50 protein-coding genes and 2 pseudogenes (1 of these 52 running past the window's edge) are annotated in these 57,671 nt (G+C 61.8%); 37 read left to right on the top strand and 15 right to left on the bottom strand.

Annotation, left to right across the window (positions count from 1 at the left end):
- Positions 1-213, bottom strand: the start of a protein-coding gene (locus HDG39_RS30535) for a response regulator transcription factor (protein WP_184011401.1). 702 nt of this gene lie to the left of the window's left edge; the window shows 213 of its 915 coding nt (coding positions 1-213); it begins with the start codon at positions 211-213; the stop codon falls past the left edge of the window.
- Complete coding sequence (locus tag HDG39_RS30530) at positions 200-3,682, bottom strand: hybrid sensor histidine kinase/response regulator (protein ID WP_184011399.1); 3,483 nt, start codon at positions 3,680-3,682, stop codon at positions 200-202. The genes HDG39_RS30535 and HDG39_RS30530 overlap by 14 nt, the downstream gene beginning before the upstream one ends.
- A 712-nt stretch (positions 3,683-4,394) precedes the next feature.
- On the opposite strand from HDG39_RS30530, the gene urtA reads away from it, so the two are divergent.
- From urtA to HDG39_RS30475, 11 genes are all read left to right on the top strand, one after another.
- A complete protein-coding gene (gene urtA, locus HDG39_RS30525; RefSeq protein WP_409259223.1) occupies positions 4,395-5,567 on the top strand; it encodes an urea ABC transporter substrate-binding protein in 1,173 nt (390 codons plus the stop codon).
- Between the two features lie 121 nt (positions 5,568-5,688).
- Entirely contained in the window at positions 5,689-6,606 is a 918-nt protein-coding gene (gene urtB, locus HDG39_RS30520) for an urea ABC transporter permease subunit UrtB (RefSeq protein ID WP_018422822.1), read from the top strand.
- 23 nt (positions 6,607-6,629) lie between these two features.
- The gene (urtC, locus tag HDG39_RS30515; protein ID WP_184011395.1) at positions 6,630-7,775 is read left to right on the top strand and encodes an urea ABC transporter permease subunit UrtC; all 1,146 of its coding nucleotides are present in this window, start codon (positions 6,630-6,632) and stop codon (positions 7,773-7,775) included.
- Between the two features lie 31 nt (positions 7,776-7,806).
- Positions 7,807-8,550, top strand: a complete 744-nt coding sequence (urtD, locus tag HDG39_RS30510) for an urea ABC transporter ATP-binding protein UrtD (RefSeq protein ID WP_018422824.1) — start codon at positions 7,807-7,809, stop codon at positions 8,548-8,550.
- A gap of 54 nt (positions 8,551-8,604) precedes the next feature.
- Complete coding sequence (gene urtE / locus HDG39_RS30505; protein WP_018422825.1) at positions 8,605-9,294, top strand: urea ABC transporter ATP-binding subunit UrtE; 690 nt, start codon at positions 8,605-8,607, stop codon at positions 9,292-9,294.
- Between the two features lie 67 nt (positions 9,295-9,361).
- Positions 9,362-9,616, top strand: a complete 255-nt coding sequence (locus tag HDG39_RS30500; protein WP_184011430.1) for a hypothetical protein — start codon at positions 9,362-9,364, stop codon at positions 9,614-9,616.
- Positions 9,617-9,668: 52 nt separating this feature from the next.
- Positions 9,669-10,847: a formamidase gene (fmdA, locus tag HDG39_RS30495; RefSeq protein ID WP_184011392.1), complete on the top strand. Its 1,179-nt coding sequence runs from the start codon at positions 9,669-9,671 to the stop codon at positions 10,845-10,847.
- Between the two features lie 99 nt (positions 10,848-10,946).
- On the top strand, positions 10,947-11,240 hold the full coding sequence (locus HDG39_RS30490) for an FmdB family zinc ribbon protein (RefSeq protein ID WP_184011428.1): 294 nt from the start codon (positions 10,947-10,949) through the stop codon (positions 11,238-11,240).
- 96 nt (positions 11,241-11,336) lie between these two features.
- A complete protein-coding gene (locus tag HDG39_RS30485; protein ID WP_184011391.1) occupies positions 11,337-12,374 on the top strand; it encodes an aliphatic amidase in 1,038 nt (345 codons plus the stop codon).
- 83 nt (positions 12,375-12,457) lie between these two features.
- Entirely contained in the window at positions 12,458-13,258 is an 801-nt protein-coding gene (locus tag HDG39_RS30480) for a CbbQ/NirQ/NorQ/GpvN family protein (protein WP_184011389.1), read from the top strand.
- Positions 13,259-13,435: 177 nt separating this feature from the next.
- Positions 13,436-15,319 carry a nitric oxide reductase activation protein NorD gene (locus HDG39_RS30475; protein ID WP_184011387.1) on the top strand — a complete coding sequence of 628 codons (1,884 nt, stop codon included), beginning with the start codon at positions 13,436-13,438 and terminating at the stop codon, positions 15,317-15,319.
- A gap of 293 nt (positions 15,320-15,612) precedes the next feature.
- Here HDG39_RS30475 and HDG39_RS30470 read toward each other — a convergent pair whose 3' ends face one another.
- Positions 15,613-16,068 carry a winged helix-turn-helix transcriptional regulator gene (locus HDG39_RS30470; RefSeq protein ID WP_184011385.1) on the bottom strand — a complete coding sequence of 152 codons (456 nt, stop codon included), beginning with the start codon at positions 16,066-16,068 and terminating at the stop codon, positions 15,613-15,615.
- 145 nt (positions 16,069-16,213) lie between these two features.
- On the opposite strand from HDG39_RS30470, the gene HDG39_RS30465 reads away from it, so the two are divergent.
- From HDG39_RS30465 to HDG39_RS30450, 4 genes are all read left to right on the top strand, one after another.
- A complete protein-coding gene (locus HDG39_RS30465; protein ID WP_184011383.1) occupies positions 16,214-17,212 on the top strand; it encodes an aldo/keto reductase in 999 nt (332 codons plus the stop codon).
- Positions 17,213-17,228: 16 nt separating this feature from the next.
- Positions 17,229-17,540 carry a high-potential iron-sulfur protein gene (locus tag HDG39_RS30460; RefSeq protein WP_184011381.1) on the top strand — a complete coding sequence of 104 codons (312 nt, stop codon included), beginning with the start codon at positions 17,229-17,231 and terminating at the stop codon, positions 17,538-17,540.
- Positions 17,541-17,611: 71 nt separating this feature from the next.
- On the top strand, positions 17,612-18,064 hold the full coding sequence (locus HDG39_RS30455; protein WP_184011379.1) for a (2Fe-2S)-binding protein: 453 nt from the start codon (positions 17,612-17,614) through the stop codon (positions 18,062-18,064).
- Complete coding sequence (locus tag HDG39_RS30450; protein WP_184011377.1) at positions 18,064-20,328, top strand: xanthine dehydrogenase family protein molybdopterin-binding subunit; 2,265 nt, start codon at positions 18,064-18,066, stop codon at positions 20,326-20,328. The genes HDG39_RS30455 and HDG39_RS30450 overlap by 1 nt, the downstream gene beginning before the upstream one ends.
- 106 nt (positions 20,329-20,434) lie before the next feature.
- On the opposite strand, the gene HDG39_RS30445 is transcribed toward HDG39_RS30450, so the two are convergent.
- Entirely contained in the window at positions 20,435-20,989 is a 555-nt protein-coding gene (locus HDG39_RS30445) for a hypothetical protein (protein WP_184011375.1), read from the bottom strand.
- On the opposite strand from HDG39_RS30445, the gene HDG39_RS30440 reads away from it, so the two are divergent.
- The gene (locus HDG39_RS30440) at positions 20,988-21,167 is read left to right on the top strand and encodes a hypothetical protein (RefSeq protein ID WP_018422838.1); all 180 of its coding nucleotides are present in this window, start codon (positions 20,988-20,990) and stop codon (positions 21,165-21,167) included. The two genes, HDG39_RS30445 and HDG39_RS30440, sit on opposite strands and share 2 nt — an antisense overlap.
- 134 nt (positions 21,168-21,301) lie before the next feature.
- Here HDG39_RS30440 and HDG39_RS30435 read toward each other — a convergent pair whose 3' ends face one another.
- The 4 genes from HDG39_RS30435 to HDG39_RS30420 form a co-directional block, all read right to left on the bottom strand.
- Positions 21,302-21,916 carry an ankyrin repeat domain-containing protein gene (locus HDG39_RS30435; protein WP_221305919.1) on the bottom strand — a complete coding sequence of 205 codons (615 nt, stop codon included), beginning with the start codon at positions 21,914-21,916 and terminating at the stop codon, positions 21,302-21,304.
- A gap of 76 nt (positions 21,917-21,992) precedes the next feature.
- Positions 21,993-23,447 carry a catalase gene (locus HDG39_RS30430; protein ID WP_184011373.1) on the bottom strand — a complete coding sequence of 485 codons (1,455 nt, stop codon included), beginning with the start codon at positions 23,445-23,447 and terminating at the stop codon, positions 21,993-21,995.
- 765 nt (positions 23,448-24,212) lie between these two features.
- Positions 24,213-25,745: an MFS transporter gene (locus HDG39_RS30425; protein WP_221305921.1), complete on the bottom strand. Its 1,533-nt coding sequence runs from the start codon at positions 25,743-25,745 to the stop codon at positions 24,213-24,215.
- 166 nt (positions 25,746-25,911) lie between these two features.
- The gene (locus tag HDG39_RS30420; protein ID WP_184011371.1) at positions 25,912-27,324 is read right to left on the bottom strand and encodes a DHA2 family efflux MFS transporter permease subunit; all 1,413 of its coding nucleotides are present in this window, start codon (positions 27,322-27,324) and stop codon (positions 25,912-25,914) included.
- 527 nt (positions 27,325-27,851) lie between these two features.
- Here HDG39_RS30420 and HDG39_RS30415 point away from each other — a divergent pair.
- The 14 genes from HDG39_RS30415 (at position 27,852) to HDG39_RS30350 (ending at position 41,442) form a co-directional block, all read left to right on the top strand.
- Positions 27,852-28,724, top strand: a complete 873-nt coding sequence (locus HDG39_RS30415; RefSeq protein ID WP_184011369.1) for an FAD binding domain-containing protein — start codon at positions 27,852-27,854, stop codon at positions 28,722-28,724.
- Positions 28,725-28,731: 7 nt separating this feature from the next.
- Positions 28,732-29,220: a (2Fe-2S)-binding protein gene (locus tag HDG39_RS30410; RefSeq protein ID WP_184011367.1), complete on the top strand. Its 489-nt coding sequence runs from the start codon at positions 28,732-28,734 to the stop codon at positions 29,218-29,220.
- Positions 29,213-31,567: a xanthine dehydrogenase family protein molybdopterin-binding subunit gene (locus HDG39_RS30405; protein ID WP_184011365.1), complete on the top strand. Its 2,355-nt coding sequence runs from the start codon at positions 29,213-29,215 to the stop codon at positions 31,565-31,567. The genes HDG39_RS30410 and HDG39_RS30405 overlap by 8 nt, the downstream gene beginning before the upstream one ends.
- A gap of 14 nt (positions 31,568-31,581) precedes the next feature.
- Complete coding sequence (locus HDG39_RS30400) at positions 31,582-32,463, top strand: NAD(P)-dependent oxidoreductase (RefSeq protein ID WP_184011363.1); 882 nt, start codon at positions 31,582-31,584, stop codon at positions 32,461-32,463.
- A 9-nt stretch (positions 32,464-32,472) separates the two neighbouring features.
- Positions 32,473-32,922 carry an SRPBCC family protein gene (locus tag HDG39_RS30395; protein ID WP_184011361.1) on the top strand — a complete coding sequence of 150 codons (450 nt, stop codon included), beginning with the start codon at positions 32,473-32,475 and terminating at the stop codon, positions 32,920-32,922.
- A 44-nt stretch (positions 32,923-32,966) separates the two neighbouring features.
- Positions 32,967-33,278: an NIPSNAP family protein gene (locus tag HDG39_RS30390; RefSeq protein WP_026226227.1), complete on the top strand. Its 312-nt coding sequence runs from the start codon at positions 32,967-32,969 to the stop codon at positions 33,276-33,278.
- A 110-nt stretch (positions 33,279-33,388) separates the two neighbouring features.
- Positions 33,389-34,243: an SDR family NAD(P)-dependent oxidoreductase gene (locus HDG39_RS30385; RefSeq protein ID WP_184011359.1), complete on the top strand. Its 855-nt coding sequence runs from the start codon at positions 33,389-33,391 to the stop codon at positions 34,241-34,243.
- A 37-nt stretch (positions 34,244-34,280) separates the two neighbouring features.
- A complete protein-coding gene (locus tag HDG39_RS30380) occupies positions 34,281-35,231 on the top strand; it encodes an SMP-30/gluconolactonase/LRE family protein (RefSeq protein WP_184011357.1) in 951 nt (316 codons plus the stop codon).
- Between the two features lie 481 nt (positions 35,232-35,712).
- Complete coding sequence (locus HDG39_RS30375; protein ID WP_184011355.1) at positions 35,713-36,846, top strand: alpha-D-ribose 1-methylphosphonate 5-triphosphate diphosphatase; 1,134 nt, start codon at positions 35,713-35,715, stop codon at positions 36,844-36,846.
- 65 nt (positions 36,847-36,911) lie between these two features.
- Positions 36,912-37,811 (top strand): phosphate/phosphite/phosphonate ABC transporter substrate-binding protein, encoded by a 900-nt coding sequence (locus HDG39_RS30370; protein WP_184011352.1) that lies wholly within the window; start codon positions 36,912-36,914, stop codon positions 37,809-37,811.
- Between the two features lie 173 nt (positions 37,812-37,984).
- The gene (locus HDG39_RS30365; protein ID WP_239499177.1) at positions 37,985-38,668 is read left to right on the top strand and encodes a phosphonate ABC transporter ATP-binding protein; all 684 of its coding nucleotides are present in this window, start codon (positions 37,985-37,987) and stop codon (positions 38,666-38,668) included.
- Positions 38,669-38,682: 14 nt separating this feature from the next.
- Positions 38,683-39,465, top strand: coding sequence for a phosphonate ABC transporter, permease protein PhnE (gene phnE, locus HDG39_RS30360; RefSeq protein WP_260328375.1), 783 nt, complete (start codon positions 38,683-38,685; stop codon positions 39,463-39,465).
- 114 nt (positions 39,466-39,579) lie between these two features.
- Complete coding sequence (locus HDG39_RS30355; RefSeq protein WP_184011348.1) at positions 39,580-40,236, top strand: LbetaH domain-containing protein; 657 nt, start codon at positions 39,580-39,582, stop codon at positions 40,234-40,236.
- Positions 40,237-40,425: 189 nt separating this feature from the next.
- Positions 40,426-41,442, top strand: a complete 1,017-nt coding sequence (locus tag HDG39_RS30350; protein ID WP_184011422.1) for an aldo/keto reductase — start codon at positions 40,426-40,428, stop codon at positions 41,440-41,442.
- 130 nt (positions 41,443-41,572) lie between these two features.
- Here the strand turns inward: HDG39_RS30350 and HDG39_RS30345 are convergent, their stop codons facing one another.
- From HDG39_RS30345 to HDG39_RS30330, 4 genes are all read right to left on the bottom strand, one after another.
- On the bottom strand, positions 41,573-43,042 hold the full coding sequence (locus tag HDG39_RS30345) for an efflux transporter outer membrane subunit (protein ID WP_184011346.1): 1,470 nt from the start codon (positions 43,040-43,042) through the stop codon (positions 41,573-41,575).
- On the bottom strand, positions 43,035-44,222 hold the full coding sequence (locus HDG39_RS30340) for an efflux RND transporter periplasmic adaptor subunit (RefSeq protein ID WP_184011345.1): 1,188 nt from the start codon (positions 44,220-44,222) through the stop codon (positions 43,035-43,037). The genes HDG39_RS30345 and HDG39_RS30340 overlap by 8 nt, the downstream gene beginning before the upstream one ends.
- Positions 44,212-47,403 carry an efflux RND transporter permease subunit gene (locus tag HDG39_RS30335; protein WP_184011343.1) on the bottom strand — a complete coding sequence of 1,064 codons (3,192 nt, stop codon included), beginning with the start codon at positions 47,401-47,403 and terminating at the stop codon, positions 44,212-44,214. Before HDG39_RS30335 ends, HDG39_RS30340 begins: the two co-directional genes overlap by 11 nt.
- Before the next feature lie 661 nt (positions 47,404-48,064).
- Entirely contained in the window at positions 48,065-48,385 is a 321-nt protein-coding gene (locus HDG39_RS30330; RefSeq protein ID WP_084754257.1) for a DUF4148 domain-containing protein, read from the bottom strand.
- A gap of 253 nt (positions 48,386-48,638) precedes the next feature.
- Between HDG39_RS30330 and HDG39_RS30325 the strand changes: the two genes are divergently transcribed.
- Positions 48,639-48,947: a putative quinol monooxygenase gene (locus tag HDG39_RS30325; RefSeq protein ID WP_184011341.1), complete on the top strand. Its 309-nt coding sequence runs from the start codon at positions 48,639-48,641 to the stop codon at positions 48,945-48,947.
- Positions 48,948-49,099: 152 nt separating this feature from the next.
- On the top strand, positions 49,100-49,792 hold the full coding sequence (locus HDG39_RS30320; RefSeq protein WP_184011339.1) for a TetR/AcrR family transcriptional regulator: 693 nt from the start codon (positions 49,100-49,102) through the stop codon (positions 49,790-49,792).
- A gap of 312 nt (positions 49,793-50,104) precedes the next feature.
- Here HDG39_RS30320 and HDG39_RS35360 read toward each other — a convergent pair whose 3' ends face one another.
- Positions 50,105-50,383 carry a hypothetical protein gene (locus HDG39_RS35360; RefSeq protein WP_260328380.1) on the bottom strand — a complete coding sequence of 93 codons (279 nt, stop codon included), beginning with the start codon at positions 50,381-50,383 and terminating at the stop codon, positions 50,105-50,107.
- On the opposite strand from HDG39_RS35360, the gene HDG39_RS30315 reads away from it, so the two are divergent.
- From HDG39_RS30315 to oxlT, 5 genes are all read left to right on the top strand, one after another.
- Positions 50,270-51,853 (top strand): methyl-accepting chemotaxis protein, encoded by a 1,584-nt coding sequence (locus tag HDG39_RS30315; protein WP_260328379.1) that lies wholly within the window; start codon positions 50,270-50,272, stop codon positions 51,851-51,853. The two genes, HDG39_RS35360 and HDG39_RS30315, sit on opposite strands and share 114 nt — an antisense overlap.
- An 87-nt stretch (positions 51,854-51,940) precedes the next feature.
- Positions 51,941-52,948 carry a low-specificity L-threonine aldolase gene (ltaE, locus tag HDG39_RS30310; RefSeq protein ID WP_184011335.1) on the top strand — a complete coding sequence of 336 codons (1,008 nt, stop codon included), beginning with the start codon at positions 51,941-51,943 and terminating at the stop codon, positions 52,946-52,948.
- A gap of 98 nt (positions 52,949-53,046) precedes the next feature.
- Positions 53,047-53,793, top strand: a complete 747-nt coding sequence (locus HDG39_RS30305) for a GntR family transcriptional regulator (protein ID WP_184011334.1) — start codon at positions 53,047-53,049, stop codon at positions 53,791-53,793.
- A gap of 168 nt (positions 53,794-53,961) precedes the next feature.
- Positions 53,962-55,530: a gamma-glutamyltransferase family protein gene (locus tag HDG39_RS30300; RefSeq protein WP_311667777.1), complete on the top strand. Its 1,569-nt coding sequence runs from the start codon at positions 53,962-53,964 to the stop codon at positions 55,528-55,530.
- 110 nt (positions 55,531-55,640) lie between these two features.
- On the top strand, positions 55,641-56,930 hold the full coding sequence (gene oxlT, locus HDG39_RS30295; RefSeq protein WP_184011330.1) for an oxalate/formate MFS antiporter: 1,290 nt from the start codon (positions 55,641-55,643) through the stop codon (positions 56,928-56,930).
- A 442-nt stretch (positions 56,931-57,372) separates the two neighbouring features.
- Here the strand turns inward: oxlT and HDG39_RS35950 are convergent.
- Positions 57,373-57,579 (bottom strand): annotated as a pseudogene (locus tag HDG39_RS35950) (MFS transporter); the annotation flags it as partial.
- A pseudogene (locus HDG39_RS30290) lies at positions 57,578-57,671 on the bottom strand (IS5/IS1182 family transposase); the annotation flags it as partial. The pseudogenes HDG39_RS30290 and HDG39_RS35950, both read right to left, overlap by 2 nt.

Raw genomic sequence — 57,671 nt, 5'->3', positions numbered from 1 at the left:
GCAGGTCTCAAAGCCATCGATGCCGGGCATCACCGCATCGAGCAGGATCAGATCCGGCGGCAAGCGGCGGGCGCGATCCAATGCCCCCGCGCCGTCGGTTGCGACCAGCACCGTGTAGCCCGATTTATCTAGCAGGGTATGCAGGATGGAGAGGTTTTCGGGCGCGTCGTCAACAATCAGGACGACATCGCGAAGCGGATCAGGACGTAGCATCGGGGTTCGCCTGCATGGTTCGGTCAAGGTATCGCAAATATTCGGGAAGGTCGAAGCGCTCGACATGCGTGCGCAAGATTCCCGTGAAAACTCCATAGGACGGGTCCAGCTGCTCGATCTCGCTGAGCTTGTCGAGGATGCCGCGCACGTACCCGAGGCTGCCGACCTCGTGCAGGCTGCGCAACAGTTCCGGGTCGGGTAACGCGACTTCGGTTGGCGGAATCGCGGGTGCCGCGGCGGGGAGCGGGTCTGCTGGCGCTATCTGCGCCGCAACAGCTGGCATTGCCGGGACCCACTGTAGATTCAGACGCTCGCGGATCAATTCCAGCAGTTCGACAACATTGACAGGCTTGACGAGGAAATCCTCGTTGCGAATGCCCGCTGCGTTTTCCCGGCCCTTGTCGAATGCATTGGCCGAGACCACGATAATCGGCGCATTGCTCAACAGATTCGCGCGAAGCAAGCGCGCGGTTTCCCACCCATTCAGTTGCGGCATGCCGATATCGAGCAGGATCAGGTCGGGTGCGAACGAAGAGACGGCGCGCAGTGCCTCGATTCCGGAAGCGACTTCCTGAACCTCGAAGCCCAGCGGCTCCAGCAGCTTGACGTGCAACTCGCGGTCCACCCGCTCGTTATCTACCACCAGCACGCGGCGCGTCGGGCCGGCATAGCCGCCGATCGGCAGTTTAGGAACGGTTGGAACCGGCTTCGGGGCGCGCACTTCCGGCAAGAACAACTGGACGCGAAATGTGCTGCCGCGGCCGGTCTCGCTCGTTACGGTCAGGGTGCCTCCCATCACGTCCGTGAGCATCTTGGCGATGGTCAGGCCTAGCCCCGTGCCGCTTTCCGAGCCGCCCGGGACATTGGTGCCACGCTCGAACGGCAGGAAGATGCGAGTCAAGTCATCCGCATCAATGCCCACGCCGGAATCGATGATTTCGAAGACGGCCATCTCCCGGCGGTATTGCAAGCGCAGCGTGACATCGCCGCGATCGGTGAACTTCACCGCGTTACCCAGGATATTGATGAGGACCTGGCCCACGCACTTTTTATCGGCACGCACGACGCAGGGCAAATTGGGCGGCGCCTCGCAATGGAAGGTGATGCCCTTGGCACGCGCCTGCAAGCTCACCATATCGGCTAACTGCGCGACGAATTCGGGAAAGCGCACTTCCTCGACTTCGAGCGTCATCTTGCCGGTCTCGATCTTGGCGATATCGAGCAGGCCGTCGATCAACGAAACGAGATGCTCCCCGCTGCGGCGAATCACCGCCAGTGCGAGATGGCGGTGGGGAGGAATGGACGTATCCTGTTCGAGCATCTGCGCGTAGCCGAGAATGCTGTTGAGCGGCGTGCGCAATTCGTGGCTGATGCCGGTGACATAGCGGCTCTTCGCTAAATTGGCCTTTTCGGCTGCTAGCTTTGCACGTTGCAACTGCGCATCGGTGCGCTGGTGGGCATCGATTTCCTCGAGCAGCAAATGAGTCTGCCGGTTCGATTCCTCTTGCGCAACGCGCCGGCTTTCGGCCGTCAGCACACTCCACCAGCAGCCAATCCCGCCCGCGAGCGCCAGCACCGCAAACAGTTTCAGGAATGCCGCACGCAGTAGCATGTCGACGGCCGGCGAGAGTTCGTTGACAAGCACCGACTCCTGCGTATAGATCAAGCTGAGAATGGCGGCCAGAATCATGGTCACCAGCACGAACAGCAGCAGGTACTGGCCGATGCGCGTATTGAAACGGGTCGACAGCGCCCTGGGCAAAAGCCAGCGTATCACTGCATTGGTCTGTTCGGATAGCCGTGCGCCCGGTTTGCACACGTCATGACAACGCGCATCCAGCGTGCAGCACAGAGAGCAGATCGGTCCTTCATAAGCCGGGCAGTGCGCCATGTCTTCGGTTTCGTACGCCTTGTCGCAAATGCAGCATCGAATCGACTGATAGCCCTTGCCCAGCGGAACCCCGGCCAGCGCGACCGGCTGGCGCGCGACGTAGTATTTGCCGCCGGTCGCCCAGGCGATCGCCGGCGCGGCAATCAGGGCGGTCGCGAGCGCAATGAGCGCCGAGAACGCGTGGGCAGTCTCGCCCAGCACATGAGTAAACGCCAGCACCGACAGCGACGAAGCAATCAGCGTCGCGCCAACCCCCACCGGATTGATTGCGTACAAATGAGCGCGCCTGAATTCGATGCCCGCGGGGCTCAGGCCAAGCGGCTTGTTGATCACGAGATCGGCCACGACCGCGCCGACCCAGCTGATGGCGATATTCGCATAAAGCCCGAGGACCTGTTCCAGTGCGCGGAAAACCCCAAGCTCCATCAGCATGAACGCGATCAGCACATTGAACACGAGCCACACCACGCGGCCCGGATGACTATGGGTCAGCCGCGCGAAGAAGTTGGACCACGCCAGCGATCCTGCATAGGCATTGGTCACATTGATCTTGAGTTGCGACAGGATAACGAAGAAGGTAGTGACCAGCAGTGCCGTTTCAGGCGAACCGAACACGTATTTGTACGCGACGAGGTACATCTGGGTCGGTTCGACCGCGCGGTCGGGCAGTACCTCATGCTGTATTGCGAGGAAGGCGAGGAAAGAGCCGCCTAGCAGCTTGGCCACACCAAGAATGATCCAGCCCGGGCCGGCACCCAGCATGCATAGCGTCCAGCGGCGCTTGTTGAGCGCGGTCCGCTCGGGCAGAAAGCGAAGGAAGTCGACCTGTTCTCCGACCTGCGCAATCATGGAAATGAGCACGGTGGTGGCGGCACCGAACATCAGCAGGTCGAAGTGGCCGTCGCTGCCGGCGTTGCCGAGAAAGCTCGGCAGTTCGCGCAGCAGGCCCGGTTCTTTCCAGATCACGGTTGCATAAGGCAGCAGCAGCAACACGACCCAGAGCGGCTGGGTAAACGCCTGCAAGCGGCTGATCAGTGTAATGCCGTGCGTGACGAGCGGGATGACGACCACCGCGCAGATCAAATAGCTTAGCGAGACGGGGATCTTGAAGTACAGCTGCAGCGCGAGCGCCATGATGGCGGCTTCCAGCGCGAAGAAAATGAAAGTAAAGGACGCATAGATCAGCGACGTGATCGTGGAGCCGATATAACCGAACCCGGCGCCCCGCGTTAGCAGATCCATATCGACGCCGAATCTCGCGGCGTAGTAGCTGATCGGAAGACTTGCCAGAAAGATGATCATGCCGACAAACAGGATCGCCCAGAGCGCATTGGTGAAGCCGTAACTGACGGTAATCGATCCGCCAATTGCTTCCAGGGCGAGGAATGAAATTGCGCCGAACGCGGTATTGGCCACCCGGAACTCGGACCATTTGCGAAATGTGCGTGGTGTGAAACGCAGCGCATAGTCTTCGATGGTTTCGTCGGCGACCCAGGTGTTGTAGTCGCGCCGTACCTTGATGATGCGCTGGACGGGTATCGCGTGTGGCAGCGCTGATTCGCGGGAGTGGTTCACCAAAATTATTCGGGATCGGACTGTGGACGGAACGAAGCGCCCGACAGACGCAAGCAGCATGCCACCTGCCCTCGGTCGGTATGGAGCTAGCAAGAGCGTGCAGAAGCCCGCGGCGCTGGATATGCGCTGCGCAGGTGCGGGGCGGCGCGCCCCTAATGTGACATTGCCGCACCGGGACAGTGCGAGCGCGTTTTCTCACCGAGATGCCAGCGCCGTTGCTCACTGCTAACGGCAGCTTCTTCACGTGCCAATTTCACGTGCCGACTTCTCCTTATGCGCGTCGAGCATACCGCCGCCCCGCGAGCCGGCCGATACGTCATTTGACGTAGGACCGCGCACTCTCCACGCAGCGACGCGATTGCAGGTGCCGCAAACCCGTTCGTGCCAGCGCAATGCGGCGCTCCTGCGCTAGCGCCGCGCGTTGGTAAGTCAAATGACGTATATCGATGCGGAATTCGGATACCTATCCTGCATCCGCCGTTCAACGACAAACAAGCCAATGCGTCGGCGCCATGCAGGCTGGCGCGTGCACTTCGCGTCACGACCGGCCCGCCGGCCAGCCCTGAAAACAACGCAGAAAAGGACTTTGAACATGACACAACGCTTCGACGACAACGGCGGTGACCACGCTGACGAGTCATCCGCCCACGCTGCCGAACTGGCCTCTCCGGCTCGCCGCAAAATTGCACTTGGCCTGGCTTCGCTGCCGTTTGCAATGATGGCCAAGCCGTCGTTCGCTGCCGCTCCACCGACTTCGCAAGTCAACACGACGGGCAGGGCGGTCACAGATACCACAGTGACGGTTGGTCAGTTGCACTCATCAACCGGTACGATGGCGATCAGCGAGACCGGGTCGATCCGTGCCGAACGCCTCGCGATCGAACAGATCAACGCGATGGGCGGGATTCTCGGGCGCCAGATCAAAGTGATCCAGGAAGACGGCGCCAGCGACTGGCCGACCTTTGCGGAAAAGGCGACCAAGCTGCTCGAAAGCGACAAGGTCGCCACTGTGTTCGGCTGCTGGACATCCGCGTCGCGCAAAGCCGTATTGCCCGTGTTCGAAAAAGACAATGGCCTGCTCTACTACCCGACTTTCTACGAAGGCCTGGAACAGTCGAAGAATGTTTTCTATACCGGCCAGGAAGCAACCCAGCAAGTGCTGGCCAGCCTGAGCTGGTTCGCCAGGGAGAAGAAGGCGAAGACCTTCTATCTGGTCGGTTCCGATTACATCTGGCCGCGCACCTCCAACAAGATCGCCCGCAAGCACATTGAAAACGTGCTCCACGGCGAAGTAGTCGGCGAAGAGTACTACCCGCTTGGCAACACCGAATTCGGTTCGCTCATTAACAAAATGAAGTTCAAGAAGCCGGATGTGATTTTCGCTGACGTGGTGGGCGGTAGCAACGTCGCGTTCTACAAACAACTGAAGGCCGCCGGCGTGACAGGCGACAAGCAGCTGTTGCTGACGATCTCGGTGACCGAAGACGAGTTGCTGGGGATCGGAGGTGAAAACTTCCAGGGCTTCTACTCGTGCATGAAGTATTTCCAGAGCCTGGACAATCCCGCCAATAAAAAATTCGTTGCGGCATTCAAGGCCAAGTACGGCAATAACGCAGTGATCGGCGACGTGACCCAGGCCGCGTACCTCGGCCCGTGGTTGTGGAAGATGGCCTGCGAGAAAGCCGGCAGCTTCGACGTCGATAAGGTGGTGGCGGCTTCGCCGGGTCTGGAGTTCAAGGACGCGCCGGAAGGCTACGTCAAGGTTCACCAGAATCACCACCTCTGGAGCAACACGTTGATCGGTCAGGGTCAGCGCGATGGTCAGTTCAAGGTCGTCTACAAATCGGACTTGATTGAGCCGAATCCGTTTCCGAAGGGCTATCAGTAAAGACCGCGAGAGTCGCACGGGCGGCCGCTCACACGGCCGCCTGTGCGAAGCCGCAGTAGCTACCGCACTTTTCGATGTTCAAGGCAGCCTGCTCGAATGCAGGCCGCGCAGGGGATTGACCATGGCTTGGTTCTCGCAGTTCGGCGCGATCGTCGCTATGCAGGGTTTCAACGGCCTCTCGGTCTTCAGCGTCTTGCTGCTGATGGCGCTTGGCCTCGCCATCATTTTTGGCCAGATGGGCGTGATCAATATGGCGCACGGCGAGTTTCTGACGATCGGTGCCTACACCACTTACGTGTTGTCGGTGTTGACCCACAAATATGCACCGGCACTGCAACCAGTCTATTTCTTCGTGGCTATTCTGGTGGCGTTTGCGGTCGCTTTTGCATTCGGCTATCTGGTGGAATGGCTGCTGATTCGCCATCTCTACCGGCGTCCTCTTGACACGCTGCTGGCGACGTGGGGTCTATCGCTTGCGATGCAGCAAACCTTTCGCTCGGTGTTCGGCTCCGAAGAAGTCAGTCCAGATCTGCCGCAGTGGCTGATGGGTTCGCTCACGCCCTATCAGGGCCTCGATATTCCGATCAACGGCCTGATGGTGATGGTCGTCACCATTGTGCTCACGACGGTCCTGCTGCTGTTTTTGTACAAATCACAGTGGGGCGTGAAAGTGCGGGCCACGACCCAGAACCGGGTCATGGCGGGCGCGGTCGGGATCAACACCGGCAAGGTCGACCGCCTGACCTTTGCACTTGGATGCGGAATTGCCGGCATAGCGGGCGCGGCGTTTACGACCATCGGCTCGACCGGCCCGACAAGCGGTTCGCTTTATATCGTCGACACCTTCCTGACCGTAGTCTTTGGCGGCGCGCAAAGCCTGTTCGGCACGATCGCGTCAGCGTTTTCGATCGCTCAGACCCAGTCGACAACCGAGTTCTTCCTGTCCGGCTCGATGGCGAAAGTGCTGACCCTGTCAGCCGTGATCGTCATTCTGATGCTACGTCCGCAGGGCCTGTTCGCAACCAAAGTGCGGCGCTAATTGTTCGATCGCAGGAGAACGCAATGAATTCAGGATCTCTAAAGTGGCTGGGCGGACGCTCGGGTGTGATGGGGTTCATCTGGTTGGGCCTTCTGATACTGGTGCTGCTGCCGCTGACGCTGGACATCTTCCGGCTGAACCTGGTGGGCAAATACCTGACCTACGGGTTCGTGGCGATTGGACTCACGCTGTGTTGGGGTTACGGCGGCATCCTCAGCTTGGGGCAGGGCGTGTTTTTCGGTCTGGGCGGCTATTGCATGGCGATGTTCCTCAAGCTGGAAGCATCCGACCCGATCAGTACCAAGATTCAGTCAACGCCGGGTATTCCAGACTTCATGGACTGGAACCAGATCACTCACCTGCCGCTGATGTGGGAGCCCTTCAGGCACATGTGGTTCGCTGTGGCGGCGGTGCTGGTGGTGCCGGCCCTGCTCGCCTTCGTGATCGGTCTTGCCATGTTCAAGCGGCGCGTCGGCGACGTGTATTTCGCCATTGTGACCCAGGCGATTGCCGCCATCCTGTCGATCCTGATCATCGGGCAGCAGGGGCTGACCGGCGGCGTAAATGGCATCACCGATTTACGTACGATGCTCGGCTGGGATATCCGCACCACTTCGGCGCACTACGTCCTTTACTTCGTTAATGCGGGCCTGCTGTTCCTGTGTATCGCCTTTGGCAAGTTTCTGCTTTCGAGCAAGCTAGGCAAGCTGCTTGTGGCGATGCGCGACAAGGAGGAACGCGTACGATTCTCGGGCTATGACGTGGCGGCCCTGAAGATATTTGTGTTCTGCGTCGCGGCCGTGTTCTCTGCAATCGGCGGCGCGATGTTCACGTTGCAGGTGGGGTTCATGTCGCCATCCTTCGTGGGCATTGTCCCGTCGATCGAAATGGTGATCTTCTGTGCAGTGGGCGGGCGTACATCCCTGTTCGGGGCCGTTTATGGCGCCTTGCTGGTCAACTTCGGCGAGTCGTATTTCTCGGAATCGTTCCCGCAGCTCTGGTTGTTCCTGATGGGCGCGCTCTTCATTGGCGTGGTTATGTTCTTCCCTAATGGACTGGCGGGTCTTTATGAAAGTCACGGCAAGAAGCTGCTGGTGCGTTTACCGGTTGCCGGCTATCTGCGACGTCGCGGGCTGGTCACAACTTCAGCTTCCGAACCTAAGGCCTGACGCTCGTCTACCCGCAAACACAGAGAACATCATGGCTCAAAAAGACTTTGTTTTATCGGTTGAGGACCTGACGGTTTCATTCGATGGCTTCAAGGCTGTAGACGGTTTGAATCTCTATGTGGACCGCAATGAAGTGCGTGTCGTGATCGGTCCGAACGGCGCGGGCAAAACGACCGTGCTCGACCTGATCAGCGGGAAGACGCGCTCCACCGGCGGAAGCATCAAATTCAAAGGACTGGAGTTGACGAAGATGAGCGAGCACATGATCGTGCGCGCCGGGATAGGCCGCAAGTTCCAGACTCCTTCGATCTACGAAAATCTTACGACGTACGAAAACCTCGAAGTGTCTTTTCCCCGAGGACGCAGTGTGTTCGGTGCCATCGCTTTCCGGCGCACGGCCGACGTCGACGAACGCGTGCGCCAGATTGCGGAGGAAGTATTCCTCACCGAGATGCTGGATCACACCGCCGAGTTGCTTAGTCACGGCCAGAAGCAGTGGCTCGAAATCGGCATGTTGCTTATGCAGGATCCGGAACTGATGCTGCTGGACGAACCGGTTGCTGGCATGAGCGTGTCCGAGCGTGAAAAGACGGCCGAACTGCTGGCGCGAGTGGCAAAAAATCGTTCGGTGGTGGTGATCGAGCACGACATGGAGTTCGTCAAGAACATCGCGCACCGCGTCACTGTGCTGCATCAGGGAAAGGTGCTGGCCGAAGGCAGCATGGAAGCGGTGCAGTCCAACCCGAAAGTCATCGAAGTGTATCTCGGGCATTGAAGCTCGGTCCTGCAGCGCCAGAACGGCAACTTTGCATATCAAAAGGAACACCTTATGTTCAACGTTAGCGGACTGGTCTCGGGCTACGGTCAGAGCGAAGTGATCCATCAGCTCGACTTGAGCGCCGCCGCCGGCGAAATCGTCGCAGTGATGGGGCGCAACGGCATGGGTAAGACCACCTTTTTCAAATCGTTGATGGGGATCCTGCCGTGCCGTGCGGGAAAGGTGGAAGTGGCCGGCGTCGACGTCGCAAAACTGCAGGCGTTCGAGCGAGTCGCGCATGGGATCGCGTATGTGCCGCAAGGCAGAATGATTTTTTCGACCCTCACCGTGCTCGAAAACATCAAGGCGGGTCTGCCGAACTCGGCGCGCGGCAAGGTGCCAGCTGAGGTATTCGATCTGTTTCCGGTTCTCTACGATATGCGCGATCGCCGCGGCGGCAATCTGTCGGGCGGCCAGCAGCAACAACTCGCCATTGCGCGTGCGCTTGTTACCAATCCGAAGGTACTGCTGCTCGATGAGCCTACTGAAGGAATCCAGCCTTCCATCATCAAGGACATTGCCCGCTCCCTCAAGGAGATCCGCACGCTCAAGCAACTCACCATCATCGTTTCCGAGCAGGTGCTCAGTTTCACGATGGAGATTGCGGACCGTTTGCTCGTGATCGAGAAGGGCCGCTTCGTCCATGAGAACCGGCGCGACGAAGTCGATATCGCGAAGATCAGCAGTTACCTGTCCGTTTGATATCCAAAATTATGCGATGCGGCGCGCAAACCCGGCGCGCGCTGCTTATTGGCGAGGAGTGAGCAAGATGATTGGCTACATGTACTACAACCGCTTCGGCCATGCCGGCTTTACCGACCGCCATAAGGGTCGTAGCGCTGCGTCGGTGCAGACCTGCCCGGTTTGCCAGCTGCGCGTCGACGCACGCGGCGGCACGTTGCCTGACGGCACGGTGCTGGAAAAAGCCGAATGGACAGCCAAGGTCTGTACGCAAATCAAGGACGACACCGTCAACGGCGGCTATCAGGCCGGCTGCGCCGCATGTGCTTATCCGGCTGCCTGAGTCGGGACTTAAGCCGCAGTGCAATTTCAACGTGATACCACGGAGAGAATAGATGCAACATTTCACCATTAAACCTGGCGTGCCGCTTGCCGAGCAAGCCGAACTCGGCCATAACCGCTGGCACCCGGATATTCCGTTTCTGTCGACGGTTAAGCCCGGTGAAGAAATCATCATCGAGTCGCTCGATTTTCTCGATGCGCAAATCAAGGACGATGACGGCACCGACGACGTGCGCGACATCGACCTTACCCGTGCCCACCCGCTGACCGGTCCGTTCCATATCGAAGGGGCGGAGCCAGGCGACTTGCTGGTTGTCGATCTGCTCGATATCAAACCGATCACGCCGGTGGGGTTTTCCGGCGTATTCGCGAAGAGCAACGGCGGAGGTTTTCTTGGTGACTATTTCCCGGATCCGGCCAAGGCGATTTGGGACCTCAAGGGTTTGTACGCGACCTCGCGCCATATTCCGGGCGTACGCATCGCCGGGTTGACGCACCCTGGCCTGATGGGCTGTCTGCCGTCCGCCGATTTGCTGGCCGAATGGAATCGCCGCGAGGCGCCGCTGGCTGCATTAGGTCTTGCCAAGCCGCCCGAGCCGCGTACCGCCGTGCTGCGCGGCGTGAGCGGAGCTGCGTTCGACCGGATGGCAAAAGAGGCAGCGCGCACGGTTCCGCCGCGTGAACATGGCGGTAACACCGACATCAAGGACCTTTCCAGCGGAACCAGGATTTTCTTCCCGGTTTACGTCAAAGGCGCGGGATTCTCGATGGGCGATCTGCATTTTTCCCAAGGCGACGGCGAGATCAGCTTTTGCGGCGCAATTGAAATGGACGGCGCGACCCACGTCGGCTTTGACCTGATCAAAGGGGGCATGGCCAAGTACAACCTGAGCGCGCCGGTTTTCATGCCTAGCCCGGTCAGGCCGCACTACGACCAATGGCTGACGTTTGAGGGCATCAGCGTCGAGAACGGCAAGAACTACTACATGGATGCGACGGTCGCTTACCGCCAGGCTTGCCTGAAGGCAATCGACTATCTGACGCAGCATGGATTTACCGGACCGCAGGCATACATGCTGCTCACCGCGGCGCCTGTCGAAGGGCGCATCGGCGGCATTGTCGATATTCCGAATTGCTCCGCCACCGTCTCGTTGCCGCTCGCCATCTTCGAGAAGAACATCGCCCCGACCGGGATGCTCAACGATCGCGCCTTCTGGGGCCACAGGAACTGACGAGGAGATCGACAGACAGGCGGCGGACATAGTGATTCCGCCGCGACACCCGGCGCATTGCGCGCCGGCCTTTTTGACGGTCGAATCGGGTTCCTTGCCATGCCTCTTTACGATATGCGTTGTCCCTCATGTGAGGGCATTTTCGAAAAACTGCTCGCCGTATCCAGGCGCGACGATCCCGTCGAGTGTCCTTATTGCGGGCAAAGCGTCGAGCCGGAAACGATGATTACCGCACGCAACGTACAGGTCAGCGTCACCGAACAATGGAGGCCGCGCAGCCAGGCCGAACAGTTGACCGGAGCGGGCGTGACTGGCCCCGGAACGCGCGCCAGGGCGGGACGCTCGAGCGTCCTGCATGTCTGCAAAGGCGGCAATTGCAGCCTGTGCGGCTAAGGGCGTGGTGGCACATTAAGGTGCCGGCCACTGCCGGGACGTGAGCGATTGGTACATGGACAGAAGTGATGGGCGAGCTTGCCCGGGAGATGAGGTATGCGACACGGCGATATATCGAGCAGCAACGATTGTTTGGGCGTAGCGGTGGTCAACTACAAGATGCCTAGCCTGCACACGAAGGCAGAGGTACTCGACAATGCACGCAAGATCGGCGAGATGCTGGTCGGCATGAAGCGCGGTCTGCCGGGCATGGATCTCGTGGTATTTCCTGAATATTCGACTCACGGCATCATGTACGACGCCAAGGAAATGTACGAAACGGCGTCGACCATTCCCGGCGAAGAGACTGAAATCTTCGCCGCCGCCTGTCGCAAAGCCAACGTATGGGGCATTTTTTCGCTGACGGGCGAGCGTCACGAACAACACCCGAACAAGGCACCCTACAACACGCTGATCCTGATGAACAACCACGGCGAGATCGTGCAGAAATATCGCAAGATCATGCCGTGGGTGCCCATCGAGGGCTGGTATCCGGGCGATTGCACGTATGTTTCGGACGGTCCCAAGGGCATGAAGATCAGCCTGATCATCTGCGACGACGGCAATTTCCCGGAGATCTGGCGCGACTGCGCGATGCAGGGCGCGGAACTGATTGTGCGCTGTCAGGGCTACATGTACCCAGCCAAAGAGCAGCAGGTGATGGTGGCCAAGACCATGGCGTGGATGAACAACGTGTATGTTGCGGTGGCCAACGCTACCGGCTTCGATGGTGTTTATTCCTATTTCGGCCATTCGGCAATCGTCGGCTTCGACGGCCGAACGCTCGGCGAGTGCGGCGAGGAGGAAATGGGCATTCAATACGCGGAGCTGTCAGTCAGTCTGATTCGCGACGCGCGCAAGAACATGCAGTCGCAAAACCACTTGTTCAAGCTGCTGCACCGCGGCTATACGGGAACCATCAATTCAGGCGACGACGTCAAGGGTGTCGCCGCCTGTCCGTATAACTTTTATTCCCGATGGATCAACGACCCGGAAGGAACCCGCAAAACGGTCGAATCGTTCACGCGCAGCACGGTGGGCACACCGGAGTGTCCGATCGAGGGCATTCCCAATCAGGAACCCAGCCACCGCTAAAGGCCGGCCACATGGCGTCGTGGTATGCCATGTGTCTGCAAGATTGTCCCCTGGCGTGCTTTCCCGACGCAATACGACTCACCATGTCCATCACGCCTTATCTGCTGACTGAAGAGCCGTACTATCAACCGGTCGATAGCGAAATCGCCATATACGAATCGGCCTATCGCCTGCGCTTGCCGCTGATGCTCAAAGGCCCGACCGGCTGCGGCAAGACACGTTTCGTCGAGCACATGGCGTGGCGCCTGAAGCGTCCTTTGATCACGCTCGCATGTAACGAGGACATGACCGCGGCCGATCTGGTCGGCCGCTACCTGCTCGGCCCCGAGGGCACCTTCTGGCAAGACGGTCCACTAACACTGGCCGTGCGCCATGGCGCGATCTGCTACCTCGATGAAGTTGTGGAGATGCGCCAGGATTCTATGGTCGTGATCCACCCTTTGACCGACACGCGACGCCTGCTGCCGCTCGACAAGAAGGGCGAAACCGTCCACGCGCATCCGGATTTCCAGTTGGTGGTCTCATACAATCCCGACTATCAAAGCATTTCAAAGGACCTCAAGCAATCGACGAGGCAGCGGTTTTGTTCGCTCGATTTCGACTATCCGCAAGCCGATCACGAAACGAGGATCGTAGCCCATGAAAGCGGCGCGGCGCTCGCCGTGTGCGAGGGACTGGTCGGCATAGCGGCCCGCTCGCGGGCATTGCGGGGCAGAGGGCTGGACGAAGGTATTTCGACCCGCATGTTGATCCATGCCGCGCGTCTGATCGGCGACGGCCAGCCGGCGCGGTTGGCCTGCCGGGTCGCGCTCAGCCTTCCGCTGACGGACGACCCCGATATGCTCGAAGCGCTCGACGGATTTGTCGAGGCACACTTCGGCTAGACAATGCCGCCAACCCCCGACAGTCAAGCCGCCGGCGCGTCTGCGCGCTGGGACGGAGTAAGCTCCGCGCCCGCTGTTGCGGATCGGTCTGCCGCATTCGATGCAGCGCGTCTTGCCCCTTATCGCCAGGCGCTAGGCCGCATACTGGACGAGGCTTCGCAGGTAGCGCTACTTGAAGTGCTCGGCGACCTCGAGCGGGCCGCGCCTGATTGCGTGCCGCCCATGCTAGGCCGAATCGAATTCCTGCTGGCAAGGGCCGGGGTTCCCGGCCTCTATGGATGGGCGCTTGCCGGTCTGCGCGCCCACGCCGGCGAGCGTGCCGCGCGCCTGCGCTATTTCACATGCAGCGACGCACTATCGGTGCAGATTCTGAACTGGGAAGCTGCAGGGCGTCCCAAACAACCCGCACCCGCGGCGTTGGAAGCTTACCTGTTCGGCTTGAGCGGTCTCACCGTCGCTATCGGTACCCGTCGGCAAGGATTGCTGAACGGGCCGCCGGCGCGTCCGGTACTCACACGCATGATGCTGGCGTTGCCGGATTCGTACACCTTCCTCGACTGCCCGGATCGAGGCGGCTTGATGCGAGCGGCGAGCGCCCATGCGGTTGCCCATCTGTTGTTCTCACCCGCGGCTCAACCCGCTGCGGCGCGCAAGCCGCTCGCGCTGACGGTGATCTCCTTGCTCGAGGATGCACGGGTCGAAGCGCTGCTGGCGCGCCGCTATCCCGGTGTGGAGATGCTTTGGCGCAGCCTGCATGGCGCGTCTCCGGCCGATGGCCTCGGCTGCGCCGCATTGCTTGCGCGGCTGAGTCGCGCGCTGATCGATCCGCACTATCAGGACGACAACTTCTGGGTGAATAAAGGCCGGCGTCTGTTCAACGCGCAGCGCGAGTGCTTGGACGATGTCGCTGCGTTTCACAGCATTGCTGCCGTGCTGGCTAACGACCTGGGGCAGATGCGCGTGCAATTCGACTTGCCCGGCTATGCCGCCGCTCCGGCGTACCGCGATGACCATAGCTATTTGTGGGACTACGGTGAGCAGGCGGCATCCGATCATGCCGCGCTAGAGCAACCAGTCACGGTGCAATTGTTGCCTGGCGGTATATCGGCCGATGCGGCCAGCGGGAGTAGTGCGGTGAACACGCAGGACGCGTCGCCCCCCGAAGCATTGGCCTGGGGGGCGACGCGCAGCGTGAACTACCCGGAATGGGACGAGCGAATCGAAACGTTGCGAGACAACTGGTGCACGCTGTACGAAAAGTCCGGGCGGGAGCCGGACGCAACGATTACGCAAATGCGCAGGGCGCGCTTGCGCGGCCTCGCGAGCGGAGGCGAACTCGACCGGTCGGTGCGGCTAAAGCGTCAACCACAGGGGGAACGCTTCGATCTGGATGCATTGGTCGATGCGATTTCAAGCCGGCGACAAGGCGGCAATATCGATGAGCGTGTCTTCGAGAATCCCGGAAGGCGCGTGCGTGAAGCGTCGGTATTGTTACTGCTGGACGTATCCGCATCGAGTGCGAGCCGGTTGGCCTCGCATTCGGTCAGCGTGCTGGAAACCGAGAAAGCCCTTGCTCTGCACGCAGTCGCGCTGGCCCGGCAAGGCGGCCACCGGGCGGCCGTTCACGGCTTTGCCTCCAACACACGAAAACACGTCCACTATGAACGCTATCTGGATTTCGACATGCCGTTTGGCGAGGTTTCACGCCAACGCCTGGCCAGCGCTGCGGCCGCCTGGTCAACCCGCTTCGGCGCGGCAGTGCGCCATGCGACCGCGCTAATCGAGGACAAGTCGGAGGGCATCCGCGCCATTCTGATGGTGACGGATGGCGCACCCGCTGACATCGACGTGACACGCGATGCCTATCTGGTCGAAGACGCCCGGGTCGCGGTGCAGCATGCGAGGCGGGCTGGAATCCGCTGCTTCTGCATCGCTTTGGACACGCAGGCCGACTCGTATGTGCGTCGAATTTTCGGACAAGGGAACTATCTGATCGCGGTGGATCCGGATTTTTTACAGCAGCGCCTGAAGTCCGTCCTGGCGAAACTGGTGCGCCTCTAAGCGATGGGTTGACAGCAATCGCCGATAGCGCCTGTGGGTCGAAAGTACGCATCCGCTTACGGTGAGACCCGACCTTCGCGGAAGCCACCAGTTCATCCAGTTCGACACCGTGCTTGTCGACCGCTGACGATAGCAGATAGGGCTCACGGCGCAACGCCACGAACATTCGTCCAGATGCCAAGTGGTCGCCGGCTCCCGCGGGACGGCTGTGGCTGGCCGTCATTCGAGCGATTTCGTCTTTTTCGTCGCAACGTCTTGCGCGAAGGGTGGTCAACCGGACTGTGCCCGTTCGACTATTCCAAACGGGTTTCTGGGCCGGACTCCCCGTCCCGGTTTGAAGGAGCGCGTTCGGTACGCGTTTCGCCGAGATCGAACTGTCGTCGCGCCGATTCCATTTCCGTCATATGCGCTTCAACCCAGTCCCAGATCCCACAAATCTTGTCGAGCAGACTGCGTCCTAGCGGTGTCAATTGATAGTCGACACGAGGCGGTATCACGGGATGCACATAGCGCGTGACGAGACCGTCGCGCTCGAGTTGCCGCAAGGTCTTCGTGAGCATCTTCTGACTGACGCCCCCCACCTCGTCGCGTAGCCGCGAGAAACGCATCTCGCCATGTGTGCCCAACGCGTCGATCACGAGAATCGTCCACTTGTCGGCGATCTGCTCGATGACGTTGCGCGCGAGGTCATCGGTTTTCTTCTGCGGGTTCTCGGCGGCGTGAGGGCCGTCGTAGCAATTTGTTTCCATGGGGTAAGTATGGAACCTTCAGGTGCCTTCTTGTGATCGCCGGATGCGGCTGAAATAATCGACTCGGCTGCCCGTCCTTTGGGCACGTCGCATTTTCTCAACCCGCATTCGACATGGATGCGGCGCTTTAACGAGAGAGCATCGCATGACTATTGAAACAATTGAAGTTGAGGGTTTATCGACGCCTGTCTCGCGTATCGGCCTGGGCACGTGGGCGATCGGCGGATGGATGTGGGGCGGCACTGATGAGAAGGACTCGATTGCGGTGATCCGCCGGGCGCTCGACAGCGGCGTGAACCTTATCGACACGGCGCCGGCGTACGGCTTCGGCGCGTCGGAGGAAATCGTCGGCAAAGCGCTGGCCGATGGATATCGCCACAAGGCAGTCATCGCGACTAAAGTCGCTCTCGAATGGCAGGACGGCAAGGTATTTCGCAATGCTTCGCCGGAGCGTATTCGTCATGAAGTAGAGGATACACTTCGGCGCTTGCGGACAGATTACATCGATCTGTACCAGGTTCACTGGCCCGATCCGCTCGTGCCAATCGAAGAGACGGCCGCGGTGCTGAACGACCTGCGCAAGGAAGGCAAGGTTCGCGCGCTCGGCGTCAGCAATTTCTCTGCGGCGCAAATGGATGCGTTCCGACGCGTGGCGCCGCTGTCGGCCACGCAGCCGCCTTACAACCTGTTTGAACGCGACATCGACCGCGATGTGCTGCCTTATGTGAAACAGCATGGGCTGGTTGCACTCGCCTATGGCGCACTGTGCCGCGGATTGCTGGCAGGGCGCATCGGCGCCGAGACGCGCTTCGAGGGCGACGATCTGCGTCAACATGACCCGAAGTTCCGTGCGCCGCGTCGTCAGCAGTATGTCGACGCTGTGAAAGCACTGGACGTTTTCGCGCGCGATAACTTCGACAAGTCGGTGCTTGCGCTTGCCGTGCGCTGGGTGCTAGACCGCGGCCCGACGATTGCGCTGTGGGGTGCGCGCCGTCCGTCGCAACTGGACGGACTCGAGGCCGCGTTCGGCTGGCGACTCGACGACAAGGCCTTCGCGCAAATCGACGCGATCGTCTCGCAATTCGTCAAGGACCCGGTAGGCCCGGAGTTTATGGCACCGCCGCAACGTGTTCTGGTGGCGTGAAAGGAATGTATTGAACATGCGAACCAATCGACGAACTTTCATTGTGCATACCGTTGGCGCCGCGGCGCTGGCAATAACCGGCGGCACGGCGTGGGCCGCGCCCACGCAGCTTCAGGAAAGCGATCCGGCCGCGCAGGCGCTCGGCTACCGGACCGACGCATCGCGCGTCGATCACGCGAAATATCCGCGCTTCAGCGCCGCCCAGCGCTGCGCGAATTGCCAGTTCTATCAGGGCAAGCCAGCCGACACGAGCGCGCTTTGCGCGCTATTCGGCGCGAAGCAGGTGAACGGCGCGGGATGGTGCAACGTCTATCAGGCGAGAGCCTGATCGGCTTGTGCGGGTAAAGCGATACGGCGCATGACGACTTCGTGCCGTTCGCGTCGACTACGAGGAATCAGTTGATGGAACTCATTGTGAACGGCGTTCATCACAACGTCGATGCGGATGCGAACATGCCGCTGCTGTGGGCAGTCCGTGATCTGCTCGGGCTGCGCGGTACCAAGTTCGGTTGCGGGGTCGGTGCTTGCGGCGCATGCACGGTCCATCTGGACGGTGTCGCTGTGCGTTCGTGTGTGACCGCACTGGCGGATGTTCAGGGCAAGCCCGTAACGACCATCGAGGGACTCGGCAAAGGCGGCGATCACCCAGTGCAACGCGCGTGGAAAGCCGCCAATGTGCCGCAGTGCGGTTACTGCCAGCCGGGACAGATCATGCAGGCCGCGTCGCTGCTCAAACAGACGCCGAAGCCGAGTGACGAGCAGATCGTCGAAGCGATGTCCGGCAATGTTTGCCGCTGTGGCACCTATCAACGCATCAAGGCCGCTATCAAGGCCGCGGCGTCGGAGGCGTGATGGGCGAAATCGTCAATCTGAGCCGGCGCGGCGTGTTGAAAGGGACCTTGGCGGGCGGGGTTGTGCTGGGCTTGCAGATCGGCGGCGCGGGTACCGCGTTCGCGGCGAGCGTGCTGTCGTCTGCGAATGGCGCGAAAGGGGCTTTCGCACCGAACGTGTATGTCTCGGTCGCGCCGTCCGGCGAGATCATTCTGGTCGTGCATCGTTCGGAGATGGGGACCGGTATCCGCACCAGTCTCGCGATGATTCTTGCCGACGAGCTCGACGCCGACTGGAACGCCGTGAAGGTCGTGCAGGCGCAAGGCGATGCGAAGTATGGCGACCAGAATACCGATGGCTCGCGCAGCATCCGCCAGTTCTTCCAGCCGTTGCGCGAAGCAGGCGGCACGGCCCGGCAGATGCTCGTGGCGGCGGCCGCCGTGCAATGGCGCGTGGCGCCGGCGACCTGCCGCACCGAGCCGGGTCATGTCGTGCATGCGGCGAGCGGGCGGCGCGTGGCCTACGGCGCGCTCGCAATGGCGGCGGCGCGTCAGCCGGTGCCGGGCCGCGACACGCTGCATCTGAAAGACGAGGGTACGTGGCGCTATATCGGCAAGTCGCTGCCGATCGTCGATCTCGACGACATCGTGCACGGCCGGGCGACGTACGGTATCGATGTCGTGTTGCCCCGAATGACGTACGCGTCGATCGAACGTTCGGCGGTCTATGGCGCGACGCTCAAGAGCGTCGATTCGACCGAAACGATGAAAGTGCCCGGCGTGCTGCATGTGGTCCGCATTCCCGCCGCGCCGTTGCCCGCCGGTTTCCAGCCGCTGGGCGGCGTCGCGGTGGTGGCGACCAGCACCTGGGCGGCGATGCAAGGGCGGCGGAAATTGCGGCTCGACTGGGACCTTGGGCCGAATGCATCGTATGACAGTCAGGCTTATCGCAAGGCGCTCGAGGACACCGCGCGGCAGCCGGGCAAAATCGTTCGCAACAACGGCGACACAGCGGCTGCGCTAAAGAGCGCCGCCCACCATGTCTCGGCGGACTACTACGTGCCGCACCTTGCGCACGCGGCGATGGAGCCGCTCGCCGCGACCGCGTCCTATGCGAACGGTGCGGTTGAAGTATGGACCGCGACGCAGAATCCGCAGCAGGCTCGCACGACCGTGGCACAGGTGCTCGGCTTGCAGGAGCCGGCCGTAACGATCAATGTCACGTTATTGGGCGGCGGCTTCGGCCGCAAGTCCAAGCCTGACTATGTGGCCGAGGCGGCGTTCCTGTCGCGCGAGGTTGGCGCGCCCGTGAAGCTCACGTGGACTCGCGAAGACGATGTGCACAACGACTATTTCCATGCGGTGTGCGCCCAGCACATGGAAGGCGGGCTCGATGCGCAAGGCAAGACGGTCGCGTGGTTGCACCGCACGGTGTTTCCGTCCATCAGTTCGACGTTCAAGGCCGATGTCCGCTATGGGGCGGCGGGGGAATTGGGGCAGGGCGTGACCGATATGCCCTACGACATCGCCAACGTGCGGTGTGAGAACGGCGCCGCCTCCGCACACACGCGCATCGGCTGGTATCGATCGGTGTACAACATTCCCCACGGCTTCGCGTTAGGGTCGTTCGTCGATGAGCTTGCGGCGGCCGCGCGGCAGGATCCGGTGCAGCACCTGCTCACGCTGCTCGGCACGCCGCGGCATGTCGATCTGCATGCACTAGGGGTCGATTACCCGAACTACGGCGCGTCGATCGACGAGTATCCGATCGACACCGCCCGCTATGCGGCCGTGGTTCGCGCAGCCGCCGTGCGCTCCGGATGGTCGACTGCATTGCCGGCGCGGCATGGGCGCGGGATTGCGGTACATCGCAGCTTCCTGAGTTACGTGGCCGCGGTCGCGCATGTGCAGGTGGCCGACGACGGTTCGGTGCGTGTGACACGCGTCGACCTGGCCGTCGACTGCGGGCGCATCGTCAATCCCGATCGGGTTATTGCGCAGTTCGAGGGCGCAGTGGTGATGGCGCTCGGCAACACGCTATACAGTGAACTCACTTTCCGGAACGGTGCGTCGGAGCAATCGAACTTCACGGACTACCAGGTTGCCCGTATCGATTCCGTTCCCGAGACACACGTGTATATCGTGCCGAGCAATGCGCCGCCTGGCGGTGTTGGCGAGCCGGGCGTGCCGCCGACTTCGGCGGCCATCTGCAACGCGATCTTCAATGCGACCGGCCAGCGGATTCGTGCGTTACCGGTGGATACGTCGCTGCTGAAACGGGCGTAGCGGCGAAACGCAACGGGGTTCGAGCGGCTGCCTATCGTGGGAATGAAATCAGCGTTAAACGATAGAACTGTCGCGTCAACGGAACGCTGCGCGCGGGCTGCGGTGTTCAGTGCACTTCGGTGCGCGCCGGCTCTTTCGAAATCGTTCTGCGAACCCGCCGTTGCGTCACCTGCGCCGCTTCGCTGGCATGACGCGGCAAGCCTCCTGACAGCACACGGAAACATGCAGAGCAATGTCCGCCGACATCAGAACGATCGTGGTCAATTACCTGATGCTGAGCCAGCAACCGCTTTAGCAAAGCCGTTGCTTCCTCGCCGAACTGAGCGAGAGCCTGTTGAGTCGATTCCTCGCCGAATATGTCGGTCAGACGCGTGATATCTGCAATCCGGATGCTGACTACGGCCGTTATTTCCGTCATTGAAGACAATCCGTTGTATTCCTTGTTGCTTACTTTTTTCGAAAAATCCACATAGGCCTCTGATCGACGTATCAACATACCGGCTCCTACATGTCGCAAATCAGTCGGCAAGATGACATTCGTGTCATCCAGACCCGCAGCGCGATTTTCCGCGCTTAGCAGCGGCAGCGAATTCAATTGGCGAGATCTGCGCAAAATCGGAAGACGTGCTAACGTCTGCGTCTTCAATAAAGGAAAGATCATGAACGTTACGCAAACCGCCGCAAGCGTGGCCATGCAAGTGATGCAGCAGTCCTCGCAGGGCGTTGCCGCGCATACGCCGCAAAGCGGCGCCCTGGCTCTCGTCGAAGCGGAAGCTGCGAGCGCGCCGCCTGTCAGTACAAACGGCATGGTTGGAAGCATCATCAATACTTTCGCGTGAACGCAGAGCTGGGTTGCGAATCGAGCATGGATGAACCCGGCGCGCTTTTGAGCGAGTAAAAAAGGCGGAACGGAACTTCTCCGGTCGAGTTTCTGGAAAGCTGATCGCGTTCCTCCACATTGCTGCTTAGCGCGTTACTGCGTAGCGCCGAGCTGGCGCAGCGCATCGGCTGCGGCGGTATTGTGTTGCGAGACGGCCATTTGCAGCGCGGTGCCGCCGCGTGCGTCGACATGATTGACGTTCGCCCCGTGCGCCACCAGCACCGAGAGCATATCGAGCCGGCCGAACAGCGCAGCAAACGATAGCGCCGTTTCACCTGCGTTGTTGGTTTGATCGATAGGGCAGCGTGCCCCGAGCAATATTTGCGCAATGTTCGTTTCGCCCTTGAACAGTGCACCCATCAACGCGGTATTGCCGTGCTTGTCGGCGGCGCATGCGTTGGCGTGAGCGGCAAGAAGCGCCCTTAGCGTGTCCGGGTGATTATCGTAGGCGCTAAGAATGAGCGCGGTATATCCCTGAGGCGTTGCGGTTTCGATCGGATAGTGGGCGTCGATCAGAAATTGAACGATATCGGTTCGCCCTTCGCGCGCGGCGGCGAACCAGTCATCGGTGTATGCTCGCGTGTCAACCGTGCCGGAATATGTTGCTGGCCGATAAACGTGCTCCGCACAACTCGCGCTCAGAAGTGCGGCTATCGCTGCCACGGCTGCGTTTCGAACTACTCGCCGCGCAGTAGAGAAACCTCGCATGACGTTCTCCGTCGGAAATCGTATTCAGGCAGACGGGGCCTGCTTGCGCAGGCCCCGTCTGCGTTGCCTACTGGCTTCAGTTATCGCCAAGATGCGACGCCATATCCTGCACACGTGAGAGATCCGCATGCGTGGCGCGTGCGAGGCGGGTACCGTAATCGGAATCAGCCTTGTAGAAGTACGACAGCATCGTGTACTTGTTCGCGTCGTTTGTTACACGGCCCAGATCGCCCGACAATGCCGTGACCAGATCCGCCTTGTTGGCTTCAGACAGCGTCCGGTAGAACTCGCCAGCCTGACGGAAGTCGAGCGTCTTGTGAATCGCCATTTGCTGCGTCGTTCCGCTGAGCGGCGTCTGCACGGACTTATACCTGGCCTGCTGCGAGATCTCCGCGATGCTGGAGGGCTCGTAGTTCACCTCAGCCTTGCGATCGCCGGAATTCATCGAGCCATCCTGATTATTGTTGTACACAGGCACAACAGGACGGTTGATCGGCAAATCGTTGTAGTTCGGTCCCAGGCGATACATCTGCGTGTCGGCGTATGCGAACAGACGACCCTGCAGCATCCGGTCCTCGGAGGGCTCGATGCCCGGCACGAGGCGGGACGGCGCGAATGCCGATTCTTCAGTGGACTGGAAGTAGTTATCCGGAACCCGGTTGAGCGTCATCGTCCCGACCTTCTGCTCAGGGATCGACGACGGCCACACCTTCGTGTCGTCAAGGGGATCGAAGTCGAACTTGTTCAGATCCTTCGGCGAAAGGATCTGAATGTACAGATCCCATTGCGGATACGAATGCGCCTTGACCGAGTTGTACAGATCGTCGGTCATCAGATTCCAGTCGGCGCCGATCGAATGAGGAATATCCTGCGGGCGGATGCCCTCGATGCCTTGACGGCTCTTCCAGTGAAACTTCACGTAGTGAACGTCGCCTTTGGCATTGACGAACTTGAACGCATGCACGCCGAAGCCATCCATGTGACGGTATGAGTCAGGCATTCCCTCGTCGGTGTAGAGGTACGTCAGCATGCTGGTCGCTTCCGGCGTATGGGCGAAGAAGTCGAAGGCCAGATTCGGATCCTGCACGCCCGTCACGGCGGACGGCTTGTTTGCGTGCACGAAGTCCGGAAACTTGATGGCGTCCCGGATGAAGAAGATCGGCCAGTTGATGCCGACGACGTCCCAGTTGCCTTGCTGCGTATAGAACTTCACTGCAAAGCCGCGCGGGTCGCGCGCCTGCTCAGGCGATCCGCGATAGCCCATCACGGTCGAGAAACGCACGAAGACCGGGGTCTTCGTGCCAGGCGTGAACACTTTGGCGGTGGTCAACGCGCTGATATCGGCGGTCGGCGTGAACTCGCCAAAAATACCCGTGCCCCGCGCATGAACGACGCGCTCCGGGATGCGCTCCCGGTCGAAGCGCTGCAGCTTCTCGATCAGATGCGAGTCCTGCAGCAGTACCGGACCTTCAGGACCGGCGGTCAGGGAGTTCTGGTTGTCGCCGACCGGCGAGCCACTATCGCGCGTCATATCTTCAGCGTACACGGGTTGCACAGTGACGATTGCGGAGGCGATGGAAAGAATGCTTGCTGCGATTTGTGTCGTGCGTAATTTCACGTTGTGATCCCAATTCAGGACAGGAGGAAAACCAGGCACATCCTATGATTTGACTTTTCATAGTGCCAATCTATTTTCTCTATTCCTGCAATAGGAGGTCGGTTTCTTTCAAGGCTAAAAGAGGATGATAAAAAATGAAAGCAGCCAAGATTAAATTATGTGGTATGGCTGAATTGGCTTAACAAGGAATACTGCAGAAAGGCATGACAAAGATCGGGTTGCAGGATCTCCAGGAAGGGAGCCTGAGCACGTTCTCGACACTGCTCTTCTTCGGAAACAGTCCGTAAATAGCGGGCTACAGTTCGGCGATAGATAGATCGTGCAAGGCGGGACTGGATCGTCGCGTTGGCCCGCAAAGAATGCGTCGTGAACGTCCAAAAATTGGAAAAACTGTCTTGCTGAAATTGGTAGTAGAGTCCACTGCTCTAATTGGTAAAGTATCTTATCCCAGTGAGCTGGGCCGGTAGAAATTAGCTTGTGATTTTGTCAATTTTTATTGCCGTGGAAAAATCCATTGACTGAATTGACATGAATAAAGATTCAATGTCAAAGAGCCGGATCGGTAATGCGTCGGTCAGGATTCAGTCATGAGTCGTGGTTGAATCCTTACCTGTGGCTTCATCCGTGGAAGCCTTCGCTGCCGAAACCTGCGTCTTCGCCAATGCAGCCGCGCGCGTCTCACCGGTCGGCGATCCCTTCGCCTCCGGAAAGCACCGGGCTGGCATGGTCTGGGCTCGTCGCGGATGGTGTGCGGCCAAGGAACCCAAGCACCATGATCGCGGAGGCGAGCGTGATGGCCACCAGCATATGGAGCAGTACCCGGAACGCGCCGTCGTACGCATGCACGAGTACAGGCGCCCCGAGTGCGGGCAGAAGTGCCGCAGCATGTGCCAGATCGCCGGTGGCCACGCGCTGGGCGGCTTCTGTGACGGCATGAGCCGCCGCGCCGGGAGATCCCGCGAGTGCATCGGCTAGTCGCAAGCGTGTGAGCACCGCCAATATCGCGCTAGCCACCGCGAGGGTCATCCCTTCGCCCGCCACGCGTGTGGTGCTGAAGATACCCGTCGCCATGCCGGCGCGTTCCTTTGGAACAACGCTGACTGACAAGCCGTCCATCAGTCCCCACGGCAGCCCCGCACCGACACCGATCACGAACAGCGGAATCGCAAGGACAGTGGCTGACGCATCAAGTCCGATACCACTGAACCAGAGCATGCCGATGGCCGCGATGACGAGGCCGATCGCCGAGATGACGCCGGCCGACATCCAGCGCGTGAGATGCGCAGCGGTGAGCGGCACGATCAGCATCGGCGCCGAAAGCGAAACCATCATCAAGCCCGCGCCGATCGCGGTATGTCCTTCGATGCCGATGAATCGCGTCGGCAACACAAGCAGCAACGTGACGTAGCAGAATGCGGTCGCAAGCGGGAGTACCTGCACACCGACGAAGCGCGGATAGCGAAACAACGACAGATCGAGCATAGGCCGGGTAACACGACCTTCGATCCAGACGAAGGCGATCACCATGACCGCGGCACCCGCGAACAGTGCCACGATGAGGGGACTGCTCCAGCCGCTCTCCGGCCCTTGCAGCAGGCCGAAGGTGAACAGGGTCAGTGCCGCGGTAAAGCTGATGGCGCCAGGCCAGTCGAGACCATTGGCGTGCGGATCATAGGATTCCCTCAGCTTTGGAACGCCGAGCGCAAAGCCCGTCAAGCCGATAGCCGCATCCGCCAGGAAGAATGAGCGCCAGCCGAATGTTTGCGTAAGAAACCCGGCGAGAAGCGGACCCAGCGCCAGGCCCACGCCGAAAGTCGTGCCGAGCATGCTGAACGCGCGAGCGCGGCCATGCCCGTCGAACTCCTGGGCAAGCGCTGCCGATGATCCGGCCAGCACCAACGCGGCCGCAATGCCCTGCAGCGCGCGCAGAAAGTCGACCCACACGAGGCTCGGCGCGGCGGAGATTCCGAGTGATGTCGCTGCAAAGAGCGCTACCCCGACGGCGAATACACGTTTTCGTCCGAGCAGATCCGCGAGCGCCCCGGCGACCATCAGACTGCTGCCGAAGCTCAGCATGAACGCGTTCAGGATCCAGTTGATTGCCACTGGACTGCCTCCCAGCGCGGTGCCGATAGTCGGCGCCGACACCGCCGCACCGCCGAAATTCAGCGGCAGCACAAGCACCGCGATACAAACGCCCGCGAGGATCAGCGCCTGTTGCGAGGTGCTGCGAGCGACTGAGCTGTCCGCTGCTGGCGCCGCGTGGGGCGAGGCGGCTTGTGAACTCGTACATGGCGTACCCGGGTTATTCTGCACGGACTCTCTCTCTGTTTAACTTAGGCCAGTCGCCATTAACGCGCTCGATACAATTTCCGCACTACCGCGATGCGGCTCCCGTATGGCCGCTAACCTCGCAGCCGGCGTCCGGTTCGAGGCCGATAAAGTACAGCACGGAGATCAGTACCAGCACCGCGACAAGCAGAAACGCGACCCGGAAATCGGCAAGCGAAAGCTGCGCGTGGCCGCCATGTATCAGGACTGCGGCATGCAGCGCGATCGCACCGAATGCGATGCCGAGACCGATGGTCATCTGCTGGACCATGCTGAAAAACGTGCTCGCCGAACTCATCCGCGCTGGCGGTACGTCCGCGAATGCGAGCGTGTTGATGCTGGTGAACTGCATCGATCGGCATAGCCCGCCGACCAGCAGCACCAGCATGATCAGCGCGCGCGGCGTGTCCGGCGAGAGCAGGGCGCACAGCGCGATGGTGGCGGCAGTGAGCAGGCCATTGACGATCATTACCTTGCGAAAACCGAAGCGCTTGAGGATGGGCGTGGTGACGGTCTTCATGGCCAGATTGCCGGCCGCGTAAGCGAGCACCAGCAAACCGGCGGCGAACGCATTCAGCCCGAAACCGAGCTGGAAGAACAGCGGCAACAGGAAGGGCGAAACGCTGACCGAGACGACATACAACGAACCGCCATCGAGGGTCGCGCGAAAGGTCGGGATTCGCCACGGCGCGAGATCGATCAGCGGATGTTCGGCACGCCGGAAATGCCGTACCGCGAAGGCTGCGGCGAGCACGCCACCGGTCAGCGCCGCGGCCGCGATGTGCCAGTCGCCATGCAGTTGCCCGACGAGTTCCATGCCGTACATGAGGCAGGTTAGCGCGACTCCGCTAAGCACGAATCCGGGCAAATCGAACGGACGACGGCTGGATTCGCGGTGGTTCGGAATGAACGTGGCGGTGAGCGCCAGGCCCAGCAGGCCGATCGGTACGTTCAGCAGAAAGATCCAGCGCCAGCTGAAATAGGTCGAGATAAAGCCGCCCAACGCTGGACCCAGCACCGGTGCGGCCAACCCGGGCCAGGTAATGTAGGCGATCGAGCGCATCAGGTGACGCTTCTCCGTGCTGCGCAGCACGGCGAGCCGGCCGACCGGCACCATCATGGCACCGCCGAGTCCCTGCAGGATCCGCGCGGCCGTGAATTCGACGAGACCGTTGCTGAGCCCGCAAAGTATCGACGCGCCGGTGAACACGACGATAGCGCTACCGAACACGGAGCGTTGCCCAAAGCGATCCGCCACCCAGCCGCTGATCGGGATGAAAACCGCGAGCGCGAGCAGATAGGCGGTCATGCCGATACTCAGCCTCACGGGCGTGACGCCGAACGTGGCGGCCATGTGGGGCAGCGCTGTCGCAATCACCGTAGCGTCCAGGTTCTCCATGAAATAGGCACTGGCGACGATCAACGCGATGATGACCGATTGACGGCTTGACAAAGACATGAGCGGAAAACCGGAACGGGTTGAGTGAAAGGCCCGCAAACGCCCTGGCGCGGGGGGTGGCCAATGCCGGCGGTCATAGATGAAGCGCTCGCTTCGCGATGACCCGAGATAGTGCACGGCTGGACCGGGAGCATGGCGACACCGGTTCATGCCTCAGGACGATGTACTCTATCAAATCATAAGTCGTCATGTGAAGACGTGTTTGAAAAACCCCTAAACATAGTAGTGGCACCACTTTGATGCACGGCCTGCACGCTGGACCGACAACGAACCTCTCAATTTGAAATGTAGTCGTCAATTGACGATTTAATTTATCGGCGATATCCTCGTTTCCGAAGCGATGACTGAAGCGGTAGCTATCCCACGGGGTGAACAGCGCCGCGCACGCGGCTGGAGCGACTCATGAGCAGCGTCAAGCGAAGCGGGAATGGCCGTCGTCGATTGCCTCGCTTATCGGCGGGCGGGGGCTGTCGCGGGTTGCCTGCCATCGCCCGGAATCGCAGCCTGAGTGCGCAGGCGCAACGCGTATGAAGCCCACCGCATTTTCGTATCACCGGCCGAGCACGCTCGACGACGCGCTGTCGCTTCTTGCTCTTCACGGTTTTGACGCCAAGCTGATCGCCGGAGGACAAAGCCTCGCGCCGATGATGAATATGCGCTTCGCGCAACCGGCGCATCTGGTCGATCTGAATGCGCTGCCTCAACTCAAGGGCATCACGCTCGAACCCGATACGCTGGCGATCGGCGCAATGACGCGCCATCACGAACTGGCCACCAGCAGCACCGTGCGCGCTGCTTGCCCGCTACTGGCTCAAGCGGCGGCGACGATCGGACATTACGCGATCCGACAGCGCGGGACGCTCGGCGGCAGTCTCGCGCATGCTGACCCCGCGGCGCAATTGCCGCTCATTGCGAGCACGCTAGGCGCACGCATCGAGATTGTCGGGTCGGCAGGCAGCCGGGAGGTGTCGGCGGCACAGTTTCTGATCGCGGTGATGACCACCGATCTGGCGGTCGACGAAATCATTCGCACGGTGCGCTTTCCGACGGCGTTGCCCGGCGAGCGGCATGCCTTCGAAGCATTTAGCCGACGGCACGGCGATTTCGCGATCGCGGCTTGCGCTGTCACCGCGGTGCTCGCGGGCGACAGGTTCGCGTTGTTGCGGATCGGCGTAGGCGGTGTGGCAGACGTGCCGCTGGTGCTTGACGACCTCGCTGCGGGTTTCGTCGGCGAAACGGCCGATACGCCGAGCGTCCGCAGGATTGCCCAGGCAGTCGCAAACGCCGTCGAGGTGCACGATCAGCCAGGCATCAGCGCCGCGTATCGGCGCGATCTCGTCAAGGCGCTCCTCGCGCGAGCATTGCAGCGGATAACCGCTGGCGTTACGCAACCCGATTAGGCCGTTCATGGAAAAGACAGCAATTTATCTGAGTGTGAACGGTGCGCGCCATGAAGTGCATTGCGAGCCTCGCAAGCTATTGTCCGATGTGCTGCGCGAAGATTGCCGGCTGACGGGCACGCATGTTGGATGCGAGCACGGTGTGTGCGGCGCATGCACCGTGTTGATCGATGGCCGGCCAGCACGCTCATGTCTGGCTTACGCCGTGCAGATGGATGAAGCGCAGATCACGACCATCGAGGCGGTCGCGCAAGACGGTCGTCTGTCGCCGCTCCAGCAGGCGCTGCATGAGTGCCACGGTCTGCAGTGCGGCTTCTGCACGCCCGGCATCGTCATGACATTTGAAGCGTACCTGCGCGAGAACCCGCGGCCATCCGAGGCCCAGGTGCGCGAGGTGCTGTCGGGCAATCTGTGCCGCTGTACCGGATATCAGAACATCGTGCGGGCGATCCTGCTCGCGGCCGAGCGGATGCGCGCGGAGACGGTCGATGTCTGAGCAGACGTTTCGTTACCTCAACAAAGCGACGCCTCGCACTGAAGACTATCGGCTGCTGACAGGCTACGGACGGTATCTCGACGACATCGAGATACCCGGTGCCCTTCACGTGTGCTTTGTTCGCTCGCCGCACGCGCATGCGCGGATCGTCTCCATCGATATTCACGGCGCCGCCGCGATGCCCGGCGTCGTATCCGTCATCACGGGCGTGGAACTCGCGCAGTGGACTACACCGTTGCGTGTCGCACCACCCGTCGAAGGACTGAAGCCCGTCGAGTTTGCGACGATGCCAGTGGACATAGTGCGTTTTCAGGGCGATCTGGTGGCTTGCGTCGTCGCGACGGATCGGTACCTCGCTGAAGACGCCGCCGAGCAGGTGCTCGTCGAGTTCGAGCCGCTGCCCGTGGTGACAGACATGTGGCAGGCGCTGGACCCCAACGCCGCGCAAGTCGACCCGGCCGTGCCAGGCAACCTGGTCTCGCACCAGACCTACGTGCATGGCGCTCCTGAGCGCGCCAACAGCCGGGCCTTCCGGATAGTCGAGGCGACCTTCCAGCAGCAGCGCCAGACTCATGTGCCGATCGAAACCCGCGGCTGTGCGGCGGTCTGGGACGCCGGACGGGACCACTTGACGTTCCATATCGGAACCCAGGTGCCCCATCCTTTGCGCACTCAACTGGCGCAGCGCCTCGAGCTCGACGAGTCCCAGGTGACCGTGATTTCGCCCGATGTCGGCGGAGCGTTCGGACAGAAAATCGCCTTGTACCGCGAAGAGTTGACCGTTGCTGCGCTGGCTCGCCATTTGAAGCGGCCCGTGCGCTGGCGTGAGGATCGCCTCGAGAACCTGACGGCCGCCGCCAATTCGCGTGAGGACTTCTGCCGCACCCGCGCAGCGGTCGATGAGCGCGGCACGCTGCTCGCTCTCGACCTCGAACTCCGCGAAGACTTTGGCGCCTATTGCTTCTTTCCTGCCAACTATCTGGCGCGCGTCGTTGCGATGATCCTGAGCGGACCGTACCGGCTGCAGGACTATGCGTTCGATGTGAAGGTCGTGCTCAGCCATAAATGTGGCAATGCACCGATGCGCGCGCCGATGTCCATCACCAGCTGGGTGATGGACGGCACGCTGGATGCAATCGCGCGGGAACTGGCACTCGACCCGGTCGAGGTACGCCGTCGCAACCTGTTGAGTCCGGCAGAACTGCCGTACCGCACTGCTACGGGAGAATGTCTGGACGACATCACGCCGACCCAGACGTTCGAGGCCTTGCTGTCGGCGCTCGACTACGCGGGCTTTCGCGAGCGCCAGCAGGCGGCGCGCGCAACTGGCCATTACCTGGGGCTTGGCCTGTGCAACGTGGTGGAACCGACCACGTATGGTTCGCGCTTCTATAAGGCCGCGGGAATTCCCGGTTCGGGGCACGAAGCAAGCTGGATCCGTATCGAACCAGGCGGGGTGGTGAACGCGTCGGTCGGTCTCGGGCCCAGCGGCCAGGGCTACGAAAGCGCGATGGCCAATGCGGTGGCGGAGGGCCTGGGCGTGCCGCCGTCGAGCGTGCGCATTCATATGGGCCACACCGATATCGCGCCATACGGTATGGGCAGTCGTGGCGCGCGCAGCGGCACGGCAGGCGGCGGCGCGCTTTACCTGTGCGCACTCGACGCACGCCGCAAGGTGCTCGCGATCGCCGCCGGTTGCCTTGGTTTGCCTGACGAGCAGTCGCTGCGCCTGATCGACGCGAGAATCGAGCGTCGTCGCGCGGACGAGTGGATCGACACGGGTTTGACGCTCGCCGACGTCGCCCGCCGTGCGTATCTGGATCCCACCGCGTTGCCGCAAGGTCTGACGCCGGGCCTCGAATTTCACCTGACTTACGACCCTCCGGCCATGACCTATTCGAATGCGGCTCATGGATGCGAGATCGAGGTGGACGTCTTGACCGGCGCAATCCGCATCGCGCGTTACGTCGTCGCGGAAGACTGCGGCACGCTGCTCAATCCCACCGTGGTGGAAGGGCAGCAGCATGGCGCCGTGGCGATGGGACTGTCCGGCGCGCTGTTCGAGCATATGCGTTACGACGACTCAGGACAGAACGTGACCGGCTCACTCGCCGACTACCTGATCGCCACTTCAACTGAATTGCCCAACCTCGAGATCATCCCGCTGCATACGCCTGGCAAGTCGACGGCGGCCGGCATCAAGGGGATGGCCGAAGGCGGGGTGATGGGAGCGATCGGCGCATTGACCAACGCGGTCAACGATGCGCTTGCGCCATTTGGCGTCGTCGCCGGCCGTCATCCACTGACTCCCATGCTATTGCGCGACTTGCTGCGCGACAAACTCTGAACGGACCAACCATCATGAATCAATCTACAGGCAAACCCGCGATTGGCTTTATCGGCCTTGGCATCATGGGTTGCTCGATGGCCTCGCGGCTCGCCGCCGCCGGCTATCCGCTGCACGTCTATAACCGTACGCGTGCGAAGGCTGAGCCGCTCATCGAAGCCGGCGCGAGCTGGCAAGCGACCCCGCGGGCGCTCGCCGAAGTATCGGACGTCGTGTTCACGATTGTCGGCACACCCGAGGACGTCCGCGCACTCTATCTGGGCGACGGTGGTCTGATCGCGCATGCGCGGCGCGATGCGGTGCTGGTCGACATGACGACGTCGAGTCCAAAACTGGCTGAAGAGTTGGCCGCGCTCGCCGCTGAGCGCGGGGTGCACATGCTGGATGCGCCGGTATCGGGCGGCGACATCGGTGCGCGCGAAGGGCGCCTGTCGATCATGGTCGGCGGCGCAAGCGCTGTGCTCGCACGCGTGGAACCGATGTTGCGCTGCCTCGGCACCAACATCGTCCTGCAAGGCGGCCCGGGTGCGGGTCAGCACACGAAGCTGTGCAATCAGATCGTCATTGCGTCGACGATGATGGGCGTGTGCGAAGGGCTCGCCTATGCGCACAGCGCCGGCCTGGATGCCAACACCGTATTGAGCGCGATTGGCGGGGGCGCGGCGGGTGGATTCCAGCTGAACAACCTGGGGCCACGCATTGCCAAGGGCGATTTTGCGCCCGGTTTCTTCATCGAGCACTTCATCAAGGACATGCGGATTGCGCACGAGGAAGCAGGAAGCATGGGACGTGAATTGCCGGGTCTGGAACTGGTGCGCGTAATGTACCAGGAGTTGGCCGAGCGGGGCTGCGCGCGCAACGGCACGCAGGCGCTGTTCAAACTCTACGAGCGCTGAGCGGCGGCGATGAAGCTGACAGATCAAACCATCCTGCCCGTGCCCCCTGAAGCCGCATGGCGTGCATTGAACGACCCCCTCGTACTCGAAGCATGTCTGCCCGGCTGCAAAGCGCTGAAGAGGCTCGACGACCTGCATTTCGAATCGACCGTGCAGATTCGCGTCGGCCCGATGTCGGCGACCTTCAAAAGCAACGTCGAATTGTCGGATCTCGATCCGCCCCGGACCTATACGATTGCCGGTATGGGCAGTGCGGGTGCGCTGGGCTTTGCCAAAGTCACTGCGCGCCTGCAACTTGAAGCGCAAGGCGATACGACCGTACTGGTGTACGACGCTGACGTCGAAATTGGCGGGAAGCTGATGAGCGTGGGCTCGCGCCTGATCGAGTCCGCCGCGAGCAAGAATCTCGACGAGTTCTTCAGCGCGCTGAAGGCGCACGTCGAGAGCCACGCGGTCTGACGGCGCCGTGCTGTGAGAGAGTACCGATCGACACGGAGGGAATCATGCTGGTAGAAATGCGTACGTATCAGATAACGGCAGGAAAGGCAGGCGAGTTCCTGGACATCTACGAGCGCGAAGGGCTCGGCATCATCAGTCAGTACGCCCGCCTCAAGGGTTGCTGGACGAAGGACTCAGGCACGTTGAACTCGATCGTGTTCTGCTGGGGCTACGAAGACTACGCGCATCGGGCCGCGCAGCGCGCGAAACTCGCAGCCGATCCACGCTGGCAAGCTTTCACGCCGCGCATCCTGCCGTATCTCGTCCATCAGGAATCGGTGTTTCTGTCGCCAGTGCCGTTTTGCCCAATGGACTGAGGCGAGTGACGAATTTCCCGGCCGCGCGACCTATCGACGTACCTGTCGTTTGGCGGTCTGCTTGTGAGGTGGCGGGCTGACGTTTTATGGCGAATCAGAAAGGACTATTGATGACACACTTTACTTTCACTCCCGGAGCCGTCGCCGTCGTGACAGGCGGCGCTGCCGGCATTGGACTCGCTGCTGCGAAGCGGTTCGCGCAGTTCGGGCTTCGCGTGTGCATTGCGGATCTGGGTGAGGACCGCCTGGCGCACGCGAAGCAGGCGATTGCCAGCGTGGCTGCTGAAGGCGCGAAGGAGGTACTGGCCGTCGAGACGGACGTCAGCCGCATCGAAGACCTGGTCCGGCTCGAAGCAGCCGTTCGGGATCGCTTCGGCGGCACGGATATCCTCATGAACAATGCGGGGATTCAACCGGGTAGCGCCATGTTCGGCGCGGCCGCTAACTGGGAGCGGGTGCTCGACGTCAACCTGTGGGGTGTCATTCGTGGCACTCAGACCTTCGTACCCGCGATGATCGCGCGCGGACGCCCGGGCCTCGTCATTAACACCGGTTCGAAGCAGGGCATCACGACGCCGCCCGGCGACCCGGCTTATAACGTCTCCAAGGCCGGCCTGAAGGCGTTTACCGAAGCACTGCAGCACGAGTTGCGCAATACGCCAGGCTGCCGGATCAGCGCGCATTTGCTGATCCCTGGCTTTGTGTTCACGGAGCTTACCGCTCAAGGTCGTACCGAGAAACCGGCCGCTGCCTGGACGCCCGAGCAGACTGTCGATTTCATGTTCGAGCGACTGGGTGCCGGCGATTTCTACATTCTGTGCCCCGACAACGATGTGCCTCGCTCCCTCGACGAGCGACGCATCCTTTGGGCTGCGGGAGACATTGTAGAGAATCGCCCGGCGCTATCGCGTTGGCATCCGGACTACGAGCAGGCGTTCGCAGCGTATATCCAGAAGAACGACTGATTTGCCCGCCCCGCAAATCGTAAGTGGAAGATTGGAGATGGTAGAGATTCCAAGGTGGCGACAGAGCGAAACCTATCCCGATCCGTCGGTGGAGGTCCTCGATCCGCGCTTTCTGAAATATCGCATCACCAATGCCGCAGTGGAGCGCCTTGCGACTGGAATGCGCTTTGGTGAAGGGCCCGTGTGGTTCGGCGACGGCCGCTACCTTCTATGGAGCGATATTCCGAACAACCGCATCATGCGATGGGATGAAGAAACCGGTGCGGTTGCGGTGTTTCGCAGGCCGTCGGGTTTCGCCAACGGCAACACGCGTGACCGCCAGGGGCGGTTGATCACCTGCGAGCATGGCAACCGCCGGGTGACGCGCACCGAGTACAACGGCATCCTGACCATTCTCATGGACCGTTTCGACGGCAAGCGGCTCAACTCGCCCAATGACGTCGTGGTCAAGAGCGACGACAGCATCTGGTTCACTGACCCGACCTTTGGAATTCTGAGTGATTACGGGGGTGTCAGGGGGGAGTCCGAACTGCCAACCCAGGTCTACCGCCTGGACCCGCGCTCCGGCGAAGCAGAGATCGTCGCTGGCGACATCGCCAATCCGAACGGCCTTTGTTTTTCGCCGGATGAAAGCCGCCTCTACATTGTCGAGTCCGGATCCACGCCAAGACGCATCCGGGCGTACGACGTCGAGGATGGCCGACGCCTCGTCAACGGCCGCATCTTTGTCGACGGCGGCGAGCACGGCGCGCCGGATGGCTTCCGCTGCGACACCGACGGCAACCTGTGGGCCGGCTGGGGTACAGGACCGACGTTGAACGGCGTGATGGTGTTCGCACCGGACGGCGAGGCCATCGGCCGCATCGCGCTGCCTGAACGCTGTGCGAACCTGTGCTTTGGCGGCGCGGCGCACAACCGCCTGTTCATGGCCGCCGGCCAGTCGCTCTACGCGCTTTACGTGGATGCCAAGGCGGCCGTCCCAACCTGAACCAGTGTTGAGGCAGCCAGCTTCAGCGTTGCGACTGCCCTCGATGCTCATCGACGACGAATGGCGTCCACTTGCGATGCCCGTGACCACCTCGTCAATCAAGAATCTGTTCGATCTGCCGCCCCATTACAACGTTTACTCCGCGCTCGATTGAAACGCTCGGTGTTTGTTGTCGGTCGCTGTCATGGTCTTGTCATTCCGGTCGGGTGAAATGAATTCGCAGTCGTGCATGGTAGAGCGCGGGCCGTGATGAACCCATTACGGGCGTGCTCGCGGAATCGGCGGGTTGGATCTTTCCCTAAACATCTAGACGTTTAGACGAAAACACCACTAGCCAGCGCTTTCTGGGCCGGCAGGAAACGCCCATGAAGCACGAGCGCCGAGATCGCAAACGCAACAGCACGACTCATCGCTTCGAATCACAACTAACGCTGCGTCGTACAGCAGCACGCTAAAACGGACACACGTACGGAGCATGTCGATGCTGATCAGGAACGCTCGCGTCGTCACGCGGGACGAGGAATTTACGGGAACCTTGCGGATTGAAAACGGCTTCATCGTCGACCTTGAACGGGGCACGACGTCGGCGGCCGAAGCCGAAGACTGGAACGGTGACTATCTGTTGCCGGGCCTGGTCGAACTACACACAGACAATCTGGAGAAGCATCTGGCGCCGCGGCCGGGCGTGAGATGGAATATCGACGCGGCGTTTGTGATTCATGACGCACAGGTGGCCGCGGCGGGCATCACAACCGTATTCGATTCGCTCAGGATCGGCGCGCGTTCGGATGTCGACATGCACAGCCGGGATCTTCAGACGCAGTGCGTGGAGGCACTCGCGCGCCTGTCCGCGTGCGAGTTGCTGCGTGCCGAGCATTTCCTCCACCTGCGCTGCGAAATCGCCGCCCCCGACGTCGTGAATGTATTCGATTCACTGTGCACGCATCCATTGCTGCGGCTCGCTTCGGTGATGGATCACACGCCGGGCCAGCGCCAATGGCACGATCGGGATCAATGGCGTCGCTGGCAGGAACGGCACGGCAAATTGACCGACGAACACTTCGCCGCAGTGATTGCTGACCTTTCAGACGGACAGGAACGTTTCGCCGACCGGCACCGTCGCGAGATTGTTGCGCGCTGCATGGAGCTCGGCGTTCCGGTGGCGAGCCACGACGACACCGTAATCGAGCATGTTGAACAGGCAGCGGCCGAAGGCATCGTCCTGGCGGAATTCCCCACCACCCGCATCGCCGCGCAAGCCGCGCGCGAACACGGCATCGCAACGATTATGGGCGCGCCCAACGTCGTAAGAGGCGGATCGCACTCGGGCAACGTCTCGGCAATCGAACTTGCGCAAGCCGGACTGCTCGACATCCTGTCCTCTGACTACGTGCCTTCGAGCCTGTTGACCGCCGCTTTCGAACTGGTCGGCAAGGCCGGCTGGACGCTGCCGCGCGCGATGGCAACGGTATCCGCGGAACCCGCACGCGCAGTGGGGTTGGACGACCGCGGCGCCATCGCCCCCGGTTTGCGTGCCGACTTTGTGCGCGTGCGGATGCACGATGCGCTGCCTGTGCCTCGCGCGACATATCGGGCGGGCGAGCGCATTGTCTGATGCCCGGAACAAAGCAATCCGTTGTTGAGTCGCCTGGTCTGTATGAAACATAAATTGAGGAAAATATGAAGGTCTCCAAATTTTTATCTGCAGCAGCTCTGGCCGTGAGTTTAGTCTCCGTTACCGCACATGCAGCGGGTACGTGTCCGAACGATGGCGTGGTTCGCTTTGGTGTCGAACCTTACGAATCGGCTCAGCGCATGCTGCCGGTCTATACGGATCTCGCCAGGATGATCGGCGACAAGCTCGGCTGCACGGTGCAACTCTACGTCGCGACCAGCTATAACGCCGAGATCGAGGCAATGCGCAACAACAAGCTCGAATTCGGCGAATTCGGTCCCCTCGGCTACGTGCTCGCGCACCAGGTCGCGCACGCTGAAGCCGTCGCCACGTTCGCCGGCGAGCAGGGCAAGCCGGCCACTTACTACGCCTCCATCGTCACGTGGCCCGGCTCGGGCATCAAGACGCTGGGCGACACCAAGGGTCGCTCGTTCGCTTACGCCGATCCGGCGTCGACGTCCGGCCATCTGTTTCCCGCCTTCGGTCTGAGCAAGAACGGCATCGATCCGGACAAGGGCGTAAAAGCGGTCTACGCGGGCAGCCACACGGCGTCGTTCGAGGCGCTGCGCAACCACAAGGTCGAAGCGGGGGAGCTGAACAGCGAAGAAATCGCCAGCGCCAAGCTACACAACGAATTCGATCCTGCGGCTTACGTGACGCTGTGGCGATCGGAACCGATTCCGCTCGACCCGCTGGCCGTGCGCGGCGACTTGCCGGCGGATTTCAAGGCCCGTCTGGCCAGTGTGCTGAGTTCGCTCGATCTACGCCAATTGCCGGAAGCCGATCAGAAGTTCCTGGCATCGAACCAGAACCCGGAGCTGAAGACGGTGCCGCAAACGGACGCCGCTTATAACCAGATCCGCGATCTGGTTTCGACTCTTCACATCGACCTGGCAAAACTGTGAGCACTCTGTCCAGCACCTCGGGTGGCGTCCCGATAGATTCGGCGAGCCGGTTTTCAGCCGGCGCGTCGAGCCTACCCGGAACAGCACTCCATACGACGCGTGGGCCCGGCGTAAAGCTGGCTGTCCGTGATCTGACGATGCGTTACGCAAATGGCCACACTGCGCTGCGCGGCATGAATGTGTCGGTCCGCGCCGGTGAGCTGGTCGTGGTGCTGGGCAGCAATGGCAGCGGCAAGTCGACCTTCATGAAGTGCGTGGTCGGACTGAATCGGCCGACCGCCGGGTCGGTCGAGGTGGCTGGGCGCGATCTCGCCGCACTGTCCGGCAAAGCTTTGCGTGAGGCGCGTCTGCCGCTTGCGTTGATCTCGCAGAACGCCAATCTCGTGAAGCGGCGTAGCGTGCTGGCGAACGTCTGCTGCGGCGCGCTCGGCCGACACCGGACGCTGGCAACCGCGCTGGGTCGGGTACCTCGCGAGGAGATCGATCCGGCGTTGTCCTATCTGGACGAGGTCGGCTTGCTGCATCTGGCGCGCCAGCGCGCCGGCACGCTTTCGGGCGGACAGGCGCAGCGCGTGGCGGTGGCCCGTGCGCTGGCCCAACGTCCTCACGTCTTGCTCGCCGACGAGCCGGTCGCCAGTCTGGACCCCGAAGCGGCTGACGAAGTCATGCGGCTGCTGCGCCGCCTCGCCGACGACGACGGTCTCGCGGTGGTGTGCGTACTGCACCAGCCCGAACTGGCGACGCGATATGCCGACCGACTGATCGGTCTGCGCGGCGGCCTGCTTGAATTCGATCGGACGGCGTCGGCCGTCTCCCGTCAACAGATCGCGAGCCTTTATTTGGCCGAGGCGTCATGAGCAAGGTTCTTGAAATGCGCGCATCGACGGGCTCGTCGGGTGGCCGGACCATCTGGTCGGTGTGTGCCGCCGTCGTGCTGTTCGCGCTGTTTGTGCAGGCGTGGATCGTCGTCCAGGCCCGTCCGCAGGATCTGGTTACCGGTGCCCACGGTATGGTCGACATTGTTTCGCGCGCCGTGCCGCCGGCGTTCGATCAGTTCGTCCCGAACTTGTGGCCGGTTCTCGAAACAATTGACCTGGCGGTTTTCGGCACGGTGTTCGGGGTGCTGCTCGCCTTTCCGCTGTCGATTCTGGCGGCCGCGAATGTCACACCGGCGCTGCCCCTGTACTACGCCGCGCGCGCGCTGATCGGCGTCACCCGGGCAGTGCCCGATCTGGTCTGGGCACTGTTGTTCGTCACGGCGGTCGGGCTGGGGCCGTTTCCGGGCGCACTTGCGCTTGCGGTCCATTCGGTCGGCATGCTTGGGCGGCTGTTCGCGGAAGTAATCGAAGACATGGATATGGGCCCCGTCGAAGCGTTGACGCTGACCGGTGCAGGGCGCCTGCAGGTGTTAAGCCATGCTGTCGTGCCGGGCGTGTTGCCCTCGCTGCTCGGCATTGGGCTGTTCCGCTTCGACGAAAACCTGCGCTCGTCGCTCGTGCTCGGCTTTGTCGGAGCAGGCGGAATCGGCTTCCAGTTGCTGACCGCAATGAACCTGTTCCAGTACCAGACGGTGTCGTTCCTGTTGATCGCCACCTTCGTCCTGGTCGTCTGTGCCGAACGCGTCTCCGCTTACCTGCGCAGCCGTGTCACCTGAACGCGGGTCGCTCACCTGCGTCGGCGTCGCTCTTCATGCCTTGACGCGATCGTCATGGGAAGTGCGCAGCCGGCGGCCCAAGGCTCTCCTCATCATTGAAGCACGAGAATCGATATGTTGATCAATCATGGCGTCGGCGTCGATCCGTGGGCGCTCGGTCGCGTTCTGTCGGAACATCCGGAAATCCATCCAACGGCGGTAGTTCGCGCCAGCGACTTTGGCCGTTACACCTATCTCGGTCCGCGCAGCCATGTCGCCGAATCCGTCATCGGCGACTACGGCTATGCGATGGGTGACAATCAGATCGCCCACGCACTCATTGGCAAGTTCGCCAATATCGCCACCGGCGTACGCATCAACCCGCCCAATCATCCTTCGTGGCGTGCGACCCACCATCACTTTACCTATCGCTCCCGATCGTACGGATTGTCTCTCGACGACGACGCTGACATCTTCCAGTGGCGGGCGCAGGAGCCAGTCGAGGTGGGTCACGACGTGTGGCTCGGCCACGATGCCATCATCATGCCCGGCGTGACGATCGGCACTGGCGCCGCGGTCGGCTCAGGAGCCGTTGTGACCAAGGACGTACCGCCGTTCGCGATCGTCGTCGGGGTGCCGGCGCGGGTGCTGCGTTTTCGCGTCGACGCGCGCACCTCGGAGCGCATGCAGCAGATAGCCTGGTGGGACTGGAGCGCCGAGCACATCGACGCGGCATTGGCCGATTTTCGTGGGCTCACGGCGGCCGAGTTCGTGGAGAAGTACGACGGGTAAAAGTGAATGAATGGCAAAGCGGCCGTTTCTCCGCGACGGCGGAGCCTTGCACGCCCCTAATGGTGCGTTGACCGGACGAGTGTGCCAACTGTCCTCGCTTCAATCGCCTGGTCTCGACGTGCCCGTTTCTATGGATGTGTCACGTGGAATTCCCAGGTTAGATCCTTCAAATTAACGGAACAGTCTCATATGGAATTTCGCCAACTTGGCCGCTGCGGCCTCAAGGTTTCGACGCTGACGCTTGGGACGATGCTGTTCGGCGATCCGACCGACGAAGCAACCGCGGCACGCATCGTCGACCAGGCGCATGAACAAGGCGTCAACTCGATCGATACCGCCGACGTCTACGCTGGCGGTGAATCGGAGCGTGTCGTCGGGCGTTGCATCGCCGCTCGGCGCGATCGCTGGGTGCTGGCGACCAAATTTGCCAGTCCATTCGGCGATGGTGACGTCAATGCGCGCGGCGCGTCGCGCAAACACATGGTGCGAGCCGTTGAGGCCAGCCTCAAGCGCCTGAAGACGGACTATATCGATGTGCTTTACCTCCACGCTGAAGATCACGACACGCCGGTCGACGAAACGGTGCGCGCGCTAAATGATCTGGTCCAGGCCGGCAAATTGCGCTACTACGGCCTGTCGAACCATCGCGCATGGAAGATCGCCGAATTCAGTCATACCGCCCAGGCACTGGGTCTCGCTGCCCCGGTAGCCAGTCAGCCGCTCTACAACCTCGCGAATCGGCAGGCCGAGGCCGAGCAGCTGACAGCCGCGCACCGTTATGGCCTCGGCGTGATTTCGTACAGCCCACTCGCCCGTGGCGTGCTGACCGGCAAGTATGAATTGGGCGTAACGCCCCCGGCGGATACGCGGGCAGGGCGCGGCGACCGCCGCTTGCAGCAGGCCGAATGGCGGCCCGAGTCATTGGAGCTGGCACGGCGCGTTCGCGAGCATGCAGAGGCGCGTGGATTGAGTGCGGGGCAATTCGCCCTCGCGTGGGTGCTCAACAGTAGCTATATCAGTTCGACCATCGCCGGACCACGCACCGTGGCGCAATGGGACGATTATCTACCAGCCCTGAGCTATCGCCTGAGCGCCGAAGACGAAGACTTCGTCGACTCGCTCGTCACGACGGGCCACCCTTCGACGCCCGGCTTCAATGATCCCAAGCATCTTTTCTTTGGGCGGATTCCCCGTCACGGTTCGTAAGCCGGACACGCACAGGAGAATTTCCAGAGTCGCGGCATTCCGAAGAGGTTCCGCCACATCGGACTGCTACGCGTGCTATCGACAGCGTGCGCAACCGGGTCACCCTCCCGGTTGCGCCCTGTGCAGGCCTTCAATTTGCGCCGTGCGCCATCGTTGTCGCGACGAGTGCCGGCGTAGCAGCCACTTGGGCGAGTTCATCGCTCGACCATCCGCCGCCCAGTGCATGCAGCAGTTGCACGTTGGCACTTAGCTGGCGTGTCTGGATATCGAGCACGCTGCGTTGTGCTTCGAGTGCGACGGTCTGCGCCTGCACGACATCGAGGTAACCTACAGTGCCCTGCCGATATTGACGCAACGCCAGATCGACCGAGTACTGCGCGGCATTCGCGGCATCCTTTTGCTCGCCAAGCGCGGTGCCGAGATACGACAGCAGCGAAAGGTTGTCCTCGACCTGCTGGAATGCCGACAGAACCACGCTGCGGTAGCGGTCTCCGGCTTCCTCGGTTGCCGCCTTCGCGGCGTCGAGCTGCGCACGACGGTAACCGCCGTCGAAGACGTATTGCACGAGCTGCGGGCCAATCGCCCAGAACAGATTGGGCGCGCTAACCAGTCCAGCATAGGCGGCGCTTTGCACACCACCCTGCAAGCTCAGCGTGATGTCCGGGAAATAGGCCGCGCGCGCGACGCCAATCTTTGCATTGGCCTCGGCAACCCGGCGCTCCGCTGCTGCGACGTCGGGGCGACGTTGCAGCAGCGTCGAGGGCAGGCCGGTCGGAATCGCCGGCAACGCGATGGCGGCAGTCTGCTGCGGCAGGCTGAATTCGGACGCGGAAGTGCCGACCAGCACGGCAATCGCGTGTTCGATGAGCGCTCGTTGCGCGAGATTCTGCGACAACTGGGACTTCGCCGACGACAATTGCGTTTGAGCCCGCGAAACGTCGAGGCCCGCTACGATGCCGCTGTCATGCAGCGTCTGCGTGAGTTGCAGCGCCTTCGCATACGCCATGACCGTCTCGTTCAGCAGCTCGGTCTGCTGGTCGAGCCCCCGCAAACTGATGTAATTGTCCGCGAGTGCCACTTGCAGGCTCAGTTTCACCGAAGCCAGATCGGCCTTGGTCGCCTGAGCCTCATCCTTGCCGGCCACCACGGAGTCACGCACGCGGCCCCACAGGTCGAGGTCGTAATTGACTTCGGCGCCGAGCGTGACGGAGTTGTAGTCGTTCGGGCCGCCCACGCGCAACGGCCGGTTGTCGGACTGGCGAACGCGCTGCGGCACGGCGCTTGCGCTGATGGTCGGATACAGTCCCGACGCGACCTGCGCGACGAAAGCCTGCGCTTGCGCATAGTGCGCGTACGAGGCGCGCAGATCGGTGTTGTTGGCCAGCAGACGCGTTTCGAGATCGTCGAGTTGCGCGTCGCCATATATTTTCCACCAGCCGTTACGGTCTATCCGGTCAGCAGGCTGAGCGGCGGTCCAGGGACCAACGGTTTTGTATTGCGCCGCTATCGGCACCGAAGGCACCTGATATTGCGGCGCGAGCGAGCAGGCGGAGAGCGCCAGGACGCCCGTTAAAAGCGCGACCCGTCCAGGCTTAACCATGTGCGGCCGCCTTCCTGTCAGTGGCCGGCGCAACCTGGACGCCGTCGCCGTCGGCGAGTCCGTCGGGCGGCGTATCGATCACGCGATCGCTGGCGGCGAGTCCCGAGCCGATCTCCACCGAGTCGCCCAGATCGCGGTCGATCTTCACCTGCTTGAACAGTACGTGACCGTTCGCACCGAGCGTGGCGACCACGACGCCGCGGCTATCGAACACGAGCGCGCTAGCCGGCACCCGAAGTGAGTCGGCGGACGCGGGCAACGTGAATTTCAGGCTGGCGAAACCGCCCGGCAGCAGCTTGCCGTTGGCATTGTCGACCAGCAACTGCACGAGCGTCGTCCCCGAACTCGAATTGACGGAGTCTGCCGCTGCAATCACGCGCGCGGTGAACTGCTGGTCGGCGTACTCGGGAACGGTCAAGGTCGCGGTCGTGCCGTCGTGGATCGCCGGAGCGTAGTTCTGCGGTACCTGAACATACACACGCAACTGCTTGACTTCGGAGACCGCGAACAGCTCCTGGCCGACGCCGCCGCTACCGGCGTTCACCAGCGCGCCAACGTCGGTGTCGCGCGCGGTCACCACGCCGTCGAACGGCGCGACGATCCGCGCGAAGGCCTTCGTCGCGACGAGGCGATCGACGTTGGCCTTCGCGGCCGCCACGATCGCCTCCTTCGCGGTGTAATCGGCAATGCGTTGGTCGACGTCCTGCTGGGCCACGGAATCGGTGCCGCTTAGCGCCTCCCAGCGCTTCGCCGTCGTACCCGCTACGACGGCATTCGCCTGCGCACTCTGCAGATCGGCGCGAGCCTGAAGGAGCTGCTGATCAAGCTCGGGTGTTTCGATTTCGGCGAGCACCTGACCCGCCTTGACCGGCGCGCCAATATCGACGTTCCATGATTTCAGATAGCCGCTGACCTGCGCGAAAATCGGCGCCCGTGTAAACGCTTCGAGCCGGCCGGGCAGTTGCAGTGAAGGGCCGTTGGGATCGCGCATGGGCTGGATCAGATTGACTGTCGGTATGGCCTGAGCCTCGGTCCAGGTTTTCAGCTTGCGGGCGTCGACGGCTCGCAGCGCGACACCGCCAACGACGATGCCTAAGGCGACCAGCAGGCCGATCACGCCCGCAACCCGAAGCGGACGGCGCGATGGCGTGTTAGTGGGGAAAGCGGATTCAGACGACATAGGCAGGACCTCCCGGGACGGGTGCTGGGGTCGCCGCGCGCCCGGGGCGCGCGTGAACGATACAGAAGATGACGGGGACCAGGAACAGCGAAGCCGTGGTGGCAAACATCAAACCGCCGATAACGGCGCGACCGAGCGGCGCGTTTTGCTCACCGCCTTCGCCGAGGGCGAGCGCCATCGGCGCCATGCCGATGATCATGGATAGCGCGGTCATGAGCACCGGGCGAAAGCGCGTAAAGCCCGCTTCGAGCGCCGCCTTGAACGGATCGCCATGGACGGCGAGACGTTCGCGGCAGAAGCTGACGACCAGAATCGAATTGGCGGTCGCCACCCCCATGCACATGATCGCGCCAGTGAGTGCGGGTACGGAGAGCGTCGTGTGCGTCGCGAACAGCATCCAGACGATGCCCGCCAGCGCCGCCGGCAATGCGCTCACAATCACGAACGGATCGGCCCACGACTGGAAATTGACGACGATCAGCAGATAGATCAGCACCACTGCGCCAAGCAGGCCGAACAACATGCCGGCAAAGGCGCTGTTCATCGTCTGCACCTGACCCAGCAGCGCGACGCTCGAGCCCTTCGGCAAGGTGCTGGCGTTCTGGTGCACGATGCGCTGGATATCGGCCGACACCGCGCCGAGATCGCGGTCCTGGGTGGTCGCGAAGATCTCGACCATGGGCTGGATGTTGTATTGGCTGACGACTTCGTTGCTGGTGGAGCGCTCGACCGTTGCCAGGCCGCCGAGGATCTGGGCGGTGCCTCCGCCGCTGGCGGTGATCGGCAGATTTTGCAATGCTGCCAGTGAATCGAGACTGTATTGCGGCGTTTGCATCACGATCGGATACGACACGCCGTTCGCGTTGTTCAGCCAGTACGTGGGCGCCACCTGGCTCGAACCTGCGAGATTCACCACCATGCTGTTCGTCACATCGCGCTCGGTGATGCCGAGCAACTGTGCACGCGTGCGGTCGACATCGACGTTGAAGGTGGGGTTGCCGTGCGACTGCGCGATCCGTGCATCGACCACGCCGGGCACGTCGCGGACCGCGCGCAGCAGACGGTCTGCATACGCGTAGTTGGCGTTCAGGTTGTTGCCGCGGATCTGCAGGTCGATCGGCGCCGGCGAGCCGAAGTTAAGGATCTGGCCGATGATGTCCGCCGGTGGGAAAGAGAACGTGACCCCCGGGAATTCCCGCGGCAATCTTTCGCGCATCATGCGGACATACCCGTCGGTCGGACGATGCCCTTCGTTCAGTGCAATCTGGATGTCGCCATCCTGCGAACCGACCGTCCCGGTGTTGTTGTATGCGGTATTGATGCCGCTGACCGGCAGACCCATATTGTCGACCACCGTGCCGAGGTCGGACGGCGGGATGATCTGGCGGATCGCGCCTTCGACATGCGCGAATATCTGCGCGGTCTTTTCGACGCGAACCCCGACTGGTGCGCGCACATGCATCAGGATCTGCCCGGCATCGACCGCCGGGAAGAAGTCGCGGCCGAGCAAGGGCGCCAGGGCGAACGAGAGCGCGACGAAGCCGAGGAAGCAACTGACGAACGGACGCCGATGGTTCAGCGCGAGTTCGAGTAATCCGCGATACGCGCCACGCATCTTTTCAAAGCGCGCTTCGAAGCCGCGCTGGAAGCGTCCGAGCGGACCCGGACGTCGCGCCGCATCGGCATGCTCACCCTGCGCATGCGGTTTCAGCAGGTATTTGGCCATTGTCGGCACGAGGGTTCTCGAGAGGATGAACGACGAGATCATCGCGAAAATGACGGCCTCCGCCATCGGCACGAACAGGAAGCGCGCCACGCCGTTCAGGAAGAACATCGGCACGAACACGATGCAGATGCACAGCAGGGAAACGAACGCGGGTGTGACGATCTGCGCGGCGCCATCGAGGATAGCGGTCTCCACCTCCTTGCCGTGCTCGAGGTGCCAGTTGATGTTCTCGATCGTCACGGTCGCATCGTCGACAAGAATCCCCACCGCTAACGCAAGACCGCCGAGCGTCATGATGTTCAAGGTTTCGCCTAGTGCGGAGAGCGTGGCGATCGAGCCGAGAATGGCCAGTGGGATCGAGGTTGCGATGATGATCGTCGAACGCCAGCTGCCGAGGAACAGCAGAATCATCAGGCTGGTGAGCACGGCCGCGATCACGCCTTCACGTGCCACACCGGTGATGGCTGCGCGCACGAAGATCGACTGGTCGCCGATCGGTTCGACATTCAGGTTATCGGGCCACGACGCTTTCCCGTTGGCGATTTGCTGCTTGATGCCCGAGATGATCCCGAGCGTCGAAACCGAGCCGTTCTTGAGAACCGACATCAGCACCGAGCGCCGGCCGTTCACATGGACGATATTGGTTTGCGGCGGACTGCCGTCGCGAACATTCGCAATGTCACGAATAGTGACCGTCGTGCCATTGGCGGCCTTGACCGGTAGATCGCCCAGGGCCTTGATTTCCGAGGGCGCATTGTTGAGTTGCAGCGTGTATTCGTAGTCGCCGATCTTTTCCGTGCCGACCGGCGTGATCAGGTTCTGACCCGCCAGCGCATTGGCGACGTCCTGCGCGGACAAACCGCGCGCCTGCAGTGCCGCAGGATCAATGTCGATCTGCACCTGGCGCGTCTTGCCGCCGAACGGGTAGGGAACCGACGCACCGGCGACAGTCGTGAGCATGGGACGCACCGCATTCAGACCGAGGTCGCCCAGCCTCTGCTCGGACAGCCCCTTGCCCGATAGCGCCAACTGGATGATTGGCACGGTCGACGCGTTGTAATTGAGGATCAGCGGTGGCGTAGTGCCCGCGGGCAACTGCCGCAACTGAGTTTGCGCGACCGCGGTCACTTGCGCGTTCGCCGTGCTGATATTCACGCCCGGCTGGAAGAAGATCTTGATGATCCCGAAACCAGCGACCGATTCTGCCTCGATGTGTTCGACATCGTTCACGGTGGTAGTCAGCGTGCGTTCGAACGGCGATGTGATCCGGCCGACCATCTGGTCGGGCGGCAGCCCCGTGTATTGCCACACCACGCTGATCACCGGGATTCTGATATCGGGGAAAATGTCGGTGGGCGTCTTCATCGCCGACAGTGGCCCGATGATGAGGATGAAGATTGCCAGGACGACGAAAGTGTAGGGTCGTCGGAGCGCGATACGAACTAGACCGAGCATGAGAATTCCAGGGCTTGGGGGAAACGCAAGAGCATCTTGCAGAGATCTGGCGCAGGAAGATGTTCGCAACGAGGATGATTGCTTTGTGACCTATGTCGGGTGTTCCCAAACGCAACCAAAGTGCGAATGTACACAACGCTCTGGATTCCTGCAGACGGAGAAATAGCATCCCGGCAACGTTTGAATGCCAGGCGAGTCAATTTCTTTCTATCTGCGCATATCGGGAAGACCTTGTCCATGCGGGATGGAGTGATGCTCGGCAAGATTCGGACGGAGGCGAACTAGCGTGATTTCCAGCGAAGACTAAAGCGTTGGAGTTTTTTATTACCAATTGTTTGAGAGGCCATCGAGGGTTCTCGTGCCTCCTTTCAGACGGCATTCAAAGGGTTGACTCCATTCTGAAGACGAGGTCTTCGCGTTATTACGCGTATCGTTCAGAATGATCGTCACTTACCTCCCGTGAAGATCGCCTTAACGGGAGAGTCAAGCGACAATTCACGAATGACATGCGCATGAAGGTGTGAAGAGGAATGCTGACAGCGTGCCTTCAAAGCGTTGAGCCGCGGTAAGCGTCCAACGACCGCTGGCAGCCGTTGCGCAAGTCACGCGATGCGGGCCCCGGCCCCGGACCCGGGGCCGGATTCAGTGCAGATCGAGACCATCAGTGACCAAAGTAGATTGAGTGAGTCCCTGTGGTCGTCGATGGCGCACCCGACCGCGAGGAGCCGTTCATCGACACTCCGCCGACCGCCGTGCTGCTCGGCGTCGTGGCATCCTGCGCATGAATACGTGCCTCCGCAGCCTGAACATCGGTGGGATAGTGCAGATCCTTGAGGCCCGGGCGATACCCCGCCTGTTCCATTTGCACCAGGTCGGCGCGCACTTCGGCACGCGTCAGCGGGGCAGTGGAGTCCTGTGCAAAAGAGACCGCGGGGACGACGAGTGCGTTGGCAACCAACGCTGCATAGATCAGAGTCTTCATGGTGAATTACCTGTCACGTTAAATATAGTCAGCTTCACACGCGATGAATGCAGCCTCGGGTGTCGCCGCGCCACCGCCGCAAGGGTGAGTAACGTGTATTGTCCGCAGATGGCGTGACGCGAGGCTGACCTCTGCATTACGCCGCTGTCATGTTCAGATAGGCAGGAGCGAGAACCTGTCAGCAAGCGTACGTCAACGCGGCTATGATTTCATGCGGCGATCGGCGCCGAAACAGGAAAGGAGAAGTACCCAGATGATCCATGTCATTGCCACAATCACTGCCCAGCCCGGTCAACGCGAGGCCGTGTTGGCACTTTTCAACCAGAACCGTCCGGCGGTGTTGGCCGAAGAGGGGTGCATCAGCTACGAGGCCGTCATCGACGTACCGGAGTTCGGGACGCTTCAGACACCGCTCGGCAAAGATACGTTCGCTGTCATCGAGCGCTGGCAGAGCGCTGAAGCGTTGAGGGCGCATGGGGCCTCAACGCATATGGCCGAATATGGACACAATACGCGCCCGTTGCTCGTGAGCCGCGTCATCAACGTGCTTCAGGCTTGCTAAAGAGAGCGTTTCTGGCGGTCCGCAATTGGCTGGGCAGGCCAATATGGGCGCCGCCACGCCGACTTCCAATCACGCTGCCTGCGTGTATACTTTTATGAAAACATAAATCGTCATCTGATGACATCAGCGATAATCCGACAGCGCAGGGAGTTATGAAGAACAAAGGGACTATCGAGAAGCCGAACCGTGGAACCGGCGCCGAGCGCGTCGCTGTCAAGCGGCCGATGAAAAAAGCGCCGCAGCGTTTGCCGCGCGCAGAGCGTCAGGCGCGCGTGCTGGAGAAGGCCGCGGAGTATTTCGCGGAGCATGGTCTGGGCGCGCAGACCCGCGCCATCGCGGAAGCCTGCGGCGTATCGCAACGCTTGTTATATAGCCTGTTCCCGAGCAAGGCCGCTTTGATTGACGAAGTCTACAAGCGGGAAGTCGTCGGAATCTTCGACGCAATCTGGTTTGTTCAGTTGCAAGACCGAAGTGTGCCGATTGAAAGCCGACTCAACCGCTTTTATCGCGAGTACTATGACACGCTTTTGACGCGCCGCTGGCTGAGGCTTTTCCTTTACTCGTCGCTCGAGGGCCTGCAAATGGCGCCGGCCTATACGAACGCGATCGTCAGCCATGCGCTCGAAATCATCGTCACCGAGACCGCGCATGAACTGGGTCTACGCATGCCTGTCGACCCGGCTCAACTGGGCGAAGTGGGTTGGCTGTTACATGGCGCCGTGTCTCATCTGGCGATTCGCCGCCGCATCTATTCGAACGAAAACAGCACGCCCGCCGAAGCGGTGATTGCCATGCACGTGCGCGCCTTCCTGACGAGCCTGCCGAGCCTGCTGCCTGCGTTATAACGCATTGCGAGTCGGCGCAGGGCGGTTCGCCGGTGTTATCGCTGCGACCGTCTGTGTCGTCTCCAGCGCAAGTCGTCAAGCGACGATATAATCCTGCGAAATTGGGCTGCATTGCCGCGCAGGCGCCCTGGGGCTGCTCATTGTGTCCGCGCCGTCTCCCGTTCGAGCTGTGTTTGGCTTGCGCATGGCGGCTGCGTCATAACCGTTCGCAATCGTCGCCATGAGACAAACCAATTTCCCGAACGGCCTGCGCCTCGGCACAATGCCATCGCGCATCCTGGTGGCGTTTCGGGCGATATGTCAGGCCGCGAGTCATTGCACGCTGTCCGCGGCCGCCGTCTTTGAAACAGCCGAGACACGCGCAACAAATAATGCATCTCTCACGAAAAAGGTGAATCCATGAGGACTACGGCGGGTTTGCGTGTCCGCACCCAGTTGGTTGCCGGCTTCGGCATCGTCCTCTTCGCCCTCGTTGCGCTGACGGTCATCGCCATCACACGCGTCGAGTCCGTGCGGCAACGACTCGATCAGATCATCGACGTGAACGGCGTCAAGGAACGGTACGCCATCAACTTTCGCGGTAGCGTTCATGACCGGTCAATCGCCGTGCGCGATGTCACTCTCGTATCGCATGATGAGCTGCCGGCCGTCGTCGCGCATATCCGGCAACTCGCGGCGGATTATGACGAGGCGGCAAAGCCGCTTGCCGCCGTCTACGCGCAGCGCACCGACATCGCCGCAGCCGAGCGCGCTATCTATTCGCGCGTGATCGATGCGGGCAACAAGGCCACGCCGTTTATCGACGAGGTGATTGCACGGCAAACCTCCGGCGACACCGAAGGGGCGCGCACCGTGCTGCTCCAGCAAGCGCGCCCCGCGCTGGTCGAGTGGCTCGCGGCAATCAACCAGTTGATCGACTTTCAGGAAGCGCTGAACCGGCAGGGCGGTGCCGAGGCACGCCAGATAAGCGTCGATTTCCGCTTGATGATGCTTGCGCTAACCGGACTTGCGTGCGTGATCGGTGTTGGCGTTGCGGTGCTTGTCGTGCGCAACATCGGCCGCTCGCTCGGCGCGGAGCCGCGTGAGCTGATCGCGTTCGCCGATGCGATCCGGCGCGGCGATCTTTCCCAGCGCGCCGGGTTGCGCACCGGCGATACGGCTAGCGTGATGGCGACTGTCGTGCGGATGAGAGAAGCGCTCGCGGACATCGTGGGACAGGTGCGCGATGGCGCCGATGCAGTCGCCGGCATGAGTCACGCGATTGCCGCCGGCAATGCCGATCTTGGCGCGCGCACCGAGCTCCAGGCCAGCGCGCTCGAGCAGGCCACCGGCGCGCTCAAGGAGTTCGATGCCAGCGTGGCCACCAACACTGCGAACGCGGGACACGCGGACGAGCTTGCCAGGCACGCCTCGGAAACGGCTGGGCAAGGCGGCATGGCGGTCGGCCGGGTGGTGGAGACGATGCATGGGATAAGGGCGTCGTCGGCGCGCATCGCGGAGATCATCTCAGTCATCGACGGGATCGCGTTCCAGACCAACATCCTCGCGCTGAATGCGGCGGTCGAGGCCGCGCGTGCCGGTAGCCAGGGACGCGGTTTTGCCGTGGTGGCCGGCGAGGTCAGGCTGCTCGCGCAACGTAGCGCAGAAGCGGCGAAGGAGGTCCGGCAACTGATCGTGACGAGCGACGCTCGCGTGAAAGACGGCGCCGCCCAGGTTGACGCCGCGGGCTCGACTATCTCCGCGGTCGTTGATTCGTCGGCGCGCGTCACGGGCATCATGAGCGAAATCCACGACGCGTGTCAGCAACAAACGCTTCATATCGGCGAAGTCCGGGAGATGATCGCGAGCCTCGAGCATGGCACGCAACAGAATGTTGCGCTGGTCCAGCAATCGGGTGCTGCCGCGGACGCTTTGAACCGGCAAGCGCAGATTCTGCTTAGCGCGGTCAATCTCTTTTCCGTCGATGCCGAGCGCGGTTCGGAGCTGAAATCGGCGGGCCTACAGCAGCGCGATGCAACTGCGCGCAACCCGGCGCTTTCGCTCACCAGCAGCTACTCGTGAGCGCAGGGCGGCATAGCACGATTTTCAATTCAATCCAGGTCGTCCGCGCCGCAGGCGCGATGCGCCCGCCACTCTGAGGAGCAGCACATGATCGATTTGCGCAGCGATACCGTGACCCGTCCGGACCAGCCGATGCTCGCCGCGATGTCAACCGCCGAGTTGGGCGACGATGTGTGGGGCGACGATCCGACTGTGCTGCGTCTGCAGGCCATGCTCGCCGAACGCGCCGGCAAGGAAGCCGGCCTGTTCTTTCCGACTGGAACGCAATGCAATCTTGCGGCCTTGATGGCGCATTGCGCGCGTGGCGACGAATACATCGTCGGCCAACTGGCGCACACCTATAAATACGAAGGCGGCGGCGCGGCGGTGCTCGGCAGCATTCAGCCGCAGCCGCTGGAAAACGCCGCTGACGGCACCTTGCCGCTCGATAAGGTTGCGGCCGCCATCAAGCCGATCGATGATCATTTCGCGCGCACGCGTCTGTTCGCGCTCGAGAACACGATTGGAGGCAAAGTACTGCCCGCGGACTACGTGGCGCGTGCGGTCGAATTGGTTCGTCAGCGCGGGCTTGCGACGCACCTCGACGGGGCACGCGTGTTTAACGCCGCGGTGGCTTCGGGCCAATCGCTGGCGGCGCTGTGTGCGCCCTTCGATTCGGTGTCGATCTGCTTCTCCAAAGGACTGGGCGCGCCGGTCGGCTCGGTGCTGCTCGGCAGCGAGGCGCTGATCGGCGCAGCGCATCGCTGGCGCAAAGTGCTGGGCGGCGGCATGCGGCAGTCGGGCGTGCTGGCGGCGGCATGTCTGTACGCGCTGGATCACAACGTCGTGCGGCTCGCGGACGATCACGCCAACGCCCAACATCTTGCCGAGGGTCTCGCGCGGATCGATCAGGTGACGGTACAGTCACACGCGACCAACATGGTGTTCGCGCAGTTTCCGCAAGAACATTGCGCTCCGCTCGAAGCGTGGCTCAAGGAACGGGGCATTCTCACGCAGATGCTGTATGCGTCGCGTTTTGCGACACATAAGGACGTCTCGCGCGCGGACATCGATACGTTTCTGTCCGCTGTAAAGGCGTATTTCGCTCGCGGCTGATGTTTGCGCGATGCCGGTTTTTTCATTGCGTGTTGACATGGCGCGTTCAGGTTGGACAATAATCTCAGCCCCGATACTCGCCAACTCAGGTTCCAAGCGTGAACGACGTCACCGGCATTTCTCCCTCGCGGGCTGACCATGTCTATGTCAGCGTACGCGAAGATATCTTCGATATGCGCCTGCTGCCCGGCGACCGCGTGACGGAAGGCAGCATCGCCGAGCGCTTCGGCGTGTCCCGCACGCCCGCGCGCGAGGCCTTGCAGCGCCTGCAAGGCGACGGCCTGATGCGCGGTTATGTGCGCGGCGGCTGGGAAGTCGTGCCGGTCGATTTCAAGCGCTTCGAAGACCTGTATGAAATGCGCAAGCTGATTGAAACCTTTGCTGTCTCGAAGCTTGCGAGTGCCGAAGGGGAGCTCTCCGAAGGCGTCGCACGGATGCTCGGTCAGCTCGAACAAATCTGGAAGATTCCACCTGCTCATCGTCGGCGTGACGGCCGCGAGATGGTCGCGCTCGACGAAGCATTTCATCACGCTCTCGTGCAGGCTGCCGATAACGCCGAGCTGACGAATGCGATGCAGCGCGTGACCGATCGCATCCGCGTCGTGCGGCGGCTCGATCTCGTGTATGGCGACTGCATCGACGAAACCTACGACGAACATGTGGCGATCCTCGATGCGATCCGTCGTCGCGAAACGGATCGTAGCGTTGCGTTGATCGCACGCCATATCGAGGGTAGCCGCGCTGAAGTGCGCACCTTGACCGAGGAGCGCCTGCAACGCGCACGCACTGCAATGGGGCCGAACGCGGTCCCCTATGCACCACCCAGGTTGCGCGGCACCAAGTAGCGACATCGCCGTGAGCACCGGGTCGCGCGAAACCCCTGCTCTGGCGCGCATGAGCCGCCGACTCGCATGCTGGCATGCTTCTCGCATACGTGACGGGTATGTATACAAGCAAAAGCCCCGTCAGTTATGTCATCTAGTTTTCTGAATCCAACACGCGGCGCGCGCGGTATGGCCGTCGCGCCGAACGCGCTCGCGGCGCAGAGCGCGTTGGCCATCATGCGGGACGGCGGCAACGCCGTCGAAGCCATGATTGCCGCTGCCGCGACTATCGCAGTCGTCTATCCGCACATGAACAGCATTGGCGGCGACGGCTTCTGGCTAATCTCGCGCCCCGGCGCGGAGCCGGTGGGCATCGAGGCCTGCGGCGCGGCAGCGCTCGCTGCGACGATCGACGCGTACCGCTCCCGCGGATATACGACGATTCCGACGCGCGGCCCGCTGGCCGCGAATACGGTCGCGGGCACCGTGTCCGGGTGGCAGCTCGCACACCGCTGGTCGAGGGACGCGCTCGGCGGCAAGCTGCCCGTCAAGCGTCTTCTCGAAGACGCCGTTCACTACGCGAAGTCCGGCGTGCCCGTCACGCGCAGCCAGGCTCAATGTGTCGCCAGCCGGCGCGCCGAACTGAGCTCGATCGCCGGTTTCGCGGACACCTTTCTCCCTGACGGCCGCGCGCCGGCAGCGGGCGAGCGCTTCGTCGCACCGCGTCTCGCCGCAACCTTGGAGCGCCTCGCCGAAGCAGGTCTCGATGACTTCTATCGCGGCGATCTCGCGCGCAGCATCGCGAGCGATCTTCAGTCCGCCGGCTCGCTGCTTGCGCTTGCCGATCTCGAACGGCACGAGGCGCGCTGGCGCAAGCCGCTCGCACTGCAGCACTCGCTCGGCACGATCTACAACATGCCGCCGCCGACACAGGGTCTCGTGTCGCTGCTCATTCTCGGCATTCTCGACCGCGTGCTGACGAAAGACATGGATCCGCTCGGGCCCGAGTTCGTCCACGCGTGCGTCGAGGCAACCAAGCTGGCTTTCGCGATTCGCGACGCGCACGTCACCGATCCAGATCACATGACGGTCGATCCCGCCACGCTGCTCGAACCGGCCGCACTCGACGCGATGGCCGCGCGCGTCTCGCCGACGCGAGCCGCACCCTGGCCAGCCGGTCGCGGACCGGGCGACACCGTATGGCTAGGCGTGACGGATAGCGAGGGCGTGGCGGTCAGCTTCATCCAGAGCATTTATCACGAGTTCGGCAGCGGCATCGTCCTGCCGGGCTCCGGTATCAACTGGCAGAACCGCGGCTGCAGTTTCTCGCTCGACGAGCACGCGCTCAATCCGCTGATGCCGCGGCGCAGGCCATTTCATACCCTCAATCCGGCGCTGGCGCGCTTTGCCGACGGCCGCACGATGGTGTACGGCAACATGGGCGGAGACGGACAACCCCAATCGCAAAGCGCCGTGTTTTCACGCATCGCGAATTTCGGCTGGAATCCGCAGGCGGCGATCGACGCGCCTCGCTGGCTGCTCGGCCGTACATGGGGCCAATCGACCGACACGCTCAAGCTCGAACCACGCTTCGCCGCGCACACGGCGGCAGCGCTCAGCGCATTCGGGCACGAGGTCGAGATGATGGCGCCTTACGACGAAGCGATGGGGCATGCCGGCGCAATCGTCCGGCATCCTGATGGATTAATCGAAGCGGGCTACGATCCGCGCAGTGACGGGGTCGCTGCGGGCTGGTAGACACCGCGCGCTTTTACCCAAACGACTTGCAGTTCCGGCCGTTCAGGCCCGGAGGACGGCGCACGTTTCGCGCATGCCGGCTGGCATGCGCTCAGGAATCGGAGAACACCATGAGTACACGCTTGCAACCGATGTCGCCGCGTATCGAGAATGTCTCGACGCTCGCCACGCATAACCGCTGGATTCAACTCGGGCTGGGTCTCGTCTGCATGATGGCGATCTCGAGTCCGCAATACGTCTGGACGTTGATGACCAAACCGCTCGCCGCGAAACTGGGCATCGCATTGCCTGAACTGCAGGTGACGTTCTCGCTGCTGATCATATTGCAGACGTTCTTTTCGCCGTTTCAAGGCAAGCTGATCGACCGCTTCGGTCCGCGCACGCTGATTTCGGTCGGCACGGCGATGTCCGGCCTGAGCTGGGTGTTCGCATCGCAGGCGCAGAGTGCGCCGATGCTCTATCTGACCTATGGCGTGATCGGCGGCCTTGGCACGGGCATCGTGTATGTCGGCGTTGTCGGGCTGATGGTGCGCTGGTTCCCGGCGCAGCGCGGCTTCGCGGCGGGCGCCGTCGCCGCCGGCTATGGCATGGGCGCGATCGTCACGACGTTTCCGATCGCGGCGTCGTTGCAGGCGCGCGGTGTCGACGCGACGCTGTGGATGTTCGGCATCGCGTTCGCGGTGGTGGGGCTGCTGGCATCGCAGGGTTTGCGTGTGCCGCCCGCGCATGATGCCGCCGGCGCGAATGTGAATGACGCCGGTTCGCCGGTGGCTAATCTGCGCCCGTCACAGACGCTCAGGACGCCGATCTTCTGGCTGATGTTCGCCATGATGACGATGATGTCGACCTCCGGTCTAATGGTCACGTCGCAAATGGCCACCTTCGCCGCCGATTTCGGCGTGACCAAAGTGCTCGTGTTCGGCATGGCGGCGCTTCCGCTTGCGTTGACGATCGACCGCTTCACGAACGGGCTCACGCGGCCGCTGTTCGGCTGGGTGTCCGACAGAGTCGGCCGCGAAAACACGATGTTCTTCGCATTCGCCCTGGAAGGCGTCGCGATGGCGCTGTGGCTGTTCACGCGCGATAACGCGGTGCTGTTCGTGTTGCTCTCGGGCGTGGTGTTCTTCGGCTGGGGCGAAATCTTCTCGCTGTTCCCGGCGACGCTGACCGACACGTTCGGCACGCGGCACGCCACGGAGAACTATGGCTGGCTCTACATTTCGCAGGGCATCGGCTCGATCCTGGGCGGCCCGCTGGCGGCGTTGATGCACCAGCACGCGGGTAGCTGGCTGCCGGTGTTCGGCGCGGCGATCACGCTTGACATCGTTACCGCATTGCTCGCGATTGCAGTGCTCAAGCCGATGCGCCGCCGTTTTCTTGCCGCACCACGCGGCGTTTGACGGCAACTGGCCGTTCGTTCGTTGTACGGCTAATTGCCAGGTGGCGCGCCTCTTTCATGGGCGCGCCGCGCGATTGGCCGCTTTTCTTCCTTGCGCTCAGTGAAGACTACGATCTGAATCTGCTTGACGTGATGCTGCCCGAACTCGACGGGCTCGAAGTCCTCAAACGGTCCAGGACAAAGCCGTCGGGCTTGAGTCCGCTGAAGCAAAGGCGGTGGCGATGAACGGCGCAGGGGGTGGGTCTGGCGGTGTCATGAGCGGAGCGTTGCAGTCGGGGCGACCGCGCGACATTCGAATGTCGCGCGGTTGCCGACGATCTACGTCCACCAATAGGCGGGTGAAATGCGCAGTCCGCTGCGCAAGTGTGAAGAGACATTCAACGAAAACGCGCTGATCCCGCCTGGTTTCTTGACCTCCGGCTCATTCCTGCTCCGGTGGACGCTAAGATCAACAGGATCGATGCGGTCATGCCCCAGCTCTGAAAGTTGGGCAGCAGACCAAGACAGATCGTCGCGGTCGTGACCGCAATGATTGAGCCGAGAAACACCGGACGCCGGCGATACCGGTCGCCCCAGCTACTGAGCACAATTCCACCAAGCGGTCGGATCACGTACCCGATTGCGAACACGGAGAAAGTAGCCAACATGCTAGGCCGTGTTCACATTTAAAAGCGGCCCAAACGAGCAGGCAAGGGACGCGAACACGAGATAGCTGTCAGCGAGCTTGTCATACCGGGTGGAG

The organism is Paraburkholderia lebeckiae (assembly GCF_014201005.1).
GTDB lineage: Bacteria > Pseudomonadota > Gammaproteobacteria > Burkholderiales > Burkholderiaceae > Paraburkholderia > Paraburkholderia tuberum.
The sequence above is the reverse complement of the archived record's forward strand: the minus strand, read 5'-3'. Positions and strand labels throughout refer to the sequence as shown.

What these genes read in the sequence shown, in the direction of transcription:
- urtA (WP_409259223.1), top strand. Translation starts at nt 4,395, where the DNA reads ATGATGGCCAAGCCGTCGTTCGCTGCCGCTCCACCGACTTCGCAAGTC.
- urtB (WP_018422822.1), top strand. Translation starts at nt 5,689, where the DNA reads ATGGCTTGGTTCTCGCAGTTCGGCGCGATCGTCGCTATGCAGGGTTTC.
- urtC (WP_184011395.1), top strand. Translation starts at nt 6,630, where the DNA reads ATGAATTCAGGATCTCTAAAGTGGCTGGGCGGACGCTCGGGTGTGATG.
- urtD (WP_018422824.1), top strand. Translation starts at nt 7,807, where the DNA reads ATGGCTCAAAAAGACTTTGTTTTATCGGTTGAGGACCTGACGGTTTCA.
- urtE (WP_018422825.1), top strand. Translation starts at nt 8,605, where the DNA reads ATGTTCAACGTTAGCGGACTGGTCTCGGGCTACGGTCAGAGCGAAGTG.
- HDG39_RS30500 (WP_184011430.1), top strand. Translation starts at nt 9,362, where the DNA reads ATGATTGGCTACATGTACTACAACCGCTTCGGCCATGCCGGCTTTACC.
- fmdA (WP_184011392.1), top strand. Translation starts at nt 9,669, where the DNA reads ATGCAACATTTCACCATTAAACCTGGCGTGCCGCTTGCCGAGCAAGCC.
- HDG39_RS30490 (WP_184011428.1), top strand. Translation starts at nt 10,947, where the DNA reads ATGCCTCTTTACGATATGCGTTGTCCCTCATGTGAGGGCATTTTCGAA.
- HDG39_RS30485 (WP_184011391.1), top strand. Translation starts at nt 11,337, where the DNA reads ATGCGACACGGCGATATATCGAGCAGCAACGATTGTTTGGGCGTAGCG.
- HDG39_RS30480 (WP_184011389.1), top strand. Translation starts at nt 12,458, where the DNA reads ATGTCCATCACGCCTTATCTGCTGACTGAAGAGCCGTACTATCAACCG.
- HDG39_RS30470 (WP_184011385.1), bottom strand. Translation starts at nt 16,068, where the DNA reads ATGGAAACAAATTGCTACGACGGCCCTCACGCCGCCGAGAACCCGCAG.
- HDG39_RS30465 (WP_184011383.1), top strand. Translation starts at nt 16,214, where the DNA reads ATGACTATTGAAACAATTGAAGTTGAGGGTTTATCGACGCCTGTCTCG.
- HDG39_RS30460 (WP_184011381.1), top strand. Translation starts at nt 17,229, where the DNA reads ATGCGAACCAATCGACGAACTTTCATTGTGCATACCGTTGGCGCCGCG.
- HDG39_RS30450 (WP_184011377.1), top strand. Translation starts at nt 18,064, where the DNA reads ATGGGCGAAATCGTCAATCTGAGCCGGCGCGGCGTGTTGAAAGGGACC.
- HDG39_RS30440 (WP_018422838.1), top strand. Translation starts at nt 20,988, where the DNA reads ATGAACGTTACGCAAACCGCCGCAAGCGTGGCCATGCAAGTGATGCAG.
- HDG39_RS30445 (WP_184011375.1), bottom strand. Translation starts at nt 20,989, where the DNA reads ATGATCTTTCCTTTATTGAAGACGCAGACGTTAGCACGTCTTCCGATT.
- HDG39_RS30435 (WP_221305919.1), bottom strand. Translation starts at nt 21,916, where the DNA reads ATGCGAGGTTTCTCTACTGCGCGGCGAGTAGTTCGAAACGCAGCCGTG.
- HDG39_RS30430 (WP_184011373.1), bottom strand. Translation starts at nt 23,447, where the DNA reads ATGACGCGCGATAGTGGCTCGCCGGTCGGCGACAACCAGAACTCCCTG.
- HDG39_RS30420 (WP_184011371.1), bottom strand. Translation starts at nt 27,324, where the DNA reads ATGTCTTTGTCAAGCCGTCAATCGGTCATCATCGCGTTGATCGTCGCC.
- HDG39_RS30415 (WP_184011369.1), top strand. Translation starts at nt 27,852, where the DNA reads ATGAAGCCCACCGCATTTTCGTATCACCGGCCGAGCACGCTCGACGAC.
- HDG39_RS30410 (WP_184011367.1), top strand. Translation starts at nt 28,732, where the DNA reads ATGGAAAAGACAGCAATTTATCTGAGTGTGAACGGTGCGCGCCATGAA.
- HDG39_RS30405 (WP_184011365.1), top strand. Translation starts at nt 29,213, where the DNA reads ATGTCTGAGCAGACGTTTCGTTACCTCAACAAAGCGACGCCTCGCACT.
- HDG39_RS30400 (WP_184011363.1), top strand. Translation starts at nt 31,582, where the DNA reads ATGAATCAATCTACAGGCAAACCCGCGATTGGCTTTATCGGCCTTGGC.
- HDG39_RS30395 (WP_184011361.1), top strand. Translation starts at nt 32,473, where the DNA reads ATGAAGCTGACAGATCAAACCATCCTGCCCGTGCCCCCTGAAGCCGCA.
- HDG39_RS30390 (WP_026226227.1), top strand. Translation starts at nt 32,967, where the DNA reads ATGCTGGTAGAAATGCGTACGTATCAGATAACGGCAGGAAAGGCAGGC.
- HDG39_RS30385 (WP_184011359.1), top strand. Translation starts at nt 33,389, where the DNA reads ATGACACACTTTACTTTCACTCCCGGAGCCGTCGCCGTCGTGACAGGC.
- HDG39_RS30380 (WP_184011357.1), top strand. Translation starts at nt 34,281, where the DNA reads ATGGTAGAGATTCCAAGGTGGCGACAGAGCGAAACCTATCCCGATCCG.
- HDG39_RS30375 (WP_184011355.1), top strand. Translation starts at nt 35,713, where the DNA reads ATGCTGATCAGGAACGCTCGCGTCGTCACGCGGGACGAGGAATTTACG.
- HDG39_RS30370 (WP_184011352.1), top strand. Translation starts at nt 36,912, where the DNA reads ATGAAGGTCTCCAAATTTTTATCTGCAGCAGCTCTGGCCGTGAGTTTA.
- HDG39_RS30365 (WP_239499177.1), top strand. Translation starts at nt 37,985, where the DNA reads ATGAATGTGTCGGTCCGCGCCGGTGAGCTGGTCGTGGTGCTGGGCAGC.
- phnE (WP_260328375.1), top strand. Translation starts at nt 38,683, where the DNA reads ATGCGCGCATCGACGGGCTCGTCGGGTGGCCGGACCATCTGGTCGGTG.
- HDG39_RS30355 (WP_184011348.1), top strand. Translation starts at nt 39,580, where the DNA reads ATGTTGATCAATCATGGCGTCGGCGTCGATCCGTGGGCGCTCGGTCGC.
- HDG39_RS30350 (WP_184011422.1), top strand. Translation starts at nt 40,426, where the DNA reads ATGGAATTTCGCCAACTTGGCCGCTGCGGCCTCAAGGTTTCGACGCTG.
- HDG39_RS30345 (WP_184011346.1), bottom strand. Translation starts at nt 43,042, where the DNA reads ATGGTTAAGCCTGGACGGGTCGCGCTTTTAACGGGCGTCCTGGCGCTC.
- HDG39_RS30340 (WP_184011345.1), bottom strand. Translation starts at nt 44,222, where the DNA reads ATGTCGTCTGAATCCGCTTTCCCCACTAACACGCCATCGCGCCGTCCG.
- HDG39_RS30335 (WP_184011343.1), bottom strand. Translation starts at nt 47,403, where the DNA reads ATGCTCGGTCTAGTTCGTATCGCGCTCCGACGACCCTACACTTTCGTC.
- HDG39_RS30330 (WP_084754257.1), bottom strand. Translation starts at nt 48,385, where the DNA reads ATGAAGACTCTGATCTATGCAGCGTTGGTTGCCAACGCACTCGTCGTC.
- HDG39_RS30325 (WP_184011341.1), top strand. Translation starts at nt 48,639, where the DNA reads ATGATCCATGTCATTGCCACAATCACTGCCCAGCCCGGTCAACGCGAG.
- HDG39_RS30320 (WP_184011339.1), top strand. Translation starts at nt 49,100, where the DNA reads ATGAAGAACAAAGGGACTATCGAGAAGCCGAACCGTGGAACCGGCGCC.
- HDG39_RS35360 (WP_260328380.1), bottom strand. Translation starts at nt 50,383, where the DNA reads ATGAACGCTACCGCGAAAGTTGATGGCGTACCGTTCCTTGACGCCGTT.
- ltaE (WP_184011335.1), top strand. Translation starts at nt 51,941, where the DNA reads ATGATCGATTTGCGCAGCGATACCGTGACCCGTCCGGACCAGCCGATG.
- HDG39_RS30300 (WP_311667777.1), top strand. Translation starts at nt 53,962, where the DNA reads ATGGCCGTCGCGCCGAACGCGCTCGCGGCGCAGAGCGCGTTGGCCATC.
- oxlT (WP_184011330.1), top strand. Translation starts at nt 55,641, where the DNA reads ATGAGTACACGCTTGCAACCGATGTCGCCGCGTATCGAGAATGTCTCG.